This window comes from Curtobacterium sp. MCSS17_005, from assembly GCF_003234225.2.
In the GTDB taxonomy this organism is placed as follows: Bacteria; Actinomycetota; Actinomycetes; order Actinomycetales; family Microbacteriaceae; genus Curtobacterium; species Curtobacterium flaccumfaciens.
The window spans coordinates 2899142-2956008 of record NZ_CP126258.1 but is presented as its reverse complement, the minus strand read 5'-3'; the positions used below and the strand labels follow the sequence as shown (position 1 = coordinate 2956008).

At 70.9% G+C, this 56867-nt stretch carries 55 protein-coding genes (2 of these 55 running past the window's edge); 26 read left to right on the top strand and 29 right to left on the bottom strand.

Annotated elements, in window-relative coordinates:
- Positions 1-46 carry the 3' portion of an alpha-amylase family glycosyl hydrolase gene (locus DEJ20_RS14105; RefSeq protein ID WP_220035008.1) on the top strand. 1295 nt of this gene lie to the left of the window's left edge, so 46 of the gene's 1341 nt are visible here — the last part of the coding sequence; its start codon lies off the left edge, out of view; it ends in the stop codon at positions 44-46.
- A gap of 107 nt (positions 47-153) precedes the next feature.
- Here DEJ20_RS14105 and mmsB read toward each other — a convergent pair whose 3' ends face one another.
- The 3 genes from mmsB to chvE all read right to left on the bottom strand — a co-directional run bounded on the left by mmsB (position 154) and on the right by chvE (position 4106).
- A complete protein-coding gene (gene mmsB, locus DEJ20_RS14100; protein ID WP_027466160.1) occupies positions 154-1335 on the bottom strand; it encodes a multiple monosaccharide ABC transporter permease in 1182 nt (393 codons plus the stop codon).
- Positions 1322-2875, bottom strand: coding sequence for a multiple monosaccharide ABC transporter ATP-binding protein (mmsA, locus tag DEJ20_RS14095; protein ID WP_111235824.1), 1554 nt, complete (start codon positions 2873-2875; stop codon positions 1322-1324). Before mmsA ends, mmsB begins: the two co-directional genes overlap by 14 nt.
- A 103-nt stretch (positions 2876-2978) precedes the next feature.
- Positions 2979-4106, bottom strand: coding sequence for a multiple monosaccharide ABC transporter substrate-binding protein (gene chvE, locus DEJ20_RS14090; RefSeq protein WP_111235825.1), 1128 nt, complete (start codon positions 4104-4106; stop codon positions 2979-2981).
- Positions 4107-4285: 179 nt separating this feature from the next.
- Here chvE and DEJ20_RS14085 point away from each other — a divergent pair, with 179 nt between their 5' ends.
- A complete protein-coding gene (locus DEJ20_RS14085; RefSeq protein ID WP_181431582.1) occupies positions 4286-5335 on the top strand; it encodes a LacI family DNA-binding transcriptional regulator in 1050 nt (349 codons plus the stop codon).
- Positions 5336-5535: 200 nt separating this feature from the next.
- Here the strand turns inward: DEJ20_RS14085 and DEJ20_RS14080 are convergent, their stop codons facing one another.
- The 4 genes from DEJ20_RS14080 to DEJ20_RS14065 form a co-directional block, all read right to left on the bottom strand.
- A complete protein-coding gene (locus DEJ20_RS14080) occupies positions 5536-6489 on the bottom strand; it encodes a carbohydrate ABC transporter permease (RefSeq protein WP_111235827.1) in 954 nt (317 codons plus the stop codon).
- 4 nt (positions 6490-6493) lie between these two features.
- A complete protein-coding gene (locus DEJ20_RS14075) occupies positions 6494-7462 on the bottom strand; it encodes a carbohydrate ABC transporter permease (protein ID WP_111235828.1) in 969 nt (322 codons plus the stop codon).
- 69 nt (positions 7463-7531) lie between these two features.
- Positions 7532-8839, bottom strand: a complete 1308-nt coding sequence (locus DEJ20_RS14070) for an ABC transporter substrate-binding protein (RefSeq protein WP_258377201.1) — start codon at positions 8837-8839, stop codon at positions 7532-7534.
- Positions 8840-8844: 5 nt separating this feature from the next.
- Positions 8845-10851 carry a glycoside hydrolase family 127 protein gene (locus DEJ20_RS14065; protein WP_111235830.1) on the bottom strand — a complete coding sequence of 669 codons (2007 nt, stop codon included), beginning with the start codon at positions 10849-10851 and terminating at the stop codon, positions 8845-8847.
- 163 nt (positions 10852-11014) lie between these two features.
- On the opposite strand from DEJ20_RS14065, the gene DEJ20_RS14060 reads away from it, so the two are divergent.
- From DEJ20_RS14060 to DEJ20_RS14015, 10 genes are all read left to right on the top strand, one after another.
- Complete coding sequence (locus DEJ20_RS14060; RefSeq protein ID WP_111235831.1) at positions 11015-12013, top strand: LacI family DNA-binding transcriptional regulator; 999 nt, start codon at positions 11015-11017, stop codon at positions 12011-12013.
- A 707-nt stretch (positions 12014-12720) separates the two neighbouring features.
- Positions 12721-14424: a xylulokinase gene (locus DEJ20_RS14055; RefSeq protein WP_111235832.1), complete on the top strand. Its 1704-nt coding sequence runs from the start codon at positions 12721-12723 to the stop codon at positions 14422-14424.
- Positions 14421-15131 carry an L-ribulose-5-phosphate 4-epimerase gene (locus DEJ20_RS14050; protein ID WP_111235833.1) on the top strand — a complete coding sequence of 237 codons (711 nt, stop codon included), beginning with the start codon at positions 14421-14423 and terminating at the stop codon, positions 15129-15131. Before DEJ20_RS14055 ends, DEJ20_RS14050 begins: the two co-directional genes overlap by 4 nt.
- Entirely contained in the window at positions 15128-16663 is a 1536-nt protein-coding gene (gene araA / locus DEJ20_RS14045) for an L-arabinose isomerase (protein ID WP_111235834.1), read from the top strand. Before DEJ20_RS14050 ends, araA begins: the two co-directional genes overlap by 4 nt.
- A 17-nt stretch (positions 16664-16680) precedes the next feature.
- A complete protein-coding gene (locus DEJ20_RS14040; RefSeq protein ID WP_111235835.1) occupies positions 16681-17955 on the top strand; it encodes an FAD-binding protein in 1275 nt (424 codons plus the stop codon).
- 94 nt (positions 17956-18049) lie between these two features.
- Complete coding sequence (locus DEJ20_RS14035; RefSeq protein ID WP_258377202.1) at positions 18050-19000, top strand: cation-transporting ATPase; 951 nt, start codon at positions 18050-18052, stop codon at positions 18998-19000.
- Positions 19001-19204: 204 nt separating this feature from the next.
- Positions 19205-20872 (top strand): ABC transporter substrate-binding protein, encoded by a 1668-nt coding sequence (locus tag DEJ20_RS14030; RefSeq protein WP_111235836.1) that lies wholly within the window; start codon positions 19205-19207, stop codon positions 20870-20872.
- Positions 20869-22656, top strand: coding sequence for a dipeptide ABC transporter ATP-binding protein (locus DEJ20_RS14025; RefSeq protein ID WP_111235837.1), 1788 nt, complete (start codon positions 20869-20871; stop codon positions 22654-22656). The genes DEJ20_RS14030 and DEJ20_RS14025 overlap by 4 nt, the downstream gene beginning before the upstream one ends.
- Positions 22653-23588: an ABC transporter permease gene (locus DEJ20_RS14020; protein WP_111235838.1), complete on the top strand. Its 936-nt coding sequence runs from the start codon at positions 22653-22655 to the stop codon at positions 23586-23588. Before DEJ20_RS14025 ends, DEJ20_RS14020 begins: the two co-directional genes overlap by 4 nt.
- Complete coding sequence (locus DEJ20_RS14015) at positions 23585-24589, top strand: ABC transporter permease (protein WP_027466175.1); 1005 nt, start codon at positions 23585-23587, stop codon at positions 24587-24589. The genes DEJ20_RS14020 and DEJ20_RS14015 overlap by 4 nt, the downstream gene beginning before the upstream one ends.
- Before the next feature lie 154 nt (positions 24590-24743).
- Here DEJ20_RS14015 and DEJ20_RS14010 read toward each other — a convergent pair whose 3' ends face one another.
- The 8 genes from DEJ20_RS14010 to DEJ20_RS13975 form a co-directional block, all read right to left on the bottom strand.
- Positions 24744-25730, bottom strand: coding sequence for a squalene cyclase (locus DEJ20_RS14010; RefSeq protein WP_111235839.1), 987 nt, complete (start codon positions 25728-25730; stop codon positions 24744-24746).
- Positions 25731-25852: 122 nt separating this feature from the next.
- Positions 25853-26332, bottom strand: a complete 480-nt coding sequence (locus DEJ20_RS14005; RefSeq protein WP_111235840.1) for a DUF2087 domain-containing protein — start codon at positions 26330-26332, stop codon at positions 25853-25855.
- Positions 26332-27651 (bottom strand): GNAT family N-acetyltransferase, encoded by a 1320-nt coding sequence (locus DEJ20_RS14000; protein ID WP_111235841.1) that lies wholly within the window; start codon positions 27649-27651, stop codon positions 26332-26334. Before DEJ20_RS14000 ends, DEJ20_RS14005 begins: the two co-directional genes overlap by 1 nt.
- 412 nt (positions 27652-28063) lie before the next feature.
- The gene (locus DEJ20_RS13995; RefSeq protein WP_111235842.1) at positions 28064-28495 is read right to left on the bottom strand and encodes a hypothetical protein; all 432 of its coding nucleotides are present in this window, start codon (positions 28493-28495) and stop codon (positions 28064-28066) included.
- On the bottom strand, positions 28461-29249 hold the full coding sequence (locus DEJ20_RS13990; RefSeq protein ID WP_258377203.1) for a signal peptidase I: 789 nt from the start codon (positions 29247-29249) through the stop codon (positions 28461-28463). Before DEJ20_RS13990 ends, DEJ20_RS13995 begins: the two co-directional genes overlap by 35 nt.
- Entirely contained in the window at positions 29246-30142 is an 897-nt protein-coding gene (locus DEJ20_RS13985; protein ID WP_111235844.1) for a hypothetical protein, read from the bottom strand. The genes DEJ20_RS13990 and DEJ20_RS13985 overlap by 4 nt, the downstream gene beginning before the upstream one ends.
- Positions 30139-30717 carry a TasA family protein gene (locus DEJ20_RS13980; protein ID WP_111235845.1) on the bottom strand — a complete coding sequence of 193 codons (579 nt, stop codon included), beginning with the start codon at positions 30715-30717 and terminating at the stop codon, positions 30139-30141. Before DEJ20_RS13980 ends, DEJ20_RS13985 begins: the two co-directional genes overlap by 4 nt.
- A gap of 45 nt (positions 30718-30762) precedes the next feature.
- Positions 30763-31317 (bottom strand): alternate-type signal peptide domain-containing protein, encoded by a 555-nt coding sequence (locus DEJ20_RS13975; RefSeq protein ID WP_071404262.1) that lies wholly within the window; start codon positions 31315-31317, stop codon positions 30763-30765.
- Between the two features lie 393 nt (positions 31318-31710).
- On the opposite strand from DEJ20_RS13975, the gene pnuC reads away from it, so the two are divergent.
- The gene (gene pnuC, locus DEJ20_RS13970) at positions 31711-32376 is read left to right on the top strand and encodes a nicotinamide riboside transporter PnuC (protein ID WP_071404263.1); all 666 of its coding nucleotides are present in this window, start codon (positions 31711-31713) and stop codon (positions 32374-32376) included.
- Positions 32377-32466: 90 nt separating this feature from the next.
- Positions 32467-33099, top strand: a complete 633-nt coding sequence (locus DEJ20_RS13965) for a hypothetical protein (RefSeq protein ID WP_111235846.1) — start codon at positions 32467-32469, stop codon at positions 33097-33099.
- A 25-nt stretch (positions 33100-33124) separates the two neighbouring features.
- On the opposite strand, the gene DEJ20_RS13960 is transcribed toward DEJ20_RS13965, so the two are convergent.
- The 6 genes from DEJ20_RS13960 to DEJ20_RS13935 form a co-directional block, all read right to left on the bottom strand.
- On the bottom strand, positions 33125-34345 hold the full coding sequence (locus DEJ20_RS13960; RefSeq protein WP_111235847.1) for an ABC transporter permease: 1221 nt from the start codon (positions 34343-34345) through the stop codon (positions 33125-33127).
- Entirely contained in the window at positions 34342-35277 is a 936-nt protein-coding gene (locus tag DEJ20_RS13955; protein WP_111235848.1) for an ABC transporter ATP-binding protein, read from the bottom strand. The genes DEJ20_RS13960 and DEJ20_RS13955 overlap by 4 nt, the downstream gene beginning before the upstream one ends.
- Positions 35278-35508: 231 nt before the next feature.
- Positions 35509-37167, bottom strand: a complete 1659-nt coding sequence (locus DEJ20_RS13950; protein WP_111235870.1) for a glycoside hydrolase family 13 protein — start codon at positions 37165-37167, stop codon at positions 35509-35511.
- Between the two features lie 92 nt (positions 37168-37259).
- On the bottom strand, positions 37260-38174 hold the full coding sequence (locus tag DEJ20_RS13945) for a carbohydrate ABC transporter permease (protein WP_071405176.1): 915 nt from the start codon (positions 38172-38174) through the stop codon (positions 37260-37262).
- Positions 38174-39130, bottom strand: coding sequence for a carbohydrate ABC transporter permease (locus DEJ20_RS13940; protein WP_110865283.1), 957 nt, complete (start codon positions 39128-39130; stop codon positions 38174-38176). The genes DEJ20_RS13945 and DEJ20_RS13940 overlap by 1 nt, the downstream gene beginning before the upstream one ends.
- Positions 39131-39142: 12 nt before the next feature.
- A complete protein-coding gene (locus DEJ20_RS13935) occupies positions 39143-40438 on the bottom strand; it encodes an ABC transporter substrate-binding protein (RefSeq protein WP_111235849.1) in 1296 nt (431 codons plus the stop codon).
- Between the two features lie 132 nt (positions 40439-40570).
- Here DEJ20_RS13935 and DEJ20_RS13930 point away from each other — a divergent pair, with 132 nt between their 5' ends.
- The gene (locus DEJ20_RS13930) at positions 40571-41800 is read left to right on the top strand and encodes an ROK family protein (RefSeq protein WP_111235850.1); all 1230 of its coding nucleotides are present in this window, start codon (positions 40571-40573) and stop codon (positions 41798-41800) included.
- Here the strand turns inward: DEJ20_RS13930 and DEJ20_RS13925 are convergent.
- Positions 41712-42404, bottom strand: a complete 693-nt coding sequence (locus DEJ20_RS13925) for an NUDIX hydrolase (protein WP_258377204.1) — start codon at positions 42402-42404, stop codon at positions 41712-41714. The two genes, DEJ20_RS13930 and DEJ20_RS13925, sit on opposite strands and share 89 nt — an antisense overlap.
- 130 nt (positions 42405-42534) lie before the next feature.
- Between DEJ20_RS13925 and DEJ20_RS13920 the strand changes: the two genes are divergently transcribed.
- The 8 genes from DEJ20_RS13920 (at position 42535) to DEJ20_RS13885 (ending at position 46777) form a co-directional block, all read left to right on the top strand.
- Positions 42535-43092 carry a hypothetical protein gene (locus DEJ20_RS13920; protein WP_146245453.1) on the top strand — a complete coding sequence of 186 codons (558 nt, stop codon included), beginning with the start codon at positions 42535-42537 and terminating at the stop codon, positions 43090-43092.
- Positions 43093-43156: 64 nt separating this feature from the next.
- Positions 43157-43465 (top strand): hypothetical protein, encoded by a 309-nt coding sequence (locus DEJ20_RS13915; protein WP_111235852.1) that lies wholly within the window; start codon positions 43157-43159, stop codon positions 43463-43465.
- Positions 43462-43761 (top strand): hypothetical protein, encoded by a 300-nt coding sequence (locus DEJ20_RS13910; protein WP_111235853.1) that lies wholly within the window; start codon positions 43462-43464, stop codon positions 43759-43761. The genes DEJ20_RS13915 and DEJ20_RS13910 overlap by 4 nt, the downstream gene beginning before the upstream one ends.
- Positions 43762-44145: 384 nt before the next feature.
- A complete protein-coding gene (locus DEJ20_RS13905) occupies positions 44146-44679 on the top strand; it encodes a hypothetical protein (RefSeq protein WP_111235854.1) in 534 nt (177 codons plus the stop codon).
- 69 nt (positions 44680-44748) lie between these two features.
- Positions 44749-45054, top strand: coding sequence for a hypothetical protein (locus DEJ20_RS13900; RefSeq protein ID WP_146245454.1), 306 nt, complete (start codon positions 44749-44751; stop codon positions 45052-45054).
- A gap of 90 nt (positions 45055-45144) precedes the next feature.
- Positions 45145-45348: a hypothetical protein gene (locus DEJ20_RS13895; protein WP_111235856.1), complete on the top strand. Its 204-nt coding sequence runs from the start codon at positions 45145-45147 to the stop codon at positions 45346-45348.
- Positions 45349-45419: 71 nt separating this feature from the next.
- Complete coding sequence (locus tag DEJ20_RS13890) at positions 45420-45896, top strand: hypothetical protein (protein ID WP_284183340.1); 477 nt, start codon at positions 45420-45422, stop codon at positions 45894-45896.
- Positions 45897-46147: 251 nt separating this feature from the next.
- A complete protein-coding gene (locus DEJ20_RS13885; RefSeq protein WP_284183339.1) occupies positions 46148-46777 on the top strand; it encodes a hypothetical protein in 630 nt (209 codons plus the stop codon).
- Positions 46778-46833: 56 nt separating this feature from the next.
- Here DEJ20_RS13885 and DEJ20_RS13880 read toward each other — a convergent pair whose 3' ends face one another.
- The 3 genes from DEJ20_RS13880 to DEJ20_RS13870 all read right to left on the bottom strand — a co-directional run bounded on the left by DEJ20_RS13880 (position 46834) and on the right by DEJ20_RS13870 (position 50119).
- On the bottom strand, positions 46834-47814 hold the full coding sequence (locus tag DEJ20_RS13880) for an alpha/beta hydrolase (RefSeq protein ID WP_111235859.1): 981 nt from the start codon (positions 47812-47814) through the stop codon (positions 46834-46836).
- Positions 47807-49348, bottom strand: coding sequence for an MFS transporter (locus DEJ20_RS13875; RefSeq protein ID WP_349814994.1), 1542 nt, complete (start codon positions 49346-49348; stop codon positions 47807-47809). Before DEJ20_RS13875 ends, DEJ20_RS13880 begins: the two co-directional genes overlap by 8 nt.
- Before the next feature lie 147 nt (positions 49349-49495).
- Complete coding sequence (locus DEJ20_RS13870) at positions 49496-50119, bottom strand: flavin reductase family protein (RefSeq protein ID WP_111235860.1); 624 nt, start codon at positions 50117-50119, stop codon at positions 49496-49498.
- Positions 50120-50252: 133 nt separating this feature from the next.
- Here DEJ20_RS13870 and DEJ20_RS13865 point away from each other — a divergent pair, with 133 nt between their 5' ends.
- From DEJ20_RS13865 to DEJ20_RS18105, 3 genes are read left to right on the top strand one after another with little or no spacing between them, the layout of a single operon-like run.
- Positions 50253-50615 (top strand): hypothetical protein, encoded by a 363-nt coding sequence (locus DEJ20_RS13865; protein ID WP_111022117.1) that lies wholly within the window; start codon positions 50253-50255, stop codon positions 50613-50615.
- An 11-nt stretch (positions 50616-50626) separates the two neighbouring features.
- Positions 50627-51436 (top strand): hypothetical protein, encoded by an 810-nt coding sequence (locus DEJ20_RS13860; protein WP_111235861.1) that lies wholly within the window; start codon positions 50627-50629, stop codon positions 51434-51436.
- Between the two features lie 18 nt (positions 51437-51454).
- Positions 51455-51790, top strand: coding sequence for an isocitrate lyase/phosphoenolpyruvate mutase family protein (locus tag DEJ20_RS18105; RefSeq protein ID WP_111235862.1), 336 nt, complete (start codon positions 51455-51457; stop codon positions 51788-51790).
- Positions 51791-51904: 114 nt separating this feature from the next.
- Here the strand turns inward: DEJ20_RS18105 and DEJ20_RS13855 are convergent, their stop codons facing one another.
- The 4 genes from DEJ20_RS13855 to DEJ20_RS13840 form a co-directional block, all read right to left on the bottom strand.
- Positions 51905-52885, bottom strand: coding sequence for a glycoside hydrolase family 16 protein (locus DEJ20_RS13855; RefSeq protein ID WP_284183338.1), 981 nt, complete (start codon positions 52883-52885; stop codon positions 51905-51907).
- A 291-nt stretch (positions 52886-53176) separates the two neighbouring features.
- Positions 53177-54502: an alpha-hydroxy acid oxidase gene (locus tag DEJ20_RS13850; RefSeq protein WP_181431656.1), complete on the bottom strand. Its 1326-nt coding sequence runs from the start codon at positions 54500-54502 to the stop codon at positions 53177-53179.
- Positions 54499-55986: a rhamnulokinase gene (locus DEJ20_RS13845; RefSeq protein ID WP_111236677.1), complete on the bottom strand. Its 1488-nt coding sequence runs from the start codon at positions 55984-55986 to the stop codon at positions 54499-54501. The genes DEJ20_RS13850 and DEJ20_RS13845 overlap by 4 nt, the downstream gene beginning before the upstream one ends.
- Positions 55987-56018: 32 nt before the next feature.
- Positions 56019-56867: the 3' end of a bifunctional aldolase/short-chain dehydrogenase gene (locus DEJ20_RS13840; RefSeq protein ID WP_111236676.1), read on the bottom strand. The gene runs 1236 nt beyond the window's last position; the window shows 849 of its 2085 coding nt (coding positions 1237-2085); its start codon lies beyond the right edge, outside the window; it ends in the stop codon at positions 56019-56021.

Sequence of the window (56867 nt, the reverse complement as noted above, 5' to 3'; positions counted from 1 at the left end):
CGTGCGCCTCCCGGCCGGGGGTTGGGCCGTCCTGTCGCGTTCGTGAGCAGAAACGGTCGGGTCCCCATCGAGGACCCGACCGTTTCTGCTCACCAAGCGAACACGCGCGAACACGCGAACGCGAACGCGAACGCACGCGCGAACGCGCACGCGCTACTTGCGCGCGGACGCCGCCCGGCGCTTGTTGAACACGTCGAACGCGACGGCGGCGAGCAGCACCAGGCCCTTGATCAGGGACTGGAACTCGGTGCCGACACCGAGGATCGACATGCCGTTGTTCAGCAGGCCGATGATCAGACCACCGACGATGGCACCCGGCACGGTGCCGATGCCGCCGGTGACGGCCGCACCACCGATGAAGACGGCGGCGATGGCGTCGAGCTCGAAGCCGTTGCCCGCGCCCGGTGCCGCCAGGTTGAGCTGGCCGGTGAAGACCACACCCGCCAGGGCCGAGATGACACCCATGTTGACGAAGAGCAGGAACGTGACGCGCTTGGTCTTCACACCCGACAGCTGCGCGGCCAGGGCGTTGCCACCGATCGCGTAGATGTGGCGGCCGAACACCGCGCTCCGCATGACGACCGAGTAGATCACCACGAGGGCACCGAGCACGACGAGCACGATCGGGGTGCCGTTGTAGCTGGCGAGCAGGAGTGCCACGTAGATCACGAGCACGGCGCCGAACGCCGTCTTCACGATGAACCAGGCGAACGGCTCGCTCTCGAGCTGGTACTTGCGCCGCGTGATGCGACCGCGGAACGCGGCGATCACCATGACGGCCGCGGCGGCGAAGCCGAGGATCATCGTGAGCGGTTCGTACCCGGTGGTGCCGAAGGACGGCAGGAAGCCGGAGCCGAGCGAGCGGAAGCCGGCGGGGAACGGCGAGATCTGCTGGTTCTGCAGGACGATCTGCGCCGCGCCGCGGAACGCGAGCATGCCCGCCAGCGTCACGATGAACGCCGGGATCCCGAAGTAGGCGATCCAGAAGCCCTGCCAGGCGCCGACGAGCGCACCGACCACCAGGCAGAGCACGACCGCGATCGGCCACGGGATGTTCCACTGCGTGATCATCACGCCGGCCATTGCGCCGGTGAAGGCGACCACCGACCCGACCGACAGGTCGATGTGGCCGGCGATGATGACCATGACCATGCCGATGGCCAGGATGAGGATGTAGCTGTTCTGGACGATCAGGTTCGAGACGTTGATCGGGGCCAGCGTGATGCCGTTCGTGGTCACCTGGAAGAAGATGACGATGACGATCAGCGCGATGAACAGGCCGATCTGTCGGAGCTGCCCGGTGAGGTAGCCGACGGCGGACTTAAGCGCGTTCATTGACAGGGGTCTCCCGTTCCTGGGTCATGTACTGCATGAGGACCTCGGGCGTCGCCTCGGCGCGCGGGACGTCGGCCGTGATGGTGCCCTCGGAGAGGGTGTAGATGCGGTCGCAGATGCCGAGTAGTTCGGGGAGCTCGGAGGAGATCACGATGACCGCCTTCCCCTGGTCGGCGAGCTGGTTGATGATCGTGTAGATCTCGTACTTCGCGCCGACGTCGATGCCGCGCGTGGGCTCGTCGAGGATGAGCACGTCGGGGTCGGCGTACATCCACTTCGACAGGACGACCTTCTGCTGGTTCCCGCCGGAGAGCTTCCCCGTCACGACGTCGACGTTCGGCGCCTTGATGTTGAGGCTCTTGAGGAACTGGCTCGCGACCGTGGTCTCCTCCGAGGAGTTCACGAAGCCCCAGTTGGCGAGCTTGCCGAGCGCTGACCCGGAGATGTTCCGCTTGATGTCGTCGATCAGGTTCAGGCCGTAGCGCTTGCGGTCCTCGGTGACGTAGGCGATGCCGTTGTCGATCGCCTGCGAGACGGTGTGCGTCTTGATCGGGGTGCCGCGCTTGTACACGGTGCCGCTGATGCCGGTGCCGTAGGACTGGCCGAAGACGCTCATCGCGAGTTCCGTGCGGCCGGCGCCCATGAGTCCGGCGATGCCGACGACCTCGCCGGCGCGGACGCTGAGGTTGGCGTGGTGGATGATCTCGCGCGACGAGTCGAGCTGGTGGTGGACGGTCCAGTCCTCGATCCGCAGCAGTTCCTCGCCGATGACGGGGTTCTCGCGCTCGGGGTACCGGTTCGACAGGTCACGGCCGACCATCCCGCGGATGATCCGGTCCTCGGACACGTCGTCGGCCCGCATGTCGAGCGTCTCGATCGTCTTGCCGTCGCGGATGATCGTGACCTTGTCCGCGATCGCCTTGATCTCGTTGAGCTTGTGGCTGATGATGATCGCCGTCATGCCCTCGGCCTGCAGCGAGCGGATGAGCTCGAGCAGGTGCGCGGAGTCGTCGTCGTTCAGCGCGGCGGTGGGCTCGTCGAGGATGAGGAGCTTCACCTCCTTCGAGAGCGCCTTCGCGATCTCGACGAGCTGCTGCTTGCCGACACCGAGGTCGACGACCTTGGTGACGGGGTTGTCCTTCAGCCCGACGCGCTTGAGCAGCTCGGCGGCCGTCAGGTTCGTCTTGTTCCAGTCGATGAAGCCGCCCTTGGACTGCTCGTTGCCGAGGAAGATGTTCTCGGCGATCGACAGGAAGGGGCTGAGCGCCAGCTCCTGGTGGATGATGACGACGCCCGCAGCTTCGGAATCGTTGATGTCCGCGAACCGCACGGGTTCGCCGTCGAGCAGGATCTCGCCGTCGAAGGAGCCGGCCGGGTAGACACCCGACAGCACCTTCATGAGCGTCGACTTGCCCGCGCCGTTCTCGCCGCAGATCGCGTGGACCTGGCCGCGCTCGACCTCGATCGAGACGCCCTGCAGGGCCTTGACGCCGGGGAACGTCTTGGTGATGTCCCGCATCTCGAGGATGGTGTCCGCCATGTGGACGCCTTTCCGTCGTGCGCGCGTGCGCGCGCTGGTGGAGACGGACTGGAGGCGCGGTGCGCAGCTGGCACCGCGCCTCCGGTCCGTGAGATGGGCCTGACTACTTCAGGTCGGCTTCGGTGTAGTACCCCGAGTCCACGAGGACTTCCTTGTAGTTGTCCTTCGTGACGACCGTCGGCTGGAACAGGAAGGTCGGGACGACCTTGACCTTGTTGTCGTAGCTCTTCGTGTCGTTGACCTCGGGCTCCTTGCCGGTGAGCAGGTCCTCGGCCATGGTGACCGACTGCTTGGCGAGCTTCCGCGTGTCCTTGTAGATGGTCGAGTACTGCTGGTCGTCGATGATGGACTTCACCGAGGCGGCCTCGGCGTCCTGACCCGTGACGGTCGGGAGCGGACGGTCACTCGTGCCGTAGCCGGCACCCTGCAGCGCCGAGATGATGCCGATCGAGATCCCGTCGTACGGCGAGAGCACGCCGTCGAGCGTGGTGCCGCCCGAGTAGGACTTGGCGACGAGGTTCTGCATGCGGGCCTTGGCGGTCGCCGGGTCCCACTGCTGCGTCGCGGCCTGGGACAGCGAGTCCTGGCCGGACTGGATCTTCAGCGTGCCGTCCTCGAGGTACGGCTTGAGCGTCTTCATCGCGCCGTTGAAGAAGAACCCGGCGTTGTTGTCGTCGAGCGAGCCGGCGAAGACCTCGATGTTGAAGGGGCCCTTCTCGCCGGTCTTCTTGCCGTCGGCGTCGAGCACGCCCAGGCCGGTGAGCAGGCTGTTCGCCTGGTCGACGCCGACCTTCTCGTTGTCGAACGACACGTAGTAGTCGACGTTCTTGTTGCCCGTCAGCAGGCGGTCGTAGGAGATCACCTTGATGCCGGCCTTGGCGGCGGCGTCGAGCTGGTCGGAGAGCGCGCCACCGTCGATCGACGCGATGATCAGGACCTTCGCGCCCTTGGTGATCATGTTGCTGACCTGCTGGGCCTGCTGCTGGACCTTGTTGTCGCCGTACTCGAGGTCGACCTTGTAGCCGGCCTTCTCGAGGTCGCTCTTGACGGCGTCGCCGTCCTTGATCCACCGCTCGGAGACCTTGGTGGGCATGGCGACACCGACGAGGGCGCCCTTGTTGTCGCCGCTGCCGCCACCGTCGGTGGACGCACGGCCGCCGGCCGAGCAAGCGGCGAGTGAGATCGCGATGCCGACGGCTGCGACGCCCGCGATGATCCTGCGCTTCATCATCGAAGTACCTCTGTTCCTTCGCGTCGTCCTCGACGCGGTCGGGTGCCGGGGCTGCTGTGCCCCGCGGGATGCGCTCGTGTGAGCGCTCACATCTTGTGGGTTCCGTGACGGGGTGTCAACTCAACACCGCCGTTTCGCGATCTTGCCGCGGCGACCGGACCGAGCGGTACGGTTGGCCCGTGAGCACCACGACCGCCCCCGAGGGCAGGGGCGGCAAGCGCCGGAAGGCCCCGACGATCTTCGACGTCGCCGAACGCGCCGGCGTGTCCCACCAGACCGTCTCCCGCGTGATCAACGGCGACCCGACCGTCCGCGAGCAGTACCGGACGCAGGTCACCGACGCCGTCACCGAGCTCGGGTACCGGCCCCGCGCCGCCGCCCGGGCGCTCGCCGGTGGGCGGAGCAAGGCGCTCGGCATCATCACCGCCGGCGACGCGCTGTACGGTCCGTCGAGCACCTCGATCGGCTTCGAACGGGCCGCGCGATCAGCGGGGTACCACGTGCTGCTGTCGACCCTGCCCGAGGAACCGCGGCCGTCCGACCTGTCCGGGGCACTCACCACGCTGCTCGCGCAGGACGTCGCCGCGATCGTGCTCGTCGCCGCCGACAACCGGGTCCTCGACTCCCTCGCCTCGCTCACCGTGCCGGTCACGGTGCCCGTCGTCGTCGCGAACGCCGTGCAGCGCGATGCTGCCCGCGTGCCCACCGCGCCGAGCGTCGCCGCCGTCGCGATCGACCAGGCGGCCGGCACCTCGCTCGTCATGCAGCACCTGTTCGACCGCGGACACCGCCGGATCGTGCACATCGCCGGGCCGCACGTGTCGCAGGAGTCCGAGGTGCGCCGCGCCACCTACGTTCGGATCATGCAGGACGCCGGGCTCGAACCGGTCGTGCTCGAGGGGGACTGGACCCCGGCGAGCGGCTTCGCGGCCGCCCGGCACATCGACGTGGGGACGGTGGACGCCGTCTTCGCGGGCAACGACCAGATGGCGCTCGGGGTGCTGCACGCCTTCGCCGACGAGGGGCTGCGGGTGCCGGACGACATCGCGGTCGTGGGCTTCGACGACGTCCCCGAGGCCGCACACTTCACGCCGCCGCTGACCACCGTGCGGCAGGACTTCCGGGCGATGGGGGAGCGGGTGCTCGACACCGTGCGGGCCCTGGTCGAGGGGGAGCCCCGCGACGAGACGCTGCTCGCGCCCGAGCTGGTGGTGCGGCGCAGCACGTAGGTCGCACGGTGCGGCGGTGTGCAGGTGGTGCGAGGTCCTTCCGTGCGCGGGGCCGCGGCGCACGGTGCAGCGTTGTGCGGCCGGTGCGAGGTTGATCGCTCGGTGCGGCGCTGCAGTCCCGCACCGAGCGGCCGACCCCGCACCGGCCGAGGGGCCGCGCACGGTGCGAGGCCGTGCACGACCCCGTGCTGACCCGACCGTCAGCCCTTCAACGCCCCGGACGACAGCCCGGCGACGTAGAACCGTTGCAACCCGACGTACAGCGCGATGCACGGGATCATCGCCACCACCGACCCGGCGACGAGGTTGCCGTACGACACCTGCCCGTACGCCCCCGTCTGCAGGTTGAGCAGCGCGACCGGCAGCGTGTACAGCGAGTCCCTCGTCAGGAACGTCAGGGCTCCGAGGAACTCCGTCCACGACGCCAGGAACGCGTAGAGCGCCGCGGTCGCCGCCCCGGGCAGGAGCAGCGGGCGGAGCACCGACACGACGACCCGGAAGCGCGAGGCCCCGTCGACGAAGGCCGAGTCCTCGAGCTCGGTGGGGATCGACTCGAACGCGTTCCGCATCACGAACACCCCGAACGGCAGGTTCACCGTCGTGTAGAACAGCACGAGCCCGAGCAGCGAGTTCGTCAGCCCCATGGCGTTCATCTCGAGGTACAGCGGCGTGAGGATGGCCTGGAACGGCACCATCATCGTCAGCAGCACCAGGCCGAACACGAGCCCGGCGCCCCGGAACCGGAAGCGGGCGAACCCGTAGCCGGCCATCGTCGCGATCACCGCGGTCAGCACCGCCGTGGCGATCGACACGATGAGCGAGTTCACGACGCCGGTGAGCAGGTGCGACGACGAGGCGAACACTGCGGCGAAGTTCTGCCACCCGAGCTGGAAGAACGTCGCCGGGTCGGGGGCCTGCGTGATGACGGCCTCGGACTGGAACGCCCGCAGGATCGACCAGATGAGCGGGACGCCGAACACGAGCGCGGAACCGATGCCGGCGATCGCGTACAGGGTGCGCTTGACGGTGGTGTCGCGGGGGTGCTGGACGCTGCCCTGCTGGTGGCGCCGACGTCGGCCGTCACCCGTGGTGGTCAGGGTCCTGGTGGACAGGTCCGGCGCCGCGAGGGCCGCACGGGAGGTCGTGGTGCTCATGGCGTCAGTCCTTCTCTCGCAGTGCCCAGAACTGGAACACCGTCACGGCGGCGATCACCACGACGAGGGCGATCGACTGGGCGGTCGCGGCCCCGAGCTGCAGGTTCACGAACCCGCGGTTGTAGATCGCGTTCACGATCGTGGTGGTCTCGGTCCCCGGTCCGCCCTGGGTCAGGATGTAGAACTGGTTGAAGGCGAGCAGCGAGCCGATCACCGAGATGATGACGCTCAGCGCGACGGTGGAGCGGATCATCGGGAACGTGATGAGGCGTTCGGTCTGCCACCAGGAGGCTCCCTCGAGCTGCGCCGACTCGTAGACCTCGTCGGGGACGCCCTGCATCGCCGACATGAGCAGCACCATGGTCAGCCCGGACACCGCCCAGACCACGAGCACGCAGATGAGCAGCGTCGCCAGCGGGCCGTTCACGAGCCACGCGGTGCTGCCGTCGGTGATCCCGAGCCATCGGAGCACCATGTTGACGGCTCCGGAGTTCGGCTGCGCCTCGAGCACGAGCATGAACGAGAGCGTCGTCAGCCCGACCACGTACGGCAGGAAGAACAACGTCCGCAGGATCGTGCTGCCCCGGCGGCGGGCGCGGACGAGCACGGCGAGGAAGTACCCGAGCGCCAGGATCGGCAGGGTCACGATCGCCGTGTACAGCAGCGTGTAGCCGATGGGGTGCACGAACGTCGGGTCCTGGAACAGCGTCAGGTAGTTCTGCAGCCCGATGAACCGGTACGGGCCGATCAGGGGCCAGTTCGTGAACGAGATGTAGAGCGCGAACACGAGCGGGACGAGCACGAAGACGGCGACGAACAGGATCGCCGGGGCGACGAGGACGGCGCCGGTGCGCGGCGGGTGGGTGAGGGAGTTGCGGGTCCGGACGGAGCCGCCGCGCCCCGGGCCGCGGCCCACGGTGGGACGGCCCGGGCCGGTCCGGCCGGCGGGGCGCCGGGTGGAGATGGTCGACATGCGTGCACCTCTCTGTGCATCAACAAGAGCGAGACGAGCGGGACGAGCGGAGAAGACAGGCAGGCAGGCTCAGGCCTGCACCTGGTCGAGGATCCGCTGGTAGTCGGACTGCGCCGTCCGCATGGCGGCAGCGCTCCCCGACCCGAACACGGCCTCGCGGAACATCGCGAAGTACGGCGACGACGGCTGGTTGTTGAGCAGGTTGTACGCCAGCGTCTGCGGCGCGTAGCCCTTCTCGATGGCGTCGAGCGGCCCGTACGCCAGCGGGAACCGCTTGCGGTACTCCGGGGTGGCGGCGTCGGACCGCGTCGGGAAGTACCCGCCGTCCGGCAGTGCCTGCTGCTGCTGGAGGCCGTTCGCGTACTGCATGAACGCCCACCCACCGGACGGGTTCGACGCCCCGTTCGGGATGCACATGTTGTCGCCACCGTCGAAGAACGACCGCTGGCCGTCCCACGACGGGAGGAGCACCGTCTGCATCTTCGCCCGCATCGCCTTGGTGGCCGCGGGCACGGTCGCCCCGTACGAGGTCGGGAAGATCCCCACCTTGCCGGCCCGGAAGTCGGCACCCCACGTGGTGCCGGCGTCGGAGTACGTCGCCTTCGACAGCACGCCGTCCTTCCACAGCTGCCGGTAGAACTCGAGCATGCGTTCGAGGGCCTCGTTGCCGGTGATGTTCGCCCGCTGGGATCCCACCTCGCCGGTCATCATGTCGACCCCGGTCGCCCAGACGTGCGGCTGCGTGACGAAGCCGATGATGCCGGCGGCGTTGCCGGAGATCGACCAGCCGTACACGTCGTCGTCGAGCTTCCGGATGGCCTTCGCCGCGTCGAGCAGCGTGGACAGGTCCTTCGTCGACTCCTCGACGTCGAGGCCCGCACGCTCGAACAGCTCTGTGTTCACGAACAGCTGCGAGTTGTCGGCCAGGTAGGGCAGGCCGTAGTACCGGTCGCGGTACTCGAGCAGGCGCAGGTGCCCCGGCGAGATCGCGTCGAAGTAGTCCAGGCTCTTGACCACGTCGGTCAGGTCGGCGAACGCCTCGCGGAAGATGAACAGCTGCGAGTTGATGTCGTCGATGTCGACGACGTCCGGCGGCTCGCCCCCGCGGATCGCGGTCGCGAGCTTCGTCACGTACTGCGCGTCCGGCACGGGCGTCAGCTGGACCTGCAGCGCCGGGTTCGCCTTGTTGAACCCGGCGACGGCCGACGTCAGGCCGGCCTGGGTCGCCGACCGGCACCACACCTGCACGGTGCCGGTCGCGTCCTTCCCGAAGCTCGCGGGCTTCGCGACGACCTTCGGCAGGGTGCCGGAGCACCCGGCGAGGGCGAGTGCGGCCCCGCCGGCGACGCCGCCGACGAGGAACGCTCGGCGGTCCACGCCGGTCACCGTGCCAGCGGGAGCCAGACGCGCATCGGCGCGGCTCCTCGGTTGGCCCACGCGTAGTACGGGACGGCGATCGCGGTGACGTCGCGACCGGCCTGGAGGCCCGTGGTGGCGCCCTGCGGACCGGCCACGTCGTCGACGCTGGTTGCGTCTCCGGCGTGATCCGCGCCTCCAGACCGGGTCGCGTCCAGACGCTGGTACGGCCAGGCGGGCTGCACGTGCTCGGCCGGGGCGTGCCCCGGGATCCGCAGCGTGACGACGCCGTCGAGCAGGTCGTCGCGGCGCTCCTCGGTGATCGGCGCGTCCGCGTCGACCGTCAGGTCGTCGACCGTGAAGCCCTGCTGGTCCGGCTGCTCGACCGCGTACACGAGCGGGCCGCGCTCGATCGCGACCTGCCCGCGGGCGGCGTCGATGCGGGCGTCGGCGACGTAGCGGTGCGGCGTCGTGTCGAAGACGAGCTCGACGGTGTCGCCCGCCGACCACTCGCGGTCGACGACGTGCAGCGTGCCCGCTGTCGGACTCGCGGACCCGTCCGGACCCGTGACGGTCGTGGTGTCCGACCAGGCCGGGATCCGCAGCCCCAGGGCGAGCGGGCCGTCCTCGGTGACCGTGACACGGACGCGGCCGTCGTGCGGGTAGTCGGTCTCGACCCGCACCGGACCGAGGTCGGCGGTCGCGTACTGGTGGATCTGCAGCCCGCCGTCGGTCGCGGTCGCCAGGTAGCCGTCGAGGCTCGAGAAGGTGCGCATGATGTTCGGCGGGCAGCAGGCGCAGTCGAACCAGCCGCGGCGCCCGTGGGCGGGGGAGCGGTTCTCGTCCTGGTGGGCGTGGTCGCGCTGCTGCAGCGGGTTCACGTAGAAGTACTCGGTGCCGGCCAGGCTCACCCCGGCGAGGAACGCGTTGTAGAGCAGGCGCTCGATCGCGTCGGCGTAGACCGGCTTGCCGGTGGCGAGCAGCAGCCGCCATGCCCACTGCACGCCGCCGATGGCCGCGCAGGTCTCGGCGTAGCCGCGGTCGGTCGGCAGCTCGTACGGGTCGCCGAACGCCTCCCAGTCCCAGCGCGCCCCGAGGCCGCCGGTGATGAACGCCTTCGTCGCCATCATGTCCGCGAACTGCGTCTCGCTCGCGGCGAGGAGCTCGGTGTCCCCGGTCTCGATCGCGACGTCCACGGCACCCGCCGCCAGGTACACGGCGCGGACGGCGTGGCCCTCGACGGTCGTGGCCTGCCGGCTCGGCACCCGGTCGGAGAAGTACGTCGGCTCGCCGCCGGCGCGCTCGATGATGCCGTGCCCGCGGGCGTCGACGAACCAGTGCGCCAGGTCGAGGTAGTCACGGTTGCCGGTCTCGCGGTACAGCTCCACCAGGCCCATCTCGACGACCGGGTGGCCGTCGACGTCGCGCGTCTTCGGCGTGCCGTCCGGTGCGGTGCCGTCGCCGAACGTGCGGACCAGGTGGTCGGCGTTCTTGATCGCGACGTCGAGCAGACCGGTGTCGCCCGTCGCACGGTGCTGCGCCACGGCCGCCTGGTACAGGTGCCCGGCGCAGTACATCTCGTGGCTCCACTTGAGGTCCGTGTACCGCTCACCCTTCCCGCGCACCTGCTGCACGGAGTCCAGGTACCCGTCGTCGGCCTGCGCCTGGGCGTACAGGGCGGTGACCTCGCGCTGCAGGTCGAGCAGGTCCTCGGCGGGGGCGCGGCCGTACTCCCACGCCACGGCCTCGAGCCACTTCGTCACGTCGGAGTCCATGAAGATCTGGCCGACGGCCTCGCCCTCCTCGAGCCCTGCGGCGATGCGGAGGTTGCGGAAGTTGCCGGCCGTCTCGAGCTGTTGGTAGCCGCTGCGGACGGCGTCGCGGCCGTTGCGCTCCTGGCGGAGCGCCCAGAAGCCGCCGGTGATCCGGGCGTCGCCGGTCGGCAGCGGCCGGAGCGTGAGGTGCGCGTCGGTGGTGGGGAGGACCGGGGTCGCGGTGTGCGCGCCGCGATCCGTCGCGAGCGTGGTGGTCATGTCGCCTCCTTGCGATGTGACTGGCGCCGTCCGGATGGGCTGGCCATCCGGAAAACGGTTTCTGCGGTGGACGCTACGACACGGGGTGCACGCCGCGCAAGAGCATTCCGGCGGTTTTGTGTAAGGTCGTCGGCACGTCCTGAACGTCGGAAAGGTGGTTGCCGTGACGCTCGAACGCACCGGTCAGCCGATCCGGATCACCGACGTGGCGGCGCTCGCCGGGGTGTCGATCGGCACCGCGTCGAAGGCGCTGAACGGCACCGGGCAGCTGCGGGACGCCACCCGGCTGCGGGTGAAGGACGCCGCCGAGAAGCTCGGGTTCGTCGGCGATGCCCGGGCCCGTGCGCTGTCGTCGGGGCGGACCTACACCGTCGGCATGATCACCACCGACTCGTTCGGACGGTTCTCGATCCCGGTGCTGCTCGGTGCCGAGGACGCCCTGTCCGCCGGGCGGATGGCCGTCCTGCTGTGCGACACCCGCGACGACCACGTACGCGAGGCCCACTACCTGCGCTCCCTGGCGGCCCGCGGCGTCGACGGCATCATCGTGACGGGCCGCTCCGCCGACGCCCGGCCCCCGATCGACGTGTCAATGCCGGTCGTCTACGCCTTCACGCCCTCGACCGATGACTCCGACGTGTCGATCACCCTCGACGACGCCGCCGGGTCGGCACTCGTCGCCTCGCACGTGCGCTCGCTCGGTCGGCAGCGGGTCGCGATCGTGACGGGGCCGGCGCGACACCGCTCCGCGGCACGACGGGTCGCCGGAGCCTCGTCGGTCCTCGGGTCGCACCTGGTCACCGACCCGCTGTACGGCGAGTGGTCGGAGCGCTGGGGACGGCAGGCCGTGGACGTGCTCGCGCGGGAGTCGCCCGACGTCGACGCGATCGTCTGCGGCAGCGACCAGATCGCCCGGGGCGTGTGCGACCGGCTGCGGGAGCTCGGGCGTTCCGTGCCCGGCGACGTCGCGGTCACGGGGTTCGACGACTGGGACGTGATGGCGCTCGCATCAAGGCCGCCGCTGACCACCGTGGACCTGCGGCTCGAGGAGCTCGGGCGCGTCGCGGGGCAGGCGCTCCTCGCCCTGATCGACGGCGGGACGGCGTCGTCGGCGGCCGTGACCCCGTCGCTCGTCATCCGCGAGAGCACCGTCGGCGCGTAGGGCGCGGTCGGGGGTCGGGCTCGCGGTTCGGGGCTCGCGAGGTCGCACGAACTGCCGCGCGTCGTGCTGTCCGGCGGCAGTTCGTGCGACCTCGGCGGACGGGTCGCGGCGTGTCGTGCGACCTCGGCGGCGCTGGTGCTGGTGCTCGTGCTGGTGCTCGTGGTCGAGCGGTCACAACACCCCGTCTGCCGTGGTCGAGCGGTCACGACTCGTCGCCCGGCGCACCTCCAGCCGACAGTTCGCGACCGCGCGGAGGGGAGGCAGCGGGGTGTCGTGACCGTCCCGAGCGCCGCAGTTCGGGGTGTCGCGGGTTCGGAGAGTCGGTGGTCGGGACGTGCGCGGGTGTGGGCCGTCCGGTGGTCGGGACTTGCGCGGGTGCGGGGCGGCGAGTGGTCGGGACTTGCGCGGGTGTGGGGTGGCCGGTGGTCGGGACTTGCGCGGGAGCGGTGTTGCGGTGGTCGCACGTCGTCGCCGACCTCGTGCGTCGCGCGGTCACGACCCGTCGCGCGCGGGGCGTCGAGTGGTCAGGAATGGTCGGCTGCCGATGCGCTGGACGACGGTTCGTGACCGGTCGGGGGAACTGAGCGGGGTGTTTCGACCGCTGGCGGGACGGGCGCACCGGCGGCGCGCCGCGGCGTTGCACGAGTGAGCGCTCACGTGCCAGGATGTGAGCGCTCACTGGGGACGACGAGGTTCTGGAGGAACGCATGGGTGACGACCGCCGACAGCGGATCGTGGACGGCCGCACCACACTGGGGATCGAGCTCGGCTCCACCCGCATCAAGGCCTGCCTGGTGGACGAGGACCTCGTGCCCATCGCGGCCGGTTCCCACGAGTGGGAGAACGAGTACGTCGACGGCCGCTGGACCTACTCGCTCGAGGCCGTCGAGACCGGACTCCAGGCCGCCTACGCCGCCCTGGTGGCCGACGTCGAGACGCAGTACGGCGTCACCCCCACCACGTACCGAGCCGTGGGCGTGAGCGCGATGATGCACGGCTACCTGGCGTTCGACGCCGCGGGCGAGCTGCTCGTGCCGTTCCGCACCTGGCGCAACACCTCGACCGGCCCCGCGGCCGAACGGCTCAGCGAGGCCCTCGGGTTCAACATCCCGCTGCGGTGGTCGATCGCCCACCTGTACCAGGCGGTCCTCGACGACGAGCCGCACGTGGCCGAGATCGCCGGTGTCACGACCCTGGCGGGCTACGTGCACCGACGCCTGACCGGGCGGAACGTCCTGGGCGTCGGAGACGCGAGCGGCATGTTCCCGATCGAGGGCGGCCCCGTCGACAGCGGCCCCGGCGACCCGGGCGCGAAGGACTTCGACCACGCCATGCTCGCCACCGCGCAGGACCTGATCGGCGTGCCGGACCTGCGGTCCCTGCTGCCCGAGGTCCTCGTCGCCGGCGCGGAAGCCGGTGAGCTGACCCCCGAGGGCGCGACCTGGCTCGACCCGACCGGCACACTCGAAGCCGGCGCACCGCTCTGCCCGCCCGAGGGCGACGCCGGAACCGGCATGGTCGCGACGAACGCCGTCGCCCCGCGCACCGGCAACGTCAGCGTCGGCACGAGCATCTTCGCGATGGTCGTGCTCGAGCAGCCGCTGACCACCGCGCACGAGGAACTCGACGTCGTCACCACCCCGGCCGGCGACGCCGTGGCGATGGTGCACTGCAACAACGGCGCGAGCGAGATCGCGAGCTGGGCCCGGGTGTTCGGACGCTTCGCCGAGGCCTCGAGCGAGCGGACCGGCGCGACGCCGATCGGCATCGACGACGTCTACGCCACGCTGCTCGCCGAGGCCGTCGCCGACGACACCGACCCCGACGCCGGCGGCCTGCTCTCCTTCAACTACCTGGCCGGCGAACCCGTCACCCACGTCGAGGACGGTCGGCCCCTGCTGCTCCGCACCCCCGGTGCACGCTTCACCCTCGGCAACCTGGTGCGCTCCGAGGTGCACGGCGCCTTCGCGACGTTGGCCATCGGCATGGACGTCCTGCACGGCGAACAGGTGCAGGTGGACCGGATGACCGCGCACGGCGGGCTCTTCCGCACACCCGGCAGCCCGCAGCGGCTCCTCGCGGCGGCGTTGCGCGTGCCGATCGCGCTCGAGGAGACCGCGGGCGAGGGCGGCGCGTGGGGGATCGCGGTGCTGGCCGCCTACCTCGAGCACACCGACCAGCAGCTCGCCGACTACCTGTCGGACACCGTGTTCGGCGGGGACACCGTGCACGTGGCCGAACCCGAGCCGGCGGACGTCGCCGGGTTCCAGACGTACCTGGACCGCTACCGGGCCGCACTGCCCGTGCAGGACGTCGCCGCGGCGGCGACCCGCCCCAGCGCGACCACAGGACCGACCGAGCAGACCGACGGCGCCGACCCGCGCCTCCAGACAGAGGAAGTGACCCGATGACGGACGCGATCGACGAGACCACACGCCAGGCGGTGGCGACGACACGGGAGCGCGTCGCGCGCCTGCACGGCGAACTCGTCCGCTACGGCCTCGTGATCTGGACCGGCGGCAACGTCTCCGAGCGCGTGCCCGGCACGGACCTGTTCGTCATCAAGCCGAGCGGGGTGTCGAGCGACGACCTGACGCCCGAGAACCAGGTCGTCTGCACCCTCGATGGCGTGCCGGCCGAGGGCTGGGGCAACGAGCACGGCCCGTCCAGCGACACCGCCGCGCACGCCTACGTGTACCGGAACATGCCCGCGGTCGGCGGTGTCGTGCACACCCACTCGACGTACGCGACCGCCTGGGCCGCCCGCGCCGAGGCGATCCCGTGCGTGATCACGGCGATGGCGGACGAGTTCGGCGGACCCATCCCGGTCGGCCCGTTCGCGATCATCGGCGACGACTCGATCGGTCACGGGATCGTCGACACCCTGAGCGGCCACCGCAGCCGCGCGGTCCTGATGCAGAACCACGGCGTCTTCACGATCGGCAAGGACGCCAAGGACGCCGTCAAGGCGGCCGTGATGTGCGAGGACGTGGCACGGACCGTCCACATCGCAAAGCAGGGCGGCGAGGTCGTCCCGATCCCCGAAGCAGACATCGATCGACTCTTCGATCGCTACCAGAACGTCTACGGACAGAACCCCGAAGGAGCCATGCGATGACGCAGGACACCACCGTCGACCCCCAGGCCACGCTCGACAGCTACGAGGTCTGGTTCCTCACCGGCTCCCAGGGGCTGTACGGCGAGGAGACCCTGCGCCAGGTCGAGGAGCAGAGCAAGGCCGTCCACGCGGAGCTCGCCGGACACCTGCCGGTGAAGCTGGTCTGGAAGCCCGTGCTCAAGGACGCCGACGGCATCCGGCGGGCGCTCATCGAGGCGAGCGCCGACGACAAGGTCATCGGTGTCACCACGTGGATGCACACGTTCAGCCCGGCCAAGATGTGGATCGGCGGCCTGCAGGCGCTGACCAAGCCGCTGCTGCACCTGCACACGCAGGCGAACGTCACGCTGCCCTGGGCGGACATCGACTTCGACTTCATGAACCTCAACCAGGCCGCGCACGGCGACCGTGAGTTCGGCTACGCCCTGGCCCGCCTCGGCGTCCGGCACGCCACGGCCGTCGGCCACGTCTCGGACCCCCGCGTCCAGCAGCGTGTCGCGAACTGGACCCGGGCCGCCGCCGGCGCCGCGGCCGTCCGTGAGCTGAAGCTGACCCGCTTCGGCGACAACATGCGCTACGTCGCCGTCACCGAGGGCGACAAGACCGAGGCCGAGATCGAGCTCGGCGTGCAGGTCAACACGTGGGCCGTCAACGAGCTCGCGGCAGCGGTGGACGCCGCAGCAGCGGACACGGCAGCGGTCGACGCGCTCGTGGCGACGTACGAGCGCGACTACGACGTGGACCCGTCACTCCGCAGCTCCGGCGGCGAGCGGCACGCCGCACTCCGCGACGGTGCCGCCATCGAGATCGGCCTCCGCACCCTGCTCGCGCAGAACGGCAGCGCCGCGTTCACCACGAACTTCGAGGACCTCGGCTCGCTCAAGCAGCTGCCGGGTCTGGCGGTGCAGCGCCTGATGGCCGACGGCTACGGCTTCGGTGCCGAGGGTGACTGGAAGACGGCGGTCCTGGTCCGCGCGATGAACGTCGCCGGTGCCGGCCTGCCCGGTGGTGCCTCCCTGATGGAGGACTACACGTACGACCTCACCCCGGGCGCCGAGAAGATCCTCGGGGCACACATGCTCGAGGTCTCGCCGACGCTCACCACCACGAAGCCGACGCTCGAGATCCACCCGCTCGGCATCGGCGGCAAGGACGACCCGGTCCGCCTGGTCTTCACCGCCGACTCCGGCGAGGCCGTCGTCGTCGCGCTGTCCGACACCCGGGACGGCTTCCGCCTCACCGCGAACGTCGTCGACGTCGTGCCCCCGACCGAGGCCCTGCCGAAGCTGCCCGTGGGCCGCGCGGTCTGGGAACCCCGGCCGTCGTTCCCCGTCGCCGCCGAGGCCTGGCTCACCGCCGGCGCCGCCCACCACACCGTGATGACGACGGCGGTCGGCCTACAGGTCGTCGAGGACTTCGCGACCATGGTCGGCACCGAGTTCCTGGTGATCGACGAACACACCACCGCACGCGGGTTCCGCGACGAGCTGCGTCTCCAGCAGACGTGGCACCGTCTCGACCGCGGCTTCTAGAGGAGTCAGGACCCACGATGGACGACGTGATCGCGGCCGAGCGCACCCGCACCAACTGGGCGGGCAACGTCACCTACCGCGCCTCGGCGCTGGCCCGGCCGACGTCGGTGGACGAGCTCCAGCAGCTCGTCGCCTCGACGCCGCGCCTGACGGCGCTCGGGTCGCGACACTCGTTCAACACCATCGCCGACACCGACGCTGTCCAGGTGTCGTTGTCGGACCTGCCGCCGGTGCTCGACATCGACACGTCGCGTCGCGTCGTGCGGGTCGCCGCTGGCATGACGCACAGCCAGGTCGCGGCCGGCCTGGAGGCCCGTGGCTGGGCACTCGGGAACCTCGCGTCCCTGCCGCACATCTCCACGGCCGGGGCCGTCGCCACGGGGACGCACGGCTCGGGTGTGCGGAACTCGTCGCTCGCGCAGGCGGTGGTCGGCCTCGACGTCGTCCGCGCCTCCGGTGAGATCGCGCACGTCGACGCCTCGTCGCCGGACGGGCTGCTCGACGCCCACCGGGTCGGGATCGGCGCGCTCGGCGTCGTCACCGCAGTGGAGCTCGCGATCGAGCCGACGTTCCAGGTCGCCACGACGGTGCACCTCGACCTGCCGTGGGATGCCGTCGCCGCGCAGTTCGACCAGGTGATGTCCGATGCGTACTCGGTGTCGATGTTCACCTCGTTCGACGACCGCGGTGCCCGGCAGGTCTGGGTCAAGCACCGTGTCGACGAGGCCGCTCCGACCGTCGACCTCGTGGCCCTGGGGGCCCGAGCGGCCTCGGGTCCGGTACATCCGGGCGAGAACGACCCTGCCGGGGTCACCGAGCAGGGCGGCGTGCCGGGGCCGTGGTCGGAGCGACTGCCGCACTTCCGGTCCTCGTTCACCCCGTCGACCGGGGCCGAGATCCAGGCGGAGTACCTGATCCCCGCTGCCTCGGCGGTGGCGGCGCTCGAGGTGCTCCGACCGCTGGCGTCGTTGTTCGCCCCGATCCTCATCGCCGCTGAGGTCCGCACCATCGCGGCCGACACCGCGTGGCTCGCGCCGTCGTCCGGTCGACAGTCGGTGGGTCTGCACTTCACGTTCCGTCGCGACGCCGCCGCCGTGGCCGCGGCGGTTGCCCGGATCGAGGACGTCCTGGCACCGTTCGACCCGCGGCCGCACTGGGGCAAGGTCTCCGCGGCCAGTGCCGAGCGGCTGCACGAGGCGTACCCGCGGCTGTCCGACTTCGCCGCACTCGCCCGTGACCTCGACCCCACGGGGCGGTTCCGCAACGCGTTCCTCGCGCGCATGCTGACCTGAGCCGCGCCGGTTCCCAGGGGATCGGGATGCGTTGTCCGGGTGTCGCACCGGAGCAGCGCCGGGCGTTCACATGTGAGGACGCAAAGGTCGGGTCATGGCGAACCTCAACCGCATCATCGGCATGGCCTCGAAGGTCATCGACAAGCAGCTCCAGAAGCGTGGGCAGGGGGGAACCGCGCCCGGCGCCGGATCGGAGCAGGGCGGAACCGACTGGCGTGGCATCGTGCGGAGCGCCGCGGACAAGCTGACCGGTGACGACCGGAGCCAGCAGCCGCAGCAGCAGTACGGCCAGCAGCAGCAGTACGGCCAGCCGCAGCAGTACGGCCAGCCGCAGCAGTACGGCCAGCCGCAGCAGTACGGCCAGCAGCCGCAGCAGCACGCCGGCACGCCGCAGCACGGGGCCGACGCCGACAAGGTCGCCCTGGCGAAGTACGACTATCTGCTCCGCACCTCGTCGCCGGAGCAACTCGAACAGGTCCACCACGACGCCTTCGCGCGGCTCACCCCCGCGCAGCGCCAGCAGGTCCGCGACCGCCTGAACTCCGAGCTCCCGCCCCACGAGCACCTGCGCGACGACTCGGCTGGCGGCATGGCCCGTGCGATGACCCGCGGTGAGATGTCGCGTCCGGGTCTGGTCCGACGGGTCCTCGGCGGTTCCGGCCGCTCGGGCAACGGCAACGGCAACGGCAACGGCCGCGGCCGTGGTGGCGCCTTCGCCGGCGGTGCAGCGGTCGGCGCCGGCGCGATGGCGTTCGGTGGCCTCGCCGCCGCGGTGGCCGGGGGAGCGGTGCTCAGCGCTGCCGCCGGTCCGGTCCTGGCAGGGGCGGCAGACCTCGGCGTCGACTTCGAGGGCATCGCGTCGGGCATGGGCGACCTCGGGCTCGGTGACCTCGGCGGTGGCGTCGAGGGACTCTTCGGTCAGGGCGAGCAGCTGCTCGGCGGCTTCGGCGAGCAGGCAGCGGGCCTCGGGGAGCAAGCCTCCGGGCTCGGTGAGCAGGCGTCGAACCTCGGCAACGACTTCCTCGGGGGGCTCTTCGACCGCTGACGCTCGGCGGTGCGAACGCATCGGGAATAGCGGGACGGCGTCCGGCGCTTGCAATGTTTCGTCGTGCGTCGTCCGAGGCGCGCGAGATTCGGACGGGCCACCGTCGCGGTGTCAGGATGGACGCCGCCCGGCGGGTGAACCGTTCCGCCGTCGCAGCGACCGCCACCGCGATCGCGACCCCCTTCCCCGAGGAGCAGCACCGTCATGAGACGCCCCAACCGCCTGACGATCACCGCGGCCGTCGCCACAGCAGCAGCCCTGGTCCTGACCGGCTGCTCGGGTGGGGGTTCGTCCGACGACGGAGCCGAGGGCACGGCCAAGGGCGGCACGCTCAACATCCTGACGCCGCAGACCTCGTTCCACCTCGACCCCGCGACCAGCCAGAGCCTCGGCATCACGTCGCTGGGCCTCGTCGCCCGACGGCTCACCACGTGGGACGTCGAGCCGGGCAAGACGGCGAAGGTCGTCCCCGACCTGGCGACCAACACCGGGGTCTCGAGCGACGACGGCAAGACCTGGACCTACACGCTGAAGGACGGCGTCGAGTTCCAGGACGGCACGCCGATCACCACGAAGGACATCAAGTGGGGCATCGAGCGCTCGTTCGCGCCGACGCTGAGCGGTGGCCTGAGCTACCACAAGTCGCTCCTGGTGGGCGGTGCCGACTACAAGGGCCCGTTCGACGGCAAGTCGCTCGACAGCATCGAGACCCCGAACGACAAGACCATCGTCTTCAAGCTGAACGACGCGTACGGCGACTGGCCGTGGCTCGCGTCGATGCCCGCGTTCACCCCGGTGCCCGAGGGTGACGGCAAGGACACCGGCGCCTACGACCTCAAACCGGTCGCGTCCGGTCCGTACCAGGTGCAGTCGAACACGCAGGGCTCGCAGGTCACGCTCGTCCGCAACAAGAACTGGAGCGCGAAGACCGACGAGGTCCGCACCGCCGGCCCGTCGAAGATCGTCTTCAAGGAGAGCCAGGACCAGTCCACGGTGACGCAGACGCTGATCGCGGACAACGGGGACGCCAAGAACTCGTTCGGCGCCATCTACCTGGGTGCCGCCGAGCTCAATCAGGTGCGCAGCAACCCGGCCGCCCAGGACCGCCTCGCCACCTCGAAGGCCGGCCCGATCAGCTACATGGCGATCAACACGCAGCGCGGTGAGCTCAAGGACCTCAAGGTCCGCCAGGCCCTGCAGTACGCGGTCGACCGCAAGTCCTTCCGGATCGCCGCCGGCGGCGCGATCGCCGGTTCGTACGCCTCGACGCTCATCACCCCGGGCATCGCCGGGCGCCAGGACTACGACCTGTACAAGACGAAGGCCACCGGCGACGTCGACAAGGCGAAGCAGCTGCTCAAGGAGGCCGGCGTCAGCAACCTCAAGCTGACCCTGGTCACCCAGAACGACCCGACCTACCTCGCCCAGGCCCAGGCGCTGCAGTCCGGCCTGAAGCGTGCCGGCATCGCGGTGACGCTCAAGCCGCTCGACTACGACTCCTTCACCCAGGCGACCACCAACGGCACCGACTTCGACCTGTCGCTGTCGAGCTGGCAGCCGGACTTCCCGAGCGCGAACGCCAACCTGCAGCCCCTCTACGACTCGTCGCAGATCGGTGGCGGTGGCTACAACGTCTCGAAGTACAGCAACCCCGAGGTCGACGCCCTCATCGCGAAGGCCAGCTCCACGGTCGACCAGGACGACGCGCAGAAGCTCTGGGCCCAGGCGGACCAGAAGATCATGGCCGACGCCCCGGTCGTGCCGCTGATCTACGCGAAGCAGTCCTTCCTCGCCGGCTCGAACGTGCAGAACTTCCAGATCGCGGACTTCCCCGCGTACCCGAACTACCTCAAGGTCTCGCTCGAGCAGTGACCGAACCGATCCTGCAGGTCGAGGGGCTCCGCGTCGCGTTCGGCGACGCGGAGCCCGTCGTCCGTGACGTCTCCTTCGACCTGACGCCCGGCCGGGTCCTCGCCCTGGTGGGGGAGTCCGGCTCGGGCAAGTCCGTCAGCGCCATGAGCGTGCTCGGGCTCCTGCCGCCGCAGGCCTCGGTGTCGGGCAGCGCCCGGTTCCGTGGCGAGGAACTCATCGGTGCTCCCGTCGAGACGGTCCGCGCCGTCCGGGGTGCGGGCATCGGCGTGGTGTTCCAGGAGCCGATGAACTCGTTCACGCCGGTCCTCTCGATCGGCACGCAGATCGCCGAGGCCGTCCGGGCTCACCCGACCGGGCTCGACCGCGCCGGGGTCCGGGCACGCGTCGACGAACTGCTCCGTGACGCCGGGCTCACCGACCCGGAGCGCATCCGCAAGGCCTACCCGCACGAGCTGTCCGGCGGGCAGCTCCAGCGCGCGATGATCGCGATGGCCCTGGCCGGTGACCCGGTCGCACTCTTCGCCGACGAGCCCACGACCGCGCTCGACGTCACCGTGCAGGCCGGCATCCTCGACCTGCTGCGGCGGCTCGGCCGCGAGCGTTCCCTCGCCGTGCTGCTCATCACCCACGACATGGGCGTGGTCGCGGACGTCGCCGACGACCTGCTGGTGCTGCGCCGCGGGGACCCGGTCGAGCACGGGACCGTCGCCGAGGTCTTCGCCCACCCGAACGCCGACTACACGCGCGAGCTCCTCGCGGCCGTCCCCAGCCTGGAGGCCCGTGGCGGCTCCGACGAGCCGAGCTCACGCGCCCACCGACAGCTCACGGCTCCGGGCGCGCGTGAGGTGTCGGCCAGCGCGAAGACCGCTGCGGTGAGCGGCGAGGCGGACGCGAGTCGCGCCTCTCCCCACCGGCACGGCCGGTCCGCCGCTGGCGCGTCGGACCGGAACCGGCGGCGTGGGCCCAGGCCGCCCGTCGCGCGCCTGCGCGACGTCGCCGTGCGGTACTCGCGCCGAGGCGGACCGACCGTGTCCGGCATCGACCTCGACCTGCACGCCGGCGAGACCGTCGGCCTGGTGGGCGAATCCGGTTCCGGCAAGTCCACGATCGGGCGCGCGCTCGCGGGGCTGGTGCCCGTCGTCGCAGGCTCGGTCGAGGTGGACGGCAGCGACCTGCGCACCGCTCGCGGACGACGACTGCGTGAGCTGCGCAGTCGGGTCGGCATCGTGTTCCAGGACCCGGCGTCGTCGCTCAACCCGCGGCAGACCATCGGCTGGAGCATCGCGGAACCGCTGCTCGTGCACGGCACCGACTCCGCTGCGGACCGGGCCGAACGGGTCCGTGAACTGCTGACCGCCGTGCAGCTCGATCCGACGTGGGCCGAGCGGTTCCCGCACCAGCTGTCCGGCGGCCAGCGGCAGCGCGTCGCCGTCGCACGTGCGCTCGCGCTGCGGCCGGCACTCGTCATCGCCGACGAACCGACCTCGGCACTCGACGTGACGGTGCAGGCCGCCGTGCTCGACCTGCTCGCCGGACTGCAGCGGGAGTTCGGCTTCGGCATGCTGCTCATCAGCCACGACCTCGCCGTCGTCCGCCAGCTCGCCGACCAGGTGATCGTGCTGCGCGACGGCCGGGTCGTCGAGCGGGGGAGCACCGACGCCGTGCTCGACGACCCGCACCAGGACTACACGCGCATGCTCCTCGCCGCAGCGCCCGTCGCCGATCCCGTGCGACAGGCCGCTCGCCGCGAGGCGTGGCGCGCGTGGGAAGGAGTGGCCTCGTGACGGCCAACGTCGTCGACCGACCGATCGCACCGTCCGGCCGGACCACCGGCTTCCGGGCCGTGGTGCGACGTGTCCGGCAGGACCGCTGGGCGGTGGCCTCGGCCGTCGTGATCGCGGTGTTCCTGGTGGTCGCCGTGGCGGCCCCGCTCATCGCGAAGGCGTCCGGGCAGGACCCGTACTCGTACGACATCGACGCGCTCAACTCGTTCGGTGCACCCCGGGGTGCCGGCGGCGGCATCAGCGGCGAGCACTGGTTCGGTGTCGAGCCCCTGACCGGGCGTGACCTGTTCTCGATCGTCACGTACGGTGCGCGGACCTCGCTCGGCATCGGACTCGCCGCGACCCTGGTGTCGATCGTCATCGGCGTGCTCGTCGGCGTCACGACCGGGTTCTTCGGCGGCTGGTACGACCGGGTGCTCTCGCGGGTCGTCGACGTGATCTTCGGGTTCCCGTCGCTCGTGTTCATGATCGCCCTCACCGCGATCGTGCCGTCGTCGTTCCCGAAGCCCGTGCTCGTCGTGCTCGTCATCGGGTTCTTCGGCTGGCCGGCCGTCGCCCGTGTCGTGCGGGGGCAGACGTTGTCGCTCGTCAGCCGCAACTACGTCGTCGCCTCCACCGCGATGGGCGCCGGGCGGTGGCACGTCATCCGCACGCAGCTGCTGCCGAACCTCGCCGCGACGATCACCGTGTACGCCACCATCTCGATCCCGTCGATGATCGGTGCCGAGGCCGCGCTCTCGTTCCTGGCCGTCGGCGTCAACCCGCCGACGCCGTCGTGGGGTCGCAGCATCGGCGACGCCATCGGCTGGGTGCAGACCGATCCCATGTACCTCGTGTTCCCCGGAGCCGCACTGTTCCTCATCACCCTCGCCTTCAACGTGCTCGGTGACGCCCTGCGCGACGCCCTCGATCCGCGAGGGGGCACCGCGTGAACGCCGCCACCCTGCGGTTCCTCGCGATCCGCGTGCTCGGGGCCGCCGTCGTGTTGCTCGTCGTCGCGGCCATCACGTACGCGCTCTTCATGCTCCTGCCGACCAACCCGGCCCGAGCGATCTGCGACAAGCCCTGCACCCCCGACCGGCTGCGAGAGGTCCAGGCGTTCCTCGGCACCGACAAGCCCTGGCTCGCGCAGTTCGGCGCCTACCTGGCCGGCATCTTCACCGGCCGGACGTTCGGCAGCGGCAACAGCGTCATCGAGTGCGCGGCGCCGTGCTTCGGGTACTCGTTCCAGCTGCACGAGAGCGTCACCGAGCTGATCCTGGCGCGCCTGCCCGTCACCGCTTCGATCGCCGTGGGCGCCGCCGTCCTGTGGCTCGTCGCCGGGGTGTTCGGCGGCACCGTGTCAGCGCTGCGCCGCGGCACCTTCGTCGACCGGGCCGTGATGACGGTCGCGGTCGCGGGTGTCTCGTCCCCGGCGTACCTGGTCGGGCTGCTCGGCATCCTGCTGTTCGGGTTCGTGCTGGGGATCCTGCCGACGAGCGGCTACGTGGCCTTCGGTGACGACCCGGTCGGCTGGTTCACCCACCTGATCCTGCCGTGGTGCGTGCTGGCCTTCATCAGCGCTGCGATCTACGCCCGGTTGACCCGTGGCGAGATGCTCGAGTCGATGTCGCAGGACTTCGTCCGGACCGCCCGGGCCAAGGGGCTGCGCGAGCGCCAGGTCGTCGTGCGGCACGGGCTCCGGACGGCGATCCTGCCCGTCGTGACGCTGTTCGGGCTCGACCTCGGGTCGCTGCTCGGTGGTGCGGTCATCACCGAGAAGGTGTTCTCGATGCAGGGCCTCGGCGCACTGCTCATCGACGCGGTGCACACGCTCGACCTGCAGGTGGTCGTCGGCTTCACGCTGTTCTCGGCACTGCTGATCGTCACGGCGAACGTGATCGTGGACGTGGTCTACGCGTTCGTCGACCCGCGGGTGCGGCGCCGGGCGTAGGGGCGCGGCCGCTCGTGCCGAGCCTCGCACCGTGCGAGGTCCGGTGCCCCCGCCGCTGTTGTGGTGCGAGGTTCTGTACTCCGTGCGAGCGCATCCGCCTGCCACGGAATCGGGAACCTCGCACCAGAGCGCTCGCCCCTCGCACCGTGCGAGGTCAGCCGGCCGTTGCCGCGCCGTCCCACCACCGCAGGACCCGCGTCCCCATCAGGGTGAGCCACTTCGAGCGTTCGCCCGCCGGGACGTCGACCTCGAACCACTGCCGCCCTGGTGCACGTTCACCTTGGGTCCAGGTGCCGTCGGCGTTGCGAGCCGCCCGGACGAGCTCGATCGCCTCGGCAGCACGTGGGTCCGGCGGGGTCCCGTCCTGCAACCCGGCCGCCCGCAGGTGATCGGTCGCCCGGAGCGCGGTGTAGATCCATCGCGACGGGTACGCGAAACGGTGCACCCAGGAGCCGACGAGCTCGCCGTCGGACTTCCGGTACAGCAGCCGCCGTTCGAGCAGGTACTCGGCTCCGCGGTGTCGGGCGGCGCGGAGCTCCGTGGCGCGCGGGTGCGATCCCTCGGACAGCTGCTCGTGCTGCAGCAGCCCGTCGAGCACGTTGAGGGTCGAGTGGAACGACGACACGGTCGACCCTTCGACCCACTCGCAGTTCCAGCCACCGTCGGCGAGCTGGTGCTCGAGCATCCACTCGGCGATGTCGTCCACGTCCGCGCCGAGCCAGGTGCCGTTGGCGAGCGTGAAGGCGTTGATGCAGCAGTCCACTTCGCCGCCCCAGTACGGCAGGTCGTCGTAGTCCCACCGACTGTTCTGGGCGAGGCGCGCGGCGGTGTCCCCGAGCACAGCGGCGTCGAGCCCCCAGTCGCGCAGCGTGTTGAGCGACCACGTCGTCGCCGTGTACGGCTGGCCCTGTTCCGCTTCGGGTCCGTCCGGGTCGAAGTCGGCGGGGAAGTAGGACCCGCCGGCCCACTGCCCGTCCGGGTCCTGGTGCGCGAGGAGCGCTGCGCCGATCCCCTCGGTCGCGACCCGCGCGCGGGTGGCCTCCCACGTCGGGGCCGGGGCACCGACCAGGTCCCGTTCCACCTGCCATCGCAGCGCCGGGTCCGAGTCGAGGAGCCAGTCGGCGACCGTGTCGTCCGTCATGCCGCGGAGACTACCCGCTGGGGTGCCCGGGGCGGCGAGCGGGGAGCGCCGGATGCCCGAGGAGAGGCGCCCGGTGCGAGGTTGATCACCCCGTGCGGGGGAACAACCTCGCACCGAGTGACCTACCTCGCACCGCGCGGAGCTAGACGACGCATCATCCGGTAGACCGAACCGTCGTCGGTGCGCGTCAGGACGCCGAGGTCCACGGCATCCCGGCGCACGACGGAGACATCGGTCGCGAACATGCCGATGGCCGCGTTCAGGACGGCCTCCGGCACAGCTCGGTCCGGTCCGAGTCGCTCGAACACGAGGTCCACGATCCGGACGGACAGCGCATGTCGTTCGACGTCCTTCACCGGCATCCGCTCGATCCGGTCGAACTCGAGCACCGCGGCCGGCGACTGCAGTCGCTGGAGCTCGCGTGACGTCCGGCCGAGCACTGACGCGTCGGGACCGTCGTCGGTGAGCCAGTCGAACGAGTCGATCGCTGCCCGGGTGCGGTCATCGACGGGGCTCCCGCCGAGCACCGCCGCTCGCAGGGTGGGGGACGCCAGGACGGAGACGACCTGACGTGCGCGCCCCACCACGCGGGCGACGTCCATCAGAAGTACGTGATGCCGTGCGGCGTCCGCGGCGGCAGCAACATCGCCCGGAGCAGCTCCACCGACGCCGGGTCCGCAGCGCGGACGAGCCCCGCTGCGGCCAACGTGACGGGGGAGACCGAGCCGATCAGCAGCGCACCGAGCTCCGCGACGTCGAGCTGGACGTCGGACCCGGCCACGTCGACGTCGTCGGCGATGCGCGTGACGGTGCCACGGGCCTCCTGGACGTCGAGGCGGTACGTACCGGTGGTGAAGCCGAGCGCGTCGGTGACCCCGAGTGTCAGCGACCCGTCGACGGCGAACGGCCGCGAGGCCAGCACCGCCGGCACGTCGAGCACGCGCAGCCAGACGTGGTCCTCTTCGTGGTCGACGTCGTACGCACGGTTGTCGCCGAGCGACGCGACGATGGGGTCGTCGAGGCGTGAGCGGTTGTACTTCACGACGTCGTTGAGGTCGACCGAGAGCAGGAACTCCCACAGGGCGGTGTAGGCCTGGTCGTCCGCGTAGACCAGGTCGACGATCTCGAGCGCGGTGTCGGAACCGCGGTCCTCCTTGACGCGCCAGGTCACGTAGCCGTCGATCTCGTCGGAGCCGTCGGGACGGTGCACCGCCGCACGGACGTCCTTCGCCTTCTGCCCGTCGTGCCCGAGCAGGCCGAACGCGACCGGCCAGGTGCCGGTGTTGCGGACCATCGAGCCCGGGGTGCGGACGTGGAACCGGTCGAAGACCGCCTTGCCCGGGCCGTCGGCCAGCCACTGCGGCGTGACGACCGACACCGTGCCGGAGGTCGGGGCGAGCAGGGGCAGCGCGCGCTCGCGGCGCACGTGCACGGCGCGCTCGCGGATGGCGCAGCCGAAGCCGAAGCGGCGGTAGATGGTGCCCTCGGACGCGGTCAGCGACGCGACGGCGTAGCCCTCGGCGACCCCGCGCTCGAGCGCGTGCGTCATCATGCGGCGCAGGATGCCGCGGCGACGCTCGGTCGGGCGGACGGTGACCGCGGAGATCGCCTGGGTGTCGACGGAGGACCCGTCACCCCAGCTCAGCGCCTTGCGGAACCACGTGAAGGTGCCGGCCGGCCACGTCTCGTCGACGGACCCCGGGAACGGCTCGCGGACGTAGACCCCGAGGAACGTCTCTTCGTCGGCGATGAAGTGCGACGCCATGCGGGCTGCGCCCTCGGCGTCGGGGTCGGCTTCGTGGAAGCCCATCCCGACGGCCTGCATCCACGCTGCCGTCTCGGCGTTCGGTGCCCCCTTGTCGTCCGTCCCGGGCGCGAACTCGCGCAGCTCGTAGCGGTCGTCGAATGCCTCGTTGCTCACGTTCCGACACTATCGGGACCGGGTGACGTCGCGACAGGCGGGTGGTCGGTCCGGTCGGCCTGGAGGCCCGGATCGCGTCCGGCAGACGGGCTTCGGGGTGCAGGTGGCGGGTTCGGGTGGCGGGACGTCGGGTGGCGGGCCGCACGGTGCGGGACGTCGGGTGGCGGGCCGCACGGTGCTGGGTTCGTCAGTGGGAGCGGTGGAGGTGGTTCGGTGCGGGGTCATGGCGGGGCACGGGGCGGGCAAGTTCGCACGGGTCGGGCGATCCGGCACGGTGCGGTTGTGTGGCTCTGGGCACGAGCTCGCACCGGGAGCGGGAACGCGCACGGAGTCTCCGTCACTGCACGGTGCGCATGCGCGACGAACCTGCACCGCACGACGAACCCAGCACCGTGCGACGGGCGGTGCCGCGTCAGTCGGTCGCGCCCCGAGGGGGATCGACGAGCAGCCCGACGCGGTCGTCCAGGTAGTCGGCGAGGGGGACGGCGGTGCCGGCGGTCGGGGACCACCGGACCGACGGCAGGTCGTCGGTGACGACGAGCACGCCCTCGGCGCCGAGCAGGGAGTCGTCGACGGGGATCGGGACGGCGCCGTGGTTCACCGTGTCACCGGCGCCGAAGTGCCCCTTCGCGGCGGCGGCACGGTAGGCGCGACGGACCTCGGCCGAGACCGACTGGTACTGCGACCGACCGGGTTCGGTGACGCGGGTGATCGACCCGGTGGCCCAGACACGGCCGGCGGTCTCGGGGGACGACCCGATCAGGAGTGCCCCGACCCGCCACACCCGACCGAGTGGTCGCATCGTCGGGTCACGACGGATCCCGAGGACGGCCTTCGGCTGCACGTACTCGGCGAGTGCTTCGTCCGGGACGTCCGCGGCGCGGAGCCGTCGGGCCGCTGCGTCGAGGAGCTCCCGCGCCCGCTGCACTCCGTCCGTCACGTCCACCGAGCCTAGACCGGGTGGTGGTCGTGTTCTCGGTGGTGGTCCGTTCGACGTGGTGCGCTGCGCTGCGGCGTCCGCGGCTGGTGCTGACGCGGCTGGTGCCGGCGCGGCGACGACGTGCGGCGCTCACGAAGCCCGCCGTCATCATCACTGCCCCGTACGTCAGGAGCACGCCGGCGACCGCGGGGATGAGCCAGCTCCGCGACCCGTTGACGACCTGGTTGACGATGCCGATCTCCGGCACGGAGTACCAGACCACGCCACGGATCTGCACGGCGGTGACCGGTGCCGGGTCGGCCTCGGCGTTGTTGTCGCCCTTGAGCACGAAGGTCCGCTCGCCGTCCGACGACGACGACACCGAGACCACGCGGTGGCTGACGACCGCGGGCTGGCCGGAAACGATCTGGTAGGTGACGACGTCGCCGACCCGGATGTCGTCGATCGGGGTCGGACGGACCACGAGCAGCGTCCCCGGCGGCAGTGTCGGCTCCATCGACTGCGTCAGGACGGTGAGCGGCATCGAGCCCGTGGCTTTCGGTACGACGATCAGCACGACCGCCAGGGCAGCGACGAGCAGCAGGAGTCCGGTGCTGAGACCGAGCACGACGGCGTGGACGACGGCGCGCCAGCCGGTGCGCGGGGTGGGGGTGCTCATGCGCCGCATCGGATCGCCGCCCCGTTGTCCTGCGTGAAGAGCGTGACCTTGCCGGTGCCCGCGACGGTGCTCGTGGGGTTGCCGGCGCTGTCGAGCACCTTGACGGTGACGGTCAGCGTGCCAGCGGTGCCGGCGCTCGCGGGGACGTCCGTCGGCGCGATGGTGATGAACGCGGAGTAGTCCTGCGCCTTCTGCCCGACCGGGGTCGAACCGACGAAGGCCCCGTACCAGGTGTTCATCGGGCGGTTCGCGGCGTCCCACCGGATCTCGACGTACCAGCCGCCGTGGTCGGTGCAGACCAGCGAGGGGGTGGTGTCAGCGACCGCCGCCGGGGTGCTCAGGGTGAAGCCGCCGGCGGTGACGCCCGAGGTCCAGGTGCCGCTCGTGACGGTGAGGTTGACGTTCACCTTGGCGGACGAGCCGGCCGGGGCCGACGACTGCACGGTGCTGCGGGTGCACCACACGGCGGAGGCGCCGGCGGCGAGCTTCGCGCTCATGCTCGGCAGCGACGCCCAGGTGCCGGTGACGGACCCGGTGCCGACGGCCGTGCTCGTGGTGCAGCCCGCGGTCGAGGCGACCGGCCAGGCGACGACGGTGACGGCCTTGGCGAGCGCGGTCGAGCTGCCGGACACGACGGAGACCGTGGTGGTCGCAGTGCCGGCGAGGGTGCCCGAGTCGGTCAGGGTGATCGGCTTCGTCGTCGAGGTGACGCTCGACGAGAACGCCGTGGTGAGGGCGCTCGTGCCGCTGATGGACGCCGCGACCGTGCCGACCGTGGTGCTCGCCGCGGTGGTGCCCGACGCGCTCCACAGTGCCCACGCGGCGCTCGACCCGCCGCCGACGAACACGGCGGTGAGGAGCACGGCGACGAGGAGCCGGAGGCGGCGGTTCATGCGGAGACCTGCGTTCCGGTGACGGTGAGGGTGAAGTCGGTGGTGGCTCCGGCGACGGTCTGCGGGGCGTCGGCGTCGAGGGCCATCTCGAGGCACGCGATGCCGCTGACCCCGGCCGGCAGCGTGAAGGACCCGGAGCCGGTGTCGAAGGTGGCGAGCCGCCCGCTCGTGCCGGCGAGCCCGGGCACGCACTTCGCGGCCGAGGACACCACCGCGAGGTGGAGCGTCAGTTCACCGGTCGCCGCAGCGACGGACGACTTCGAGGCCGTCGTCGTGACGCGCATCGACAGGGGGATCGACCCGGTGTTCCGCACCGTGAAGGTGCCGGTGGTGCTCGTGCCCGGCCCGAGCACCGCGGTGTTCATCGCCGTGGTGCTGCTGACGCTGATGGTCGCCGTGGCGGAGCGCACCGTGGTGGCCGCCGTGCTGGCGGTCCCGTTCCAGAGCGCGTACGTGCCGCCGGCGCCGAGGAGCGCCGTTCCGACCGCGACGACCAGGGCGAGCGCGACCGGCCACACCCAGCGGTGCCGTCGGGCTGCGCGGTGGCGTCCCGTCGTCCGCGGTGTGGCGGTCATGTGCGTGCTCCTGGTCGTCGTGGTCGGTGGGGTGCGATCGGGGGATCAGGAACCGATCGCGGTCTGGGTGAGCGTGAAGGCCAGCGCGCTGAGGTTGATCGAGCCGCCCTGACCGGTGGTCGCCGATGCGGGGAGCGTCACCGTGAAGACGACCTTGACGGTCGACGTGGACGAGGACGGCGACACCACGAAGGTGTTCGTGTTCGACGAGGACTGCACGACCGAAGCGCTCGTCGACGTGACGGCCAGCGTCTTCGTCGTGGCGGCGAGCAGCGCGGCGTCGCCGGTGATGCTCTGGTTGGCGTACGTCAGGTTCGCCTTGAGGTCCTGGCCGGTCGCGCCGATGTTCAGCGTCTGCGTGAACTGGAACGTGTTGCCCGGGACCATCAGGGCCTTCGTCGGGTCGATCGCGGTGGAACGACCGTTCGTGATGTCGGTCCAGGCACCGTCGTTGTTGGCGCTCAGCGTCAGGGTGCCGGCGCTCACGGCGGACGCGGCGCTCGAGGCGCTGGCGTTCCAGAGGGCGAACGTGCCCGCACCGCCGAGGAGGAGTGCGACGCCTGCTGCGCCGGCGATGGCACCGGTGACGATCTTGTGCATGGGGTGGATCCGTTCCTGCGTGCTCCGGGCACGCTGAAGCCCACCGGGGACATTCGGGCGTCGTGTCCGGTGGGGAGGTTGTCATCGACCCAGTGGTTGGAGGGGGTCGCGGCTGACCGGTGCCGAGAGCGGTCGCCGGGCCTCGGAGCGCATGTGCTGCTGCTCGGGCGGGCTGGACTCGCTCTGGTATCGACGTTACCTGTCCCCCAAAGTGCCGACAAGCGAGAACGAGCGTTCACCCGGACCCCAGAACAGGGGTGATTTTTGTCCCCGCTAGGGAGGACATCGTTTGTACCCCGGTTTCTGGGTGTGCGCTCCGGGTGTGCAGTGCGATCACAGAAGGAATGCCGGTACGCACGGCGTCGTTGCACCGACCGGAAACGAGGAGGGCCCATGGACATCGTGCGCTGGTTGTTCGACGCGCAGATCGTCATCGGCGACCAGACCGTGCTCTGGCGTGAGGTGATCGGCAACGTCTTCGGGCTGCTCAGCGCCCTCGGTGGCATGCGCCGGAAGGTCTGGGCCTGGCCGGTCGGACTGGTCGGCAACGCCCTGCTCTTCACCGTCTTCATGGGAGCGCTCTTCGACACCCCGAACCCCGTCAACCTGCTCGGGCAGGCCGGCCGCCAGGTCATGTTCATCATCGTGAGCATCTACGGCTGGTACCGGTGGACGCACCGCCCCGAGGACGCGACGACCGTGATCGACCCGCGCTGGGCCTCCTGGCGGACCCGTCTGCTGCTCGTCGTCGGCATGGTCGGCGGCACCGCCCTGCTGACCCCCGTCTTCCGCGCGCTCGGGTCGTACGAGCCGGTGTGGAGCGACGCGTGGATCTTCGTCGGATCGCTGCTCGCCACCTACGGCATGGCGAAGGGGTGGGTCGAGTTCTGGCTCATCTGGGTGGCGGTCGACCTGGTCGGCGTGCCGCTGCTGTTCTCCGCCGGGTACTACGCCTCCGGGTTGATGTACGTCTTCTACGGCGTCTTCACCCTGACCGGGTTCTTCGTGTGGATGCGCCAGCGGGTCCGGCCTCCGGCGGCGCCCGTCACCGTCGGCTGACCGCCGTGCTGGCGGCGGGCTGACGCGGCCCGGAGCACGGCCCCCGCTCTGGGACGAGACAAACGGCCCGGAATGCGCTGGAATGGTCGGATGGCACCCCTGCACGGCGAACGCGTCGAGGACGACGAGTCCCTCGCAGAGCGCACGGTGCGCGCGGCGATCCGCGCCTACCGGCTGCACCCGTTCGACGCCGTCGACGCGGCGGTCGTCGCCGACGTGGCCGGAATCCCGCTCGAGACCGTCGAGCGGCTGTTCCCGACCTGGCACGCCCTGCTCCTGGTCACCTACGACCGGTGGGCGCAGCTGCGGGGGACCCGGCGGAAGAACCCGCCCACGTGCACCATCGAGCACGTCCGCCTGACCCTGGCCGAGGACGTCGCCGACCCCGGGCTCGTCCGGGTGCTCGCGGGGCTGATCACCGTGGCCAGCTCCGAGTCCGGGTTCGCCGAACTGTTCCGCAAGCGGTTCGAGGAGTACGCCGAGCAGCTGACCGTCGGGCTGCAGCGCGACTTCGACAGGGGCTCGGAAGAGGCCGGCATCCCCGCGTACCAGGCTGCGACCCAGCTGCTCTCGGTCTACGAGGGGCTGCAGATCCAGATGCTGGTCCGCCCGCACATCGACGTCCTGGTGGAGTTCGACCGCGCCGTGAACACCCTGCGCCAGGGATGGAAGCGGCACGCCGTCCCGTCGTGGGACCTCGACGAGGCACCCGTCCGCGTCTGACGCCGTGCGGCGCCGACCGACGAGGTCAGCCCCGTCGTGCCCGCCGCCACGACAGCATCTGCCGCACCGTCACCTTCGACCCGTACTGCGCGACCGAGTGCCGGAACAGGTACTCCGCGAACCACAGCAGCAGCCCGGCGACGACGAACACCTCGACGATGCAGACGACCGACTCCGTCACGGTCAGGGCCCCGACGGCGTTCCGCACCATCGCGGTGATCGGCGTGAAGGTCGGGAAGTACGTGAAGAACTGCGCGACGGGCGACGTCGGCGTCGTCATCACGAAGAACGCCGCGTACAGGGGGATGATCAGCGCGAAGATCGCCGCCGACTGCAGGGCCGAGGCGTCCTTGATCGACGGCACCGCAGCCCCGACGGCGACGAACAGCCCGGACGCCAGCAGCACCCCGCCGACGAGCAGCAGCGCCCCGGTCACCATCCGCCACGGGTCGACCGTCAGCCCACCGAGCTGCGACGACACCAGCGGCAGCGCGACGAGCAGCCCGACCAGGCCGGGCACGACGAACACGCTGACCTGCACGAAGCCGACGAGCAGCATCGCGATGACCTTGCCGCGGATCAGGTCGCCCGCGGTCACCGTGGTCAGGATCATCTCGGAGATCCGGTTCTCCTTCTCCTCGACCACGACGGTGACCATCCGGGCGGCGAGCAGGATGACGAGCCCGAAGAACGCGGCGACGAACAGGAACGGCGGCACGACGGACAACCAGCCCGGTGCGACCCGGCCGTCGGCGTAGGTGGTGACGTCCGTGGCGGGTGGACTGCGGAGCAGCTCCACGGCCTCGGGGTCGTCGACCGACGCGGCGACGCTCTGCTCGAGCACCCGCTCGGCCAGCGACGAGTACACGCCGTTTGCGAAGAGCCCGCGGTCGGCGGCGTCGACCCGGATGGCCGTCGTGGACGGCGACGACGGGAACGCGATGAAGGCGTCGAGGTCACCGGACCGCACGGCGGCGCGGTCGGCGGCGGCATCGGTGGACGGCGTCCCACCCCACTTCGCGGCCACGGACTCCGACACCAGGCCGGACTCGTCGACGTAGTGGAACGGGGTCTTCGTGGCGGACGACCCGGACACCACGGAGTTCGTGCCGGCGGCCTGCCCGATGCCCACGAGCAGTGACACGACCACGATGACGACCGGCAGCGCGAGGGTGCCGATCCAGAACGCGGGCTTCTTCACCGCGCGGACGAACTCGAACCGGACGACCGTGCCGAGGCTGCTCATGCCGCTGCTCCGTCCGACGATGCAGCGGCGAGGGCGTCGTGCCCGTAGACCTGCACGAAGATCTCATCGAGCGGGATCCGGCGCATCTCGAACGCGGTGACGTGCACCCCGGCCGCGACCAGTTCTGCGAGGACGTCCGCACCGTCCGGAGCGGCGGCCTGCGTGGGCACCAGGTACGCGACGTGCCCTTCGTGGCGGGCGAGCCGGTACAGCGGCGACTTCGGTACGGGGCCGTCGAGTCCCACGCGGGCGACGGCGCCGCCGAAGGCGTCCTGCACGTCGGGCACGGATCCGTACGCGGCGGCCCGGCCGTCCTTGAGCAGGAGGATGCGGTCGCAGAGCCGCTCGACCTCGTCCATGTGGTGTGTCACGAGGACCACGGTCGCGCCGTCGGCCTTCCGTTCGTCGACCAGGTCGAGCAGGAGTCGCCGGTTCACCGGATCGAGCCCCTTGGTCGGCTCGTCGAGGATGAGCAGCCGCGGCCGGTCCATGATCGTGATGCCGAGCTGCACCTTCTGCTGCTGCCCGCCGGACAGCTTGTCGACGCGCAGCTTCGCGCGGTCGGCGAGCCCCACCCGGGCCAGGTAGTCCATGCTCCACGCGGTCGCCTCGGCACCGCGGAGCCCGCGCAGGCGCCCGAAGTAGGTCATCACGTCGATGACGGACTCCTTGCGGTACAGCCCGCGCTCCTCGGGCAGGTAGCCGATGCCGCCGGTGGCCGGTCGGTAGGGGCGGCCGTCGATCGTCAGCGTGCCCGCCGTCGGGGTGGTGATGCCGAGCAGGGCCCGGATCGTCGTGGTCTTGCCGGAGCCGTTGCTGCCGAGCAGCCCGAACGTCTCACCGGGGGCGACGTCGAACGACAGCCCGTCGACCACGTTGCGGTCGCCGAACCGCATCACGAAGTCCTGCACGCTGATGCTCGCCCCGCTCATGCGGCGACCCTACCGGGACTTTCTTCCCAGAACGGCCGCGATGGGATGCGAGAACGGGCGTACCTGGTCGGAACTTTCGACCCGGTACGCCCGTTTCCGGCAGGTACGCCCGCTTCCGGCAGGTATGACCGTCTCGCCCAGGTACGCCCCGACAGGCGGACGGGAGGCGCGGTGCCAGCTGGCACCGCGCCTCCCGTCCGTCATCCGGTCGTGCCCAGGGCGCGGGTCGCGTCAGGAGCGCAACCAGGCCGTCCCCACGCCCGACAGGGCGCCGTCGACCAACGGGGCCGAGGCGAGCAGCAGCTCGCCGGCCGGCAGCGCGAAGGGCTCGTCGCCGAAGACCGTCACGCTCGTCCAGCCGTTCGGCCGCCGGAACGCGAGCACGTCATCGCGGCCGGTCTCGATCCACTCGAGCTGTTCCTCGGACTGCAGCTGGCCACGCAGGCCGAGCGCCTTCCGGTACAGGTTGAGCGTGGAGTCGGGGTCGGCGTCCTCGGCCTCGACGCTGGAGTCGGCGAACCACGCCGGCTGCGGCAGGTGCGAACCGTCCGGACCGAAGCCGAACGACGAGCCGGTGCGCGTCCACGGGATCGGCACGCGGCAGCCGTCACGACCGACGTCGACGCCCGGGTTGCGGAAGAACGCCGGGTCCTGGCGGTCGGCGTCCGGGATGTCGCCGACCTCGTGCAGGCCGAGCTCCTCACCCTGGTACAGGTAGGCGGAGCCGGGCAGGGCGAGCTCGAGCAGCGTGGCGGCCTGTGCGCGACGGAGGCCGAGCGGCCGGTCGAGGGCGTCCTGCGAGCCGCCGGCGAGCAGCCAGGCGCTGCCCTGCTTGTCGGTGCCGCCGGCGCGGGGCGGCAGGGCGTAGCGGGTGGCGTGCCGGACGACGTCGTGGTTCGAGAACACCCACGTGGTCGACGAGCCGGACTGCTCGGCGAGGCCGAGGTTGAACTCGATGATCGTGCGGAACTGGCCGGCGTCGAAGTCGGCCTCGAGCAGGTCGAAGTTGAACGCCTGACCGAGTCCCTCGGCGCTGGCGTAGCGGGCGCGGCGGTGGGCGGGGACCCAGGCCTCGGCGACCGCGGTGCGGGCCGGCGTGTACTCGTTGAAGACCGTCCGCCACTCGGCGTAGATCTCGTGCACGTCGTCACGGTCCCAGAGCGGGTGCGTGCCGTCCTTCGGCATCTCGGCGAGCTCGGCCCAGGTGGGCAGGGTCTCGCCCAGGTCCTTCGCCAGGCCGTGGGCCACGTCGATGCGGAAGCCGTCGACCCCGCGGTCGGACCAGAAGCGCAGGGTGCGCAGGAAGTCGTCGCGGACCTCGCGGTTCGCCCAGTTCAGGTCGGGCTGCTCCTTCGCGAAGCTGTGCAGGTACCACTGGCCGTCGCCGACGGCGGTCCAGGCCGGGCCGCCGAAGATCGAGATCCAGTCGGCGGGGGCGTCCTCGCCGGAAGGTCCGCTGCCGTCGCGGAACACGTAGCGGTCGCGGGCGGGGGAGCCCTTGGGCGCGGCGAGTGCCTCACGGAACCACTCGTGCCGGTCGCTCGTGTGGTTCGGGACGACGTCGACGATCACCCGGATGCCGGCGGCGTGCAGTGCCTCGACCATCCGGTCGAAGTCGTCGAGGGTGCCGAGGCGCGGGTCGACGTCGCGGTAGTCGTCGACGTCGTAGCCACCGTCGGCAAGGGCGGACGGGTAGAAGGGGCTGAGCCAGACGGCCTCGATGCCGAGCGAGGCCAGGTACGGTACCCGCTCGGTGATGCCGGGCAGGTCGCCGATGCCGTCGCCGTTCGCGTCGGCGAACGAGCGGGGGTAGATCTGGTAGACGCTGGCCTGGCGCCACCAGGTCTCGTCGTGCGAGGTGGCGGCGGGCTGGGCGAGGGTGTCGGTCACGTCGGGCCTTTCGTGGGTCGAGGGGTTCGAGGGGTGTGTGTCGGTCGGGCCTGCACCGGCGATCGCGGTCGGGCCCGCACCGGCGGTGTCGGTCACTTGATGGCGCCCTGGGTCACGCCGGCCATCACCCACCGCTGGGTGACGAGGTAGACGATGATCGCCGGGGCCATCGCCATCAGGTACGAGGCGAACGACACGTTGTAGTTGTTGCTGAACTGCGTCTGGAACATCTGCTGCAGCACCGGCAGGGTCTGCAGCGCCGGGTCGGAGGTGATCAGCGACGGCATCACGAAGTCGTTCCAGGACGCGAGGAACGCGAAGATGCCGACGGTGGCGCTCATCGGTGCCAGCAGCGGGAACACGAGTCGCCAGAACACCTGCCCCGTGCTCGCACCGTCGATGCGAGCACTCTCCTCCAGCTCCGCCGGGATCGACCGCAGGAAGGCCGTGAAGAGCAGGACGCTGAAGGAGAGCTGGAACATGACGTGCAGGATCGCGACGCCGAGCGGGTTGTCCAGGTGCGCAAGTCCGGTGAGCTTGACCTGCGACAGTGCGAGCACCGGGAACGGCAGGAACATCGCCGCGAGCAGGTAGAAGAACGACCAGCGGAACAGCCGTCGGTCCCAGTTCCGGGCGATCGCGTAGGCCGTGAACGAGGCGAGCAGGATCGTGCCGACGACGGTGATCGCGGCGACGAACACCGAGACCCCGAACGCCCGCGGGAAGTCGGTCAGCTGCCAGGCCTGCACGAAGCCGTCGACGCTGAACGGTGCCGGCAGCGAGAACGCGTTGCCGTCGACGGCCTGGCCGGTGGTCTTGAACGCCATCGTCAGGGTGACGTACAGCGGCACGAGCACCGAGAGTGCGCAGAGCACGAGGACGACGGTGACGGGCCAGTTCGAACGACCGCGGCCGGCCTTGCCCGAGCCGGAGGACCGGTCGGCGTCGACGGAACGGATGCTGCCGGTCGCGGTGGTCCCCGGTCGCAGGGGTGCTTGCAGGGACATCAGAGCGCTGCCTTCCCGCGGGTCGCCCGCAGCTGGATCACGGCGATGACGACCGCGATGACGAAGAAGATCGTGGCGTTCGCCATCTGGTAGGCGTAGTCGCCGCCGTTGAAGCCCTTGAAGATCGACATCGCGACACTGGTGGTCGAGGTGCCGGGGCCGCCGTCGGTCAGGCCGACGATGATGTCGTAGGAGTTCAGGAAGTTCTTGAACCCGATGACCAGGTTGATCAGGATGTAGCCCGCCGTCAGCGGTGCGGTGATCGAGACGAGCTGCCGCCAGGCGCTCGCACCGTCGAGGGCCGCCGCCTCGTACACCTCGCCGGGGATCGAGAGCACCCCGGCGATGTAGATGAGGAGCGTCGACGGGATCGCCTGCCAGGCGGTGACGACCACGATCGCCAGCCAGGCCAGGTCGGGGTTCGCCAGGATGCTCTGCTCGAGCGGCCCGAAGCCGATCGCGGTGGCGAAGGCCGGCAGGCTGTTCGCGAACAGGAACGAGAACACGTACGCGATGACGATGCCCGAGATCACCATCGGCAGCACGAACACCGCACGCAGCGCGATCTTGCCGCGGATCTTCGACGTCAGCGCGATGGCGAGCAGGAACGCGATCGCGTTCACGACGATCACGGTGACGAGCGAGAACCCGAGCGTGAACAGGTACGCCTGCAGGATCGCGGGGTCGGAGAACACCGCGATGTAGTTGGTGAGCCCGGTGAAGCGGAACTCGCCGAAGCCGACGGAGTTCGTGAAGCTCAGCACGATGCCCATCACCGCCGGCAGCGTGATGGCGAGCGTGAAGAGCACCAGGGTGGGCAGCAGGAACGCCAGGAAGAGCGGGTCGACGCGGGGCTTGCGTCGTCCGTCCCGTCGTCCGGCCTGGAGGCCCGGTGCGGCTCCGCCACGGCGGCGGCGGTCCGCCGTCGTGATGGATTCGGTGGTCGTGGTTGCCATTCGGACGTCTCCTTACGCGGCCGTGCGGAGCGCGAGACGCGCCCAGTCGGCGTCGAGGGTGCGGAGCTGGCGCTGCGGGTCGCCGCCGAAGGCGATCGACTGCGCGTAGTTCGCGACCGGGATCTCGGCGGGGATGAGCTGCGAGGCGCCGAGGTAGAAGGCTGCGTCGTCGTAGTACGACTGCATGCCACGGAGGGCGGGGTTCGACGCCGGGGGAGCGTCCTTGCGCACGCCGAAGCCGTTGTTGTCCGCGTTGTACTTGTCATTGACCTGCTTGGTCATCAGGAACGACAGGAACTCGCGGGCGGCCTCCTGCTTGCGCGACGCCTCCGGGATCCAGAGCGCCAGGTCGACGTTCACGCGGACCTTGCGGTCGGCCGGGTCGTCGGTGACGGGGAGCGGGAAGGTGCCGAGGTCCATGTCCTTCGTGGTCTTGGCGATCTCACCGAGGGCCCACGGTCCCTGCAGGTACATGCCCGCCTTGCCCTGGGCGAAGGCGAGGTTGCCGTCGCCGTACCCGCGGCTCGCGGCCCTGTCCTGGTGCCAGGCGCGGAGCTGCACCATGCGCTCCATCGGCTTCCGCAGGTCGCGCTCGAACGAGACGGCGGACCCCTTGCCGACGTTCGTGCCCTCGCGCCGGAGTGCCTCGAAGGTCGCCGGGGTGTCGATCATGCCGCCGATCGAGTAGTCGAACATGCCCTGGGCGATCGTCCAGTTGTCCTTGAACGTGCCGTAGATCGGCGCGATGCCGGCCTTGGTCAGGCGCTCGCAGACGTCGGCGAACTCGCTCCACGTCGTCGGGACCTCGAGCCCCTGCTGTGCGAAGAGCGCCTTGTTGTAGATCACCGACGCCGCGGTCACCGAGTACGGCAGGGCGCTCTTCCGGCCGGGGTAGTCGGCCGTTTGTTCCATGAGCGGCCACAGGTCGGGGTTGATGGTGTCGGCCTGCGGCAGGTCGGACAGGTCCGTCAGCGCGCCGTGCTCGACGAACGGCACGACCGAGAAGTTGTAGTTCCAGCAGCCGAGGTCCGGCGGCCGGTTCCGCACGAAGTTCGCGGACATGTTCGAGGTCGAGTCGCGCACGACCCGGACCTTCGACTGGGTCTGGTGGAACTGCGCGATGACGTCGTCGAAGTAGCCGATGACTTCGGGCTTCGACACGTAGAACGTGATGGTCTCCGGCTTGGCGCTCGAGGACCCGATCGGGGCGCATCCGGCGAGCGCGAGGCCCGCCCCGATGCCGCCCGCTCCGAGCAGGAACCCGCGTCGGCTGACCGATGCGCTCCTGGCGGTGGCGTGTGCTTGCACGTCGTCTCCGTCCGTCCGGACCCGGCGTCCCTGCCGTTCCGTCCCGCGAGCGGCTCCGATGCTGCCCGCGGAACTAAATGTAACGAGAAAATCTAATTCCGCAAGGAACTCGTCGCGCGATAGGGTCACGACATGCCGCCACCCCGTGGAACGAGCGCAGAGACGCTGCTCGCGTACGCCTTCGACTCGTCGGCGTTCACCGCGACCGAGGCGATCGACGCCACCGGCCTGACCCGGTCGACCGTGCTCGGGGCGGCCGAGGAACTCGTGCGGCTCGGCTGGCTCCACGAGCTCGACGATGCCCGGGCCGCGGGGGAGTACCGGATGGGACGCCCGGCACGCCGCTACGAGCTCGACACGGGCGCCGGGGTCGTCGTCGGAGTGGACGCCGGCCAGCACCGGGTCACGGCCTTCGTCGCCGACCTGCGCGGCACGGTGCTCGGTCGCGCCGAGGGGTCGCTGGGTGCATCGGGTCTCGACGTGCCCGTGCGGCTCGGGGTCCTCGCCGACACCGTGGCCGCCGCACTCGCCTCGGCCGACGTCGACCGCGAACGGGTCCTGGTCACGGTCGTGGGCATCCCAGCACCGGTCGACGCCGCCGGTGCCTCACCCGACGACGGCGGCTTCTGGGTCCGGATGAACCCCGGGTTCGCCGACGCCGTGCCGGACGGGCGGGTACTCGTCGAGAACGACGCGAACCTCGCCGCGCTCGCCGAGCGGCCGTCCTCGGGTGACGCCTCGTTCGCGGCGCTGCTGTCCGGCGAACGCTTCGGCGCGGGCCTCGTCGTCGACGGGGTCCTGCTGCGCGGTGCCCACGGCGGAGCTGGCGAGATGCGGGTGCTCGAACTCGTCGAGGGTGTCGGCTCGTCCGACGGCATCGGAGCCGTCGCCCGCACCTTCGTGGCCGACGCCGTCGCCGCGGGGCACATCCCCACGGACACCGCGCTCGCCGCCGACGCCGCCCTGGTGTTCGCGGCCGCACGGAACGGCGACCCGGTCGCGCGCACCATCGTCGACCGCCTGGGGGACCGCCTGGCCCGGGTCTGCATCCTGCTCGCGAGCCTGCTCGACATCGACCGCGTGGTGGTCGCCGGCGCGATCGCCCAGCCCGCGGTCGCCGTGATCGACCGCGCGCGCGAGCTGCTCGCGAAGGGGCACTTCGACCCGGTCCCCGAACTCGTCGCGTCGTCGCTCGGGGCCGACGTCGTCGTCATCGGGGCCGTGGCCCACGCGGTCGACGCGGTGCGGGCCGACCCGCTGTCGTTCCCGCTGCTCAGTCGGGCAGCGGCACCTCGTGGTTCCGGTCCCACGGTTCCGTCCAGTCGAGTCGGTCGAACAGTGCATCCAGCAGCATCGCGGTGAAGCCCCACACCAGGTGCTCGTCCCCGTCGGCCTCGATGGTGAACGCCGGTCCGCGCCACTCCTGACCACTGCGGCGGATCACGGTCACGCCGCGGTTCGCCGGGTCGAGCAGGTCGGCCACGGGGACCCGGAACACCGCCGCCGACTCGTGCTCGTCGACGACGCGGATCGGTGAGGGGTCGCGCCACCAGCCGATGACGGGCCGGACCAGGTGGTTCGAGAACGCCAGGGGCACGGCCGGCAGGGTGCCGAGCACTTCGACGCCGGCGGGGTCGAGCCCCGTCTCCTCCTGCGCCTCGCGGAGTGCGGCGGCGACGGCGTCCGCGTCACCGGGGTCGATGCGTCCACCGGGGAACGCGACCTCGCCGGCGTGCGCGCGCAGGGTCGTGGCCCGGGCGAGGAGCAGGACGTCGAGGTCCCGCGGGACGCCGGGCGCTGCCGCCGGTCGGTCGCTCGGCGTGTGGTCGAGCGCGCCGAAGAGCATCAGGACCGCGGCCCGACGTGGTGAGGCCGTGCCACCGGGTTCGACGAGCGGCCCACCGTCATCCCAGCCGTCCGCTGCGACCGCCGCGAGTGCAGCCCGTACCGATCCCTCGTGCGTCACCCGTTCACCCTAGGCGGGCCGGGACGCGGCGGCCCCTCAGGCGGTGTCGTCCTCGTGCTCAGGGTGCTCCCGGGCGACGTCGGCAGGGTGGTCAGAGCGAGGATCACTCGAACAATCAGGAGAAACGACGATGGACCGCTTCCGTTCACTGCCCCTGCCAGCATTGCTGCCCATCCTGTTCGTCCTGGTCGGCGGCCTCTACTTCGCCATCGGTCTCGTGTCGGACCCGAGCCGCGAGGCCCTGGTGGCCCGGGCTGTCTCCTCGCTCGTCTACGCGGTCTTGATGACGACCTTCTTCGGCTTCCTCATCGCGTACCGTCGCCGTCGTGCGGGCGGGACCGAGACGGCAGCAGCGATCCAGGGTGCGGTGCGGACCGGCGACCTCCCGGCCCACGTCGACCACGTCGTGTGGACCCGAGAGCTCGAATCGACCCGCAAGCGGTACCGCAACAACCGGTTCGTGGTCCCGATCATGGCGGTGCTGTTCGTGGCGTTCTCGATCTGGGCCGCCACCACCATCAGCCCGTTCTGGTGGCTGATCCTGGTCCTGTTCGTGGGCATGTGCGCCTACTCGGTGTGGGAGACCCGACGTGCGCTCCGCAACATCGAGCGCCTGCTGACCGCGTTGCGAGGCAGCTGGACCGTCCCACGGCCGGAGGCCACCGAGACCGAGCCCGAGCGACACTGAGCGCAGGCGATTCCGGCCGAACAGGGTGCATCGGAGCGAACACCCGTGACCGTAGGCTCGGGGCGTGACTGCACTCCGGGCTGATCGGCCCTTCGGGACGACCCGAGGCGGCTTCGCCGTCCTGCTGGCCGTGACGACCATCGCGGGCTCGTTGATCCCGGCCGGCGGCCTGCTCGCGGCGTTCGGCTCGCTCCTGAGCGGTGTGCGTGATGACCGTCGCCGCGTGCGCGCCCTGCTCATCGTCGCGGTGTGCTCGTTCGCCCTGCAGGTCGCGTTCGTCGCCTTCGCGGTCTGGGGCCCGGACCCAGGTCTGCGCCTCGTTCCGCGGCGGTCCGGAGACCTGCCGGACCTCGTGGACGGACTGACACGGTGACGTTCGCCGCCGAGCTGTACTCGTGGGCCGAGCAGTACCTCGCTGGTCTCGACACCACCCAGCTGAACGTCGCTGTGCTGCCGCCGACGGAGTACGACAACCCGCGTTCCATGTTGCTCGTCGAGAACGACGTCGCGGCCGTCGAGATGTTCGTCTGGGACTCCGGCGACATCGAGTACACCTGCTTCGAATCGGGACGGATCTCGCCCGAGCACATCGACGTGACCACGACGGTCGACCTCCACCGGACGTTCGATCGGTTCGTCGAGGACGCTCGACGATTGCGACTCGGCTGACGGCGCCTCCGCTGTCGTTTCGGCGCATGCCTGCGTGGTCGCCCGCCGACGTCATCGGCAACCGGATCGACTTCGAGGTCCTCGTGACGGCTTCGTCATCGTGATGGGCGCCGTCTTCATCCTGTTTCCGTCGCCCCACTGCTTCTGGGCGACGTGTCCGTCGCGCGGATCCTGATCGCGATGGTGGTCGTCACGAGTGGCGTCGTGTTCACGTGCAGGGACCGGCACCCTGCTGCGCCGCCGCGAGCGCAGCGGCGGCTGAGTCGGTCGGCAGGGCGTGTGGGGTCGTCCTCAGCATCTGGGGCGGTAGGTCTGCGGGGAGACGAACGGGGCCCCGAGACCTGCCACCGGACAGGGCCCCAGCGTCGTCGGTACGTTCTGAGCATGGGAACCGAACGGGCCGACGGACCGGCCGTGGACGAGCACGATCCGTACGGACGACGCCCCGGTTACGTCACGAGTGTCGACGGCCGGACCGACCGGACGACCACGGACATGTTCGTGGGCATCGCCGTCGGGTTCGTCCTGGTGTTCATCCTCGGGTTGTTCCAGGTGCCGCAGTGGATCGCGTTCGGGGCAGCCGTCGTCATCGGCGGTGCGGTGTGGTTGGTCCTGCGCAGTCGGCGACGGCGTGCAGATCGCCAGGCGGGTCGATCGCCGGACGCCGTCCCGCGTGCTCGGGACCGGGCGATCGCCGAAGCGAACGGCGGTCGCCGGTTCTTCGTCGCCCAGAACCCGGTCGTCGTCATCGTGATGGGGGCGATCTTCATCGGTGTCTCCGTCGCCCCGCTGCTGGTGGGCGACGTGTCCATCGCACGGATCCTGATCGCGGTCCTGGTCGTCGCGAGCGGTGTCGTGTTCATCATGCAGGGGATCGGCACCCTGCGGGTGCGTCGGCGGGAGCGCAGCGGCGGCTGAACCGCGGGCGTCGACCGCAGCCCGAAGTGGGCGCATCGGCGTGCCCCGTGGGCCAATAAGCTCACCACCGTGACTGCACTGCACGCCGGGCGACGCTTCGGCGCGACCAGAGGCGAATTCGCGCTCCTGATGACCGTGACCGTCGTCCTCGGACTCGTCGTCCCGGCCGGCGGGCTGCTCGCCGCGTTCGGCGCGCTGCTGACCGGCGTCCGTGACGACCGTCGCCGCATCCGTGCCCTGTTCATCGTCGGCCTGAGCATGTTGGTGCTGCAGGTCGCGTGGGTCGTCCTCAGCATCTGGGGGCCGGTGGAGGTCTGCGGCTCGACGAACGGCGGCCCCGAGACCTGCCAGACGTACTGGCCCTGGGAAGGCTGACGCGTCGTCGACGCGACCACGAGACGGACGGGAGGCCCGTTGCCAGCTGGCAACGGGCCTCCCGTCCGGCGGAAGCAGTAGGTTCGGCACGTGGACGTCGTGAGCGCGAAGGTGTTGGGCACAGCCGCATTCGTGTCCGGACTGTTCTTCATCGCGACGTCCATCGTGCGTCTGAGTCGTCCCGACCTCGACGTGTTGCTGGTGGTCCTCAACGTCGTCCTCGGCGCCCTCTTGTTGGCCACCGGCTTCAGACTGTGGCGGTCCGCGCTTCGACGAACGAATCGCCGCCGTTAGGTGATCGGCGGCTGGAGACGGTGACAGCATCAACCGACGGCGCAGCCCTCCGGTACACCGGGCAGCGCTTCGTGTCGTTCCGGGTGAACGGTGCCGACTTCCGCTGGATCGACGTCCTCACGTTCGACGCGGCCCGCACGGCTTCCGACGAAGAACTGCTCGCTGCCCTGATCGGGAACCCTTGGTACTCGCACACCTACGCGGCACCGCGCGAGGAGGAGCCGGAGGCAGGAGAGATCCACGGCCCGTACCTCCTCGACCACATCACGGTCCCCGCGTTCCGGCGTCGCGAGCGCAGTGCAGTCGCGGACCGGATCTGGGCGTGGGCCCTGAGCGAGGGTGAACTGCCCCCGGAACTGCTCTCGGCGATCGGCGCGGAGGTACGGGCGATCGAGGCCGCGGACTCAGATGTCTGGGAGCTTCCAGACCTCGGAGCCGGTGCTCTCCACGAGTGGGGAGGGGTCGTCGGAACGGCGGGATTCATCGAGTTCGTCGCCGTGTCCAGGAAGCACGGCATGCTGACGCTCCTCGTCGCCAGCGACGATTGAGCGTTGCGGCGCTGGGTCGGTAGTTAGACCGTGGAGTTCCCGACGGCACATCCGTTCCCTGTGCCGATCGCAATTTCGTTTGGGAGCGAGCCAAGGTCGGAGTAAACCGGGCCGGCCGGCGCGAACTCCGAATCGGGGTTGCTGGTTACCGCAATATCGCTGAGGAACCATCGTGTGCGCCGGTTGTCCGGCAGTACGGTCCGGGAACAGCCTGACCCGAGGCTGCGAGAAGCCGACCCGAAGGCGACCCGATGGACAACTGCGATGAGCGACGGCCTGGCGCCCTCGCGTTCAAGAAGCATCTCGGCGAGCAGTTCGGCGGTGATCTCCGGCGGACAAGAGCAGCTCCGGTCGCGCCACGACTCCACGGCGCGGTGAAGGCGACTGCCGTGCGAGCGCACACCGCCGGCGGCTCGAGCGGCGGACTCCGTCAGGTCGTTGCTGCGTCAGTCCCGTTGCGGTTCGAGATGGCGAGCGTGGGGGTGTCCCTCGCCGGCGTGGGTGTCGCGATCGGATGCGGAGTCGCGCGCACGATCGGCCCGCAGGTCCTGCCAGTCGTGAGGATCGTGGATCCCGAGGTGCGTGACGCGGAGCTCGACGAACGCGGCGGGTTCGAGGCACAGCTCGCCGAGGTGCTCACGGAGTCCTGGCCTCTCGTCGTCGAACTCGCTGCAGAGGAGCTGGCGGCGGACACCATCGTCATGCCCGTCGTCGGTGATCGTGTCCACTACAGCCGGGGTTCCGGGCACCTCATCGGGCTGCAGGGAGTCGTCGTCGTGTCCGATGACGGACAACCCCTGCCGCGCGGGCTGCGGTACGTGCAGCTCGACGGTGAGGCGTGGCCGATCGTCGTCGCGGTGGCATACCTGGACCGGATCTAGCTGATGCTGCGCCCCCCCGGCACGAGCGCCGCGATGCGCTCGTGCCGGCGCCGACGTCACACGGCCGGACTGAGGAGGCGCCCGGTGAACTCGCGCAGAGCCTGCACGGCTCGCCGCGACAGCGTCGCGTCGGGCATCATGCTCGTCGATCCGTGGAACGCTCCCGGCCACACGTGCAGTTCCGCCTGGACTCCTGCCGCCCACAGCGAGCTGGCGTAGGCGACGGTCTCGTCGCGGAACACCTCGGTGCTGCCGCAGTCGACGTACGCTGGCGGGAGCCCGGTGAGATCGGTCGCGCGGCCGGGTGCAGCGTAGACGGAGACGTCCTCGCCACCCCGCCGGTGACCGAGGTAGGCGTCCCAGCCGAACCGTGTCATCTCCCGGTCGGCGACCCCGACACCGTCGAACTGCCGAGCCGACAGTGTCGCGTCGCGGTCGTCGAGCATGGGGCTCACGAGCACCTGGCCGATGACGGAGGGCCCCTGTCGGTCGCGGGCGAGGAGGGCGGTGCCGGCGGCGAGACCGGCTCCGGCGCTCTGGCCGACGAGGACGATGCGCTCCCGGTCGATGCCGAGTTCGTCGGCGTGCTCGGCTGCCCAGACGAGACCGGCGTAGCAGTCCTCGACCGGGTACGGGTCCGGGTGTTCCGGCGCCAGGCGGTAGTCGGGGCTGACCAGGACGACGTCGTGCACCAGCAGCCAATCGTCGTAGGAGTCGAGGTTGCCGAGGTGGTGGCCGAACATCATCCCGCCGCCGTGGATCGCGTAGGCCAGGGCAGCCGTGCCGGTGCGGCCGGTGCGTTGGATCACGGCGAGGTCGATCGGGTCACCGCGGTGCCCCGGGATCGTGATGCTGCTGCGCTCGAGGCCGCGGGCACGCAGTCCTTCGTCGAGCTGCGCCTCCGTCATGTCCAGCTGTCGCATCTGCGGCAGCATCTGGGCCGTGAGGTGGAAGCCGCCTCGCGCGTCCATGGCGGTGAGGAAGGGCACGAACTCGGGATCGAACGGCGGGCGGGGGAGGGCGATGGTGTCAGGCACGGGTGGTCTCCTCGGTGATGGTGGTCGGGTCGGTGTGTGCAGGGGTGGTGTCGGCAGGTTCGGACGGGGCTTCGTCCTCTGGTTCGACGGCGGGCCGGGCTCGGAGCATGCCGACCACGACCAGCAGTGCTGCGACCGCGGCGAGGCCGAGGCCGGCGACGGTGAGGGCGTCCTGGAAGCCCTCGAGCCGGGCGGCGGTCCAGGTGGTCGTGGTGATGCTCCCGGCGACGAAGGCGGCGACGATGGTCCCCGCCGCGGCGACGGCGGCACCGCCCGCGAGTTCGCTCGAGGTGTCGACGAGCGCCGCCCCGACGGAGGTACGGTCCGCGGGCAGTCCCGTGAGGACCGACGCGCCAGCGACGACGCCGACGACCCGCATGCCGGCGGCGACGAGTACGAGCGCGACGAGCACCCACGGGTACCCGTACCGGCTCAGGGCGCCGAAGACCGCGAGACCGGAGACGACCGAGACGGCGCTCATCCAGGCGGCGCGGCCCAGGCCGACCCGCTGCACGAACGGCCCGACGAAGCGGCCGCCGACGAGCAGCACGACCACCTGCGGCAACGTCCCGACGGCGGCCAGCGCCGGCGGCCAGCCCCAGGCGAACTGCAGCTGCAGGGTCACGAGGTACGACAGTCCGGCGACGGCCAGACCCGACGCGGCCTTGAACGCGAGGCCGCTCGAGACGAGTGGTCGGGTGAGCAGGTGCAGGTCGATCAGCGGGTGCCGCGCGGTCCGCTCGCGGGCGACGAACCCCACCGCGCAGGTGGCGGCGAGGGCGAGGACGGCCCACCCCCACCAGCTGTGGACTCCGGACTCGACCAGGATCGTCGGCGCCACGAGCGCTCCAGCCGTGGTCCCGGTGCCGAGCAGCGCTCCGACCACGTCGACCGGATCGCGACGGAGCCCCGCCGCCTCGTCGCGGGCGACACCCAGCCGGATTCCGACGAGTGCGAGGACCGCGATCGGCACGTCGGCCAGCAGCAGCACCTGCCACGGGGCGACGGCGAGCACGAACCCGCCGACGGTCGGACCGACGGCCAGCCCCACGAGCCCGGCCGTCGAGATGACGGAGAGCGCCCGCACCCTGAGACCCTCGTCGTCGAAGAGGCGGAACGCCAGCGCCATCGACCCGGGCGTCGTCATCGCCGCGGCGACGCCCATCGCGACCCGCACGGCGATCAGCTGCTCGGTCGACGTGACCACCGCCGTGGTGAGGCTCGCCAGGGCCAGCAGGACGAGCCCGGCGAGCATGACCCGGCGGCGCCCGATGCGGTCGGCGACGGCGCCGAAGAGCAGCATCAGCCCGCCGAAGGCGACCGAGTAGGCACCCGAGACCCACTGCACGCCCGTCGTCGACGAGCCCAGGTCGCGGCCGATGGTCGGCAGGGCGACGTTGAGCACGGAGTTGTCGAGCATCTCGAACAGGAACACCGCGGACAGCCCGGCGAGGGCGATCCAGGCGTCGCGCAGACGAGGCGACGAGTCACCGGCGGGCACGTGCCCGGTGGTGAGAGCGGGGCTGGGGGACACGATGGCGCACTCCTTCGAGGGAAGAAGTGGCGACTCGTTCGATGCCGCGTGCGGGTGCGTCGCAGATCGCGGCGCCTTTTACCTCAGTGATCGAGACCATACACGGACTGCCCACTCGAGGAAAGTCCGCGGTCGGAGTCCCTCTCGCTACCGGTACCACTCCTCGTCGATGCCGGCGAGGCGCGACGAGTGGAGCTCGCCGCCGAGGCCGTAGAACCGCTGGAAGCTCATGATGAGCGGACGCCACAGCTCGGGATCGATCCGGTTCGCGGTCCCCGCCATCCGGATGGAGTCGTGCACGTGGACGCGGCTGATCGCGGCTTCGAAGACGAAGGTGCCGTCGTCGGACGTGAGCGGTCGCGCCTGCACGACGTGCGCTTCGAGGTTGACCGGGCACTCGTCGATCCGTTCGGCACGGACGGTGTCGCCCGGGCGGCCGTGGAGTCCGGCGAGGCGGAGCTTCTCCGGTTCGTGGCGGTACCGGACGTGGGCCTTGCCGGCGGGGACGGGTGATCGTCCGGTCGTGAGGGCGAGCGTGTCCACCGCGGTCACCAGATCAGCGGACGGGAGGTTGATGACGCACTCACCGGTGGCGAGCAGGTTCTGCGCGGTCTGGGATCGGCTCCCCATCCCGAGGACGGCGGTCTGCCCGAGCCAGAAGATCGACGACATGGGGGCGGTGTTCGTGGTGCCGTCGTCGGCGATGGTGCTCAGCAGCGCGACGGGCGTGCCGAAGTACAGGATCGCGGGGTCGATGGGGCTGTGGTGCACGGCGCTCGGCTCTCGGTCGGGCTTCGCGGCGGTCGCGAGCTCCGAGCCAGTCTCGCCAGGCGTGGGAGCGGTCGCTGGCGGTTTCCCGCCGTCGCAGTTCGAGGTGGGAAGTGGCAGGACCTACCCTGGACGGATGCTCTCCCGCCGCGAAGCCGCCGTCCGGCTCGACATCCCCCTCGAGATGGCGACCCGCCACGGCATCCCGTCGCGCCTGAGCGAAGCGGAGCTCGACGCGATCGAGCAGGACCCGCCCGCCTGGCTCGTGCAGTCCCGGGCCAACCGCACCGGCACGAAGAAGGTCTGGACGCGCCTGGAGTGCGTGGTCTGCGGCTTCGACGAAGAGGCGCGCCCGAAGAAGTGGTGGCCCGAGTGGGACTACCTGATGTGCGACTACCACGCCCCGTACCAGGCGCCCGAGCCCACCGCCGGCCTGACGCGGCGCGAGGTCGAGGGCATCGGCAGCCGCTTCATCGCGCTCGTCGACGAGAAGCTCTGAGCAGCAGCACGATGCGCCTGCTGAGCGAGGCATCGCGGGGCGACTGGCTCGTCGCGCGTGCCGGACGCTGGGCGAGTGTCGGTGGCGTCGCGGGCACCGGGTTCGAGGCGTACGCACGCCTGTTGCACCCGGTCGGCGCGCATCGGGCGGACCTCGACACCACGGACGAGTGGGGCGACCACCCGGACGTCGAACACACCCGCTGGCGGTGGGCGGAGGTCGCCCGCCGCAACGACCGCGTGATGCACCCCCTGGTGCAGTGGCAACGCCTGACCGACGACGAGCAGACGACGTCGTGGGCCGACGGCTGGCGCGTGGACCAGTCGGACGACGGGTGGTTCGACCCGCAGGACCTCGCCGTCCTCACCACGCACCTGCGGAGCGCGACGTCGACCCCCGGAGACCTGGTCGTCGGAGCGTGGGAGGGGACGGGTGGGCCGCCGTCCGCTGAACGCCGGCACCGGATCCGACGTGCGCGGGGCTTGATGGCCTGGCCCGCGCGGGACACCTGGCTCTTCAGTGCGACCCTGGACGAGCTCGTCGATCCGTCGTGGGCACAGCGGGCGGTCCCGGGTTGGGAGAGCTTCGGGCTGCACGGCCAGGTGGCGCCGCACACGACGTTCATCTGGCCGGAGGACCACGCGTGGGTCGTCGCCGCCGAGGAGGACTGGGACTCGACGATCGTCGCCGGATCGCACGCGCTCATCGACGGCGTGCTCGAAGACGACCGGTTCGAGGCGTTCGAGGTCCGCGAGCCCGACGACCTGTCGTGGGACGGAGACCTGCTGAACCCACGCAGGTCTCCTCGCCCCGACGGCTGAGCGGCCCCACCGCAACGGATCGGGGCGGCCCGGCGCGCGGCGGAACGAGCCGGGGTGCCCTTGTTCGTCAACGCACGGACCGACGTCCACCTCGCCGGTCTCGTCGATCCCGAACGGCTCCTGGCCGAGACGCTCGAGCGAGTTCGTCGCTACCGCGGAGCCGGCGCGGACGGCGTGTTCGTCCCCGGAGTCCGAGACGTCGAGACCATCCGTGCGCTGGTGGAGTCAATCGACGGCCCGGTGAACGTGATTGCCGGTCCGCCGCGTACGCCGTCGTTCGGCAGGCCACGGCCGAGCTGCGGACCACCGGCACCTGCGACTCGCTGGCGGCCGGGGTGGACTACGCGGACCTGAACGCGCTCTTCTGAGCGGCGCGCGACGCCCTGAACGTGACCACGCGGACGGACGGGAGGCCCGGTGCCAGCTGGCACCGGGCCTCCCGTCCGTCCTGGCGTGGACCTGCGGACGCTACTCGGTCGTGGAGACCCAGTCGATGAGCAGGTTGCCCTGCTCGCCCCAGTTGCCGACCTGGAACATGAAGCGGTGCGGGGTCGTCGGCACGTCGTGCGTGATCGTGCCGAGGACCTTGCCGTCGACGCTGTACGTGACGGACTCACCGGGGACCCAGTCGACCTTGTAGGTGTGCCAGTCGCGCCACGAGACGCCGGTGCCGAGCTGGACGCGCTCGGCTTCCTTGCCCGGGGTCATCGAGTGGTGGAACACCGAGGGGCTGTCCTCGAAGTTGCCCTCGGGGAAGTCGATCTCGCCGTCGGCCCAGACGTTCGACGTCGGCCACAGCATGAAGGCCGCGCCGTTGCCGTCGCCGCCGGTCGCCTTCGCGCGGACCGAGAACGAGCCACCGACGTGGTCCCAGGCGCCGTCGGAGGAGCCGAAGGTGCCGGCCGCTCCGGCACCGGTGCCGAGGGCGACGTCCATCACGCCGTCGTGCACCGACACCGTCTTGCTCGGCGCGTAGATGCCCGAGGTGCCGTCGGGGTAGGCCTGCCACGACTGCGGGTAGAGCGACGAGACCAGTCCGGTGACGGCGTCCTTGGTGAAGTCCTCGACGAACGGGGCGTCCGGTGCGATCGCGGAGAGGTCCGCGGGGGAGGCATCCGCTTCGGGCGCCGCTTCCGGCGCGGCATCGGCCTCGGGCTCGGCCTCTGCCTCGGGCTCGGCCTCTGCCTCGGGCGCGGGCTGGGCGACGGGGGCGGAGTCCTCGATCGGCGCGGAGTCCTGCGTGGGCTCCGCATCCGGGGTCCACTCGTCGGTGGGGGCCGGGGTCTCCGTCTCGTCGGGGGCCGGCGTCGGGGTGGGATTCACCGGGGCGTTGTGCCAGCGGCGTTCGCCGTCCCAGCCCCACCAGGTGCGGGCGGAGGCGGCGGTGGGGACGCCGAGGACCAGGGCGCCGGCGGTCGCGACCGCCAGGATCGCGCGGTGGCGGATCATCGGGTGCCCCCTCGGGTGGCCGGGGGCGTGGACGTGTTCCGTGGGGTCGTGCCGCGCGAGGGCGTGCACGTGCTTGGGGTCGAGATGTCGGGCTCCTCGTGGGTGCTCGGGCGCAGGATGCGGGGAGGGACGGACGCATCAGCCGGCCGGATGCCGAGGGTTTCGTTGACACGTCCACGGACATCTTGCATCATTTGTGACCCGTTCGGGGGTCGTCACGGAAATCGACCGACGAACGCCCGGTGTCCGACCGTCGAACGTGCAGGGTGCAACACGCGGCGAGCCGACGGCTCAGACCCGGGGGATCGGTTGCAACCGCTGCAGCTGGGTCACGTGTCCCGGCTCGAGTTCGTCGAGCGAGGCCACCCCGAGCAGCCGCATGGTCCGCTCGATCTGCTCGGACAGGATCTGGATCATCCGGTCCACCCCGGCCTCGCCGCCGGCCATCAGCCCGTACAGGTAGGCACGGCCGACCATCGTGAACTTCGCGCCGAGTGCGACCGCGGCCACGATGTCGGCGCCGGACATGATGCCCGTGTCGAGGTGCACCTCGGTGTCCTTCCCGACCTCCTTGACCACGGAGGGCAGCAGGTGGAAGGGCACCGGGGCGCGGTCCAGCTGCCGGCCGCCGTGGTTCGACAGCGTGATGCCGTCGACCCCGAGGTCGGCCAGGCGCTTGGCGTCCGCCAGGGACTGCACGCCCTTCACGACGACCTTGCCCTGCCACTGGTCACGGATCCAGGCGAGGTCCTCGTAGGTGACGGTCGGGTCGAACATGTGGTCGAGCAGCTCGCCGACGGTGCCGGACCAGCGGTCGAGCGACGCGAACGCCAGCGGCTCTGTGGTCAGGAAGTCGAACCACCACCACGGCCGCGGGATCGCGTTCACCACGGTCCGGGCACTCAGCTGCGGCGGGATCGAGAACCCGTTCCGCTTGTCCCGCAGCCGCGCACCCGCGACGGGGACGTCCACGGTGACGAGCAGGGTGTCGAACCCGGCCTGCTGCGCGCGGGAGACCAGCGCCATCGACTTCTCGCGGTCCTTCCACATGTACAGCTGGAACCAGTTGCGCCCGTGCGGGTTGGCGTCGCGGACGTCCTCGATCGCGGTGGTGCCCATCGTGGAGAGCGAGAACGGGATGCCGGCGCGTCCGGCGGCCCGGGCACCGGCGCGCTCGCCCTCGGTCTGCATCATCCGCGTGAAGCCCGTCGGCGCGATGCCGAACGGGTAGGACACCGGCGCCCCGAGCACCTGGCGCGAGGTGTCCACCCGCGACACGTCCCGCAGGATCGCCGGGGTGAACTCGATGTCCTCGAACGCCTGCCGCGCGCGAGCCAGGGAGATCTCCGCCTCGGCTGCACCCTCGGTGTAGTCGAACGCGGCCTTCGGGGTGCGGCGGGCGGCGATGTCGCGGAGGTCCCAGATCGTCAAGGCCTGTTCGAGGCGCTGACGCCGACCCGGCAGCGAAGGCTTCTTGAACTGCATGAGCGGCGCGAGGTCCCGCACAGTCGGCAGCTGCCGCTTGACCCGCGTGCGAGCGGCGGACGCGGACCCGGTCGCGGGCACCGGTGCGCCGGTTGCGGGGTCGATCCGGTGCTGGTCGTCGGTCGTGGTCATGCGTGGCTCCTGACGGGGGATCGATCGGGATCGGCGCGCGACGACGCCGAGGGGGTGTACCGCACGGGCTCGACGCTCCGTGCGACGATGCTGCGGAGTGCCTCCAGTGAAGCCCCTCCGAGGCCCGCGAGTCCGACGGCGCGCGCCTGCACCAGCACGTTGCCGAGTGCGGTGGCCTCGACCGGGCCGGCCACGACCGGCAGGCCGGTGCGGTCCGCGGTCAGCTGGCAGAGCAGCCGGTTCTGCGATCCGCCGCCCACGACGTGCACCACCCGGATGGCCTTGCCGGTCACTTCGGCGATGGTGCGGAGGGTCTCGGCGTACGCCGTCGCGAGCGACTCGAGGATGCTCCGGACGAACTCCGCGCGCGACGCGGGGGCGCTCAGCCCGTGCGCCGCGCACCACGCGGCGATCCGCGCCGGCATGTCGCCGGGTGCCGTGAACGACTCGTCCGCGGGGTCGAAGACGGGGACCGGGGCGGTGACGGCCGCGGCGGAGGCGAGCAGGGCCTCCAGGTCGACGTGGGCGCCACCGCGCTCCCAGGTGCGGACGCTCTCCGACAGCAACCACAGTCCGGACACGTTCTTCAGGAACCGGACGCGGCCGTCGACACCGCCCTCGTTCGTGCAGTTCGCGCGTCGTGCCGCGTCCGACAGGACGGGCGCGTCGAGCTCGACGCCGACGAGCGACCAGGTGCCCGACGAGATGTAGGCGAAGTCCGGCTCCGTCGCGGGGACCGCGACGACGGCGCTCGCCGTGTCGTGCGAGCCGACCAGCGTCACGTCGGCCTGGCCGCCGACGAGCTCGGCGACGGACGGCAACAGGGGGCCGAGTCGGTCGCCCGGGTCGCGCAGCGTGGGCAGTAGCCCGACCGGGAGGCCCGCAGCAGCCCGCACCGCCGGGTCCCACCGACGGGTGGTCGCGTTCAGGGCCCCGGTCGTCGAGGCGTTCGTGCGTTCGGCCGCCTCGACCCCCGTCAGCCAGTACCCGAGCAGGTCGGGGACCAGCAGCGCACGCTGCGCGAGCTGCAGCGACGGGTCGGCAGCCCACTGGAACAGGGTGTTGAACGGCAGGTGCTGCAGGCCGTTCCGGGCGTACAGCTCGGTTGCGTCCATCCGGTCGTGCACGGGGACGACACCGCCCTGGTGCCGGTCGTCGCGGTAGTGCGACGGCAGCCCGAGCAGTCGGCCGTCGCGGAGCAGGCCGTAGTCGACCGCCCACGAGTCGATGCCGATGCTGGCGATCGCGGGGTGCGCGGCGAACGCACGCCGCAGCCCCTCGGCCACCTGTCGGTACAGCTCGACGACGTCCCAGTGCAGAGCGTCGCGGCCGGTGTCGGCGTCGCCCTCGTGCAGGGTGACGGGGACGTTCGGGAACCGGGCGACGTGGTCCATCCGGACCCCGTCCTGGTCGACGTGGCCGACGATCACCCGGCCGCTGGTGGCCCCGAGGTCGACCGCGGCGACGCTGCCGCTGGTGTCCATGCTCTGCTCCTGCTCGGTGTTCGTTGGTCGTGCTACCGCAGGAAGGCCGCGGCGACACCGGCGTCGACGGGCACGTGCAGGCCGGTGGTGTGCGAGAAGTCGTCGGTGCAGATGGCGTAGACGGCGTTCGCGACGTTCTCGGGCACGACCTCGCGCTTCAGGATCGTGCGCTGCGCGTAGAACTTGCCGAGGTCCTGCTCCTCGATGCCGTACGTCTTGGCGCGGTTGGCGCCCCAGCCGCTCGCGAAGATGCCGGAGCCGCGCACGACCCCGTCGGGGTTGATGCCGTTGACGCGGACGCCGTGCTCACCGAGCTCGGCCGCGAGCAGCCGCACCTGGTGGGCCTGGTCGGCCTTCGTGGCGGAGTACGCGATGTTGTTCGGCCCGGCGAACACCGAGTTCTTCGACGAGATGTACACGATGTCGCCGCCGAGCCCCTGCTCGATGAGCACCTTCGCCGCGGCCTTCGACACCAGGAACGACCCCTTCGCCATCACGTCGTGCTGCAGGTCCCAGTCCTGCTCGGTGGTCTCGAGCAGGCTCTTGGACAGCGACAGCCCCGCGTTGTTGACGACGAGGTCGAGGCCGCCGAAGTGCAGCAGGGTCTGCTGGATCGCCTGGTCGATCGCGGCGGCGTCCGTCACGTTCGCGGCGACGCCGATCGCGCGGTCGCCGTTGCCGATCTCGGCGGCGGTCTCCTGCGCCTTCTCGAGGTCGAGGTCGGCGATGACGACGGCGGCACCCTCGGCTGCCAGGCGCTTCGCGATCGCCTTGCCGATACCCGACGCCGCCCCGGTGACCAGGGCGATGCGCGTCGCGAGCTTCTTGGGTGCGGGCATCCGCTGCAGCTTCGCCTCTTCGAGGGCCCAGTACTCGATCCG

Excerpts from the sequence above, each read along its gene's own strand:
- DEJ20_RS13845 (WP_111236677.1), bottom strand. The coding sequence starts at position 55,986 with ATGGACACCAGCGGCAGCGTCGCCGCGGTCGACCTCGGGGCCACCAGC.
- chvE (WP_111235825.1), bottom strand. The coding sequence starts at position 4,106 with ATGATGAAGCGCAGGATCATCGCGGGCGTCGCAGCCGTCGGCATCGCG.
- DEJ20_RS14010 (WP_111235839.1), bottom strand. The coding sequence starts at position 25,730 with ATGACGGACGACACGGTCGCCGACTGGCTCCTCGACTCGGACCCGGCG.
- DEJ20_RS14055 (WP_111235832.1), top strand. The coding sequence starts at position 12,721 with ATGGGTGACGACCGCCGACAGCGGATCGTGGACGGCCGCACCACACTG.
- pnuC (WP_071404263.1), top strand. The coding sequence starts at position 31,711 with ATGGACATCGTGCGCTGGTTGTTCGACGCGCAGATCGTCATCGGCGAC.
- DEJ20_RS14005 (WP_111235840.1), bottom strand. The coding sequence starts at position 26,332 with ATGGACGTCGCCCGCGTGGTGGGGCGCGCACGTCAGGTCGTCTCCGTC.
- DEJ20_RS13990 (WP_258377203.1), bottom strand. The coding sequence starts at position 29,249 with ATGAGCACCCCCACCCCGCGCACCGGCTGGCGCGCCGTCGTCCACGCC.
- araA (WP_111235834.1), top strand. The coding sequence starts at position 15,128 with ATGACGCAGGACACCACCGTCGACCCCCAGGCCACGCTCGACAGCTAC.
- DEJ20_RS13855 (WP_284183338.1), bottom strand. The coding sequence starts at position 52,885 with ATGATCCGCCACCGCGCGATCCTGGCGGTCGCGACCGCCGGCGCCCTG.
- DEJ20_RS13860 (WP_111235861.1), top strand. The coding sequence starts at position 50,627 with ATGCGCCTGCTGAGCGAGGCATCGCGGGGCGACTGGCTCGTCGCGCGT.
- DEJ20_RS14030 (WP_111235836.1), top strand. The coding sequence starts at position 19,205 with ATGAGACGCCCCAACCGCCTGACGATCACCGCGGCCGTCGCCACAGCA.
- DEJ20_RS13940 (WP_110865283.1), bottom strand. The coding sequence starts at position 39,130 with ATGGCAACCACGACCACCGAATCCATCACGACGGCGGACCGCCGCCGC.
- DEJ20_RS13920 (WP_146245453.1), top strand. The coding sequence starts at position 42,535 with ATGGACCGCTTCCGTTCACTGCCCCTGCCAGCATTGCTGCCCATCCTG.
- mmsA (WP_111235824.1), bottom strand. The coding sequence starts at position 2,875 with ATGGCGGACACCATCCTCGAGATGCGGGACATCACCAAGACGTTCCCC.
- DEJ20_RS14035 (WP_258377202.1), top strand. The coding sequence starts at position 18,050 with ATGGCGAACCTCAACCGCATCATCGGCATGGCCTCGAAGGTCATCGAC.
- DEJ20_RS13945 (WP_071405176.1), bottom strand. The coding sequence starts at position 38,174 with ATGTCCCTGCAAGCACCCCTGCGACCGGGGACCACCGCGACCGGCAGC.
- DEJ20_RS13865 (WP_111022117.1), top strand. The coding sequence starts at position 50,253 with ATGCTCTCCCGCCGCGAAGCCGCCGTCCGGCTCGACATCCCCCTCGAG.
- DEJ20_RS13850 (WP_181431656.1), bottom strand. The coding sequence starts at position 54,502 with ATGACCACGACCGACGACCAGCACCGGATCGACCCCGCAACCGGCGCA.
- DEJ20_RS13965 (WP_111235846.1), top strand. The coding sequence starts at position 32,467 with ATGGCACCCCTGCACGGCGAACGCGTCGAGGACGACGAGTCCCTCGCA.
- DEJ20_RS14050 (WP_111235833.1), top strand. The coding sequence starts at position 14,421 with ATGACGGACGCGATCGACGAGACCACACGCCAGGCGGTGGCGACGACA.
- DEJ20_RS14065 (WP_111235830.1), bottom strand. The coding sequence starts at position 10,851 with ATGACCACCACGCTCGCGACGGATCGCGGCGCGCACACCGCGACCCCG.
- mmsB (WP_027466160.1), bottom strand. The coding sequence starts at position 1,335 with ATGAACGCGCTTAAGTCCGCCGTCGGCTACCTCACCGGGCAGCTCCGA.
- DEJ20_RS13985 (WP_111235844.1), bottom strand. The coding sequence starts at position 30,142 with ATGAACCGCCGCCTCCGGCTCCTCGTCGCCGTGCTCCTCACCGCCGTG.
- DEJ20_RS13905 (WP_111235854.1), top strand. The coding sequence starts at position 44,146 with ATGGGAACCGAACGGGCCGACGGACCGGCCGTGGACGAGCACGATCCG.
- DEJ20_RS14040 (WP_111235835.1), top strand. The coding sequence starts at position 16,681 with ATGGACGACGTGATCGCGGCCGAGCGCACCCGCACCAACTGGGCGGGC.
- DEJ20_RS13975 (WP_071404262.1), bottom strand. The coding sequence starts at position 31,317 with ATGCACAAGATCGTCACCGGTGCCATCGCCGGCGCAGCAGGCGTCGCA.
- DEJ20_RS13980 (WP_111235845.1), bottom strand. The coding sequence starts at position 30,717 with ATGACCGCCACACCGCGGACGACGGGACGCCACCGCGCAGCCCGACGG.
- DEJ20_RS13960 (WP_111235847.1), bottom strand. The coding sequence starts at position 34,345 with ATGAGCAGCCTCGGCACGGTCGTCCGGTTCGAGTTCGTCCGCGCGGTG.
- DEJ20_RS13930 (WP_111235850.1), top strand. The coding sequence starts at position 40,571 with ATGCCGCCACCCCGTGGAACGAGCGCAGAGACGCTGCTCGCGTACGCC.
- DEJ20_RS13955 (WP_111235848.1), bottom strand. The coding sequence starts at position 35,277 with ATGAGCGGGGCGAGCATCAGCGTGCAGGACTTCGTGATGCGGTTCGGC.
- DEJ20_RS14080 (WP_111235827.1), bottom strand. The coding sequence starts at position 6,489 with ATGAGCACCACGACCTCCCGTGCGGCCCTCGCGGCGCCGGACCTGTCC.
- DEJ20_RS13885 (WP_284183339.1), top strand. The coding sequence starts at position 46,148 with ATGGACAACTGCGATGAGCGACGGCCTGGCGCCCTCGCGTTCAAGAAG.
- DEJ20_RS14075 (WP_111235828.1), bottom strand. The coding sequence starts at position 7,462 with ATGTCGACCATCTCCACCCGGCGCCCCGCCGGCCGGACCGGCCCGGGC.